This is a genomic window from Nonomuraea sp. B208 (assembly GCF_057536035.1).
Map to the genome: position 1 here is coordinate 844,313 of NZ_BAAJOU010000027.1, position 56,509 is coordinate 900,821.

Here is a 56,509-nt window from a genome sequence, read left to right on the forward strand (position 1 = left end):
TCTCCGGGACCGGCTGGAGCGGGCGCAGCGCGAGTCCGGCACGCCGGCGTACTGGCGGACCGACAGCCACTGGACCGAGCACTCCGCCGGCCTGTACGGCCTGGAACTGGCAGGCGCGCTCCAGCCCGGCCTGTCCCGCGACACCCGGCTGGTGAAGACCGGGCAGGCGCCGCGGAACGGCGACCTGGGCGGGCTGCTGGGGATACCCGTCGAGGAGAGCATCGACCGGTGGCGGCTGGTCCGCGACGGCGTGCGGCAGGTCCGGCGGGACGATCGCGAACTGCCCGTGTCGTTCCGTGTCGTCAACCAGTCGGACCAGGCGCCGCTTCACACGCCCCGGACGCTGCTGATCGGCGACTCGTTCACGCGCAACTCGCTGCCCTGGGTGGTGCCGTACTTCGCCGACCTCACCTACCTGCGCAGCGACGCGCCCGCCAGGACGGGGCCGGACGATCTCGTGGAGAAGGTCGTCCGGAGTGAGACGGTGGTGTTCGAGATCGTGGAGCGGTATCTCGTCGGCGGGCACGCCGAGATGCTGGACGACGCCGTGCTCGCCGCCCTCGACGAGGCGCTCTGAACGCTCGCGCTTCCTGGCGTGACGCCCTTCCTTACGGCCGTGATCGTCGTCACCGTGAAGAATCTGGGCCTGGCGCGGCAATAGCTGGTGACCGCCGCATAAGCCAGGAAAGGTCGGCATGCATGACAATCCCTCGCGAAGCTGTCGAGGTCGACGACGCGATCCTCATCGAGAGATCGCTGAACGAGCCCGAGATCTTCGCCACGCTGTTCGACCGGCACGCTCCGCTCCTGCATCGCTACGTGACCAGGCGGCTCGGGCCCAGCGAGGCCGAGGACGTCGTGGCCGACACCTTTCTGGCCGCCTTCCAGCAGCGCGGCGGCTATGACCGCCGTCGCTCCGATGCCCGGCCGTGGCTGTACGGCATCGCCTCCAACCTGATCGGCCGCCGGCGTCGTGCCGAGATGAGCCTCTACCGCGCCTACGTCCGCAGCGGCGTGCACCCGGCGGAGCGCTCCGGCTTCCAGGTCGAGGACGGGGTCAACACCCTGGCCGTCAACCGGCCGCTGGCGCTCGCCCTGATGGAGCTCAGCCCGGCCGACCGCGACGTGCTGCTGCTCGTCGCCTGGGCCGAACTGAGCTACCAGGAGGTGGCCGACGCGCTGGCCATCCCGCCGGGGACGGTCGCCTCGCGTCTCAACCGGGCCCGTCTCCGGATCCGTCAAGCCCTGAGCCGACAAGGAGATTGACCATGGACGAGCTGGACGAGCTGAAGGCCATGTGGCAGGCCGTCCCCCCGGCCTCCCCGGAGGAACTGGCCGGAGCGCGGCAGCGGCTGCTCCGCCGAACGCGGCCCCGGCGACGGGCCGTCACCGGCCCACGGCTGCTGGTCGCGGCCGGTGTCGCGGCGGGACTCGTCGTCACACCCTTGATCAGCGGCACCGGGACCTCCGCCTACGCGGTGGCCGAAAGCCCGGACGGCACGGTCATGGTCACCGTCAACGAGCTGCGCGATCCCTCCGGGCTGGAGGCCAAGCTCGCGGAGGCGGGCGTCAAGGCCGACGTGACCTTCCTGGCGCCGGCCATGCGGTGCACGGCCCCTCGGTTCGTCAGCGTGGACCAGACCTACGGCGGGGCGCCGGCCGCGGACGCGAGCGAGCTTCGTTCACTCGTGGAGAGGTCGCGCTTCTCCAAGGTCGTCCAGGTGAAGTCCATCCGGACGATTCGGATCGCCCCGCAGTACATCGAGCCGGGCGAGACGCTCGTGGTGGAGTTCCGTGACAACCGGAGCTCGTACATACCCTGGCTGCTCGCCACGTCGCTGGCACCGGCGGGCACCACCGTGAAGCCGTGCGCGCCCGTCAAGGACCCTCACTGAGCACCCGGCACGCGGGCCGGGTGCGCGTGACAGTCGCCCGAGCCACCCGTTGGAGGGCGGCTCGCGGCTGATCAGGCCTTCGGAAGGGTGATCCCCAAGGCGACCATGGCGGGCGAGGGAGGCCCGCCCTCGGAGCGTTCGGTCTTGTGGCCGGGCTTGCCGGGGGCCAGCGTCCGGGGGTCGACCGACTCCAGCGGGGCTCCGGTGCTGTATTCGCCGTCCGGGAGCGTGTCGCGGTCGTGGGGGGCCAGCCAGAAGACCCGGCGGTGGAAGGTGCCGGACGCGGGAGCGGCCTTGGCCGTCCGCCCGAGCACGGCGTAGCCCACCATGCGGCCGTCGCGGTGATAGGCGGGCTTGCCGCGACGCGTGGGCAGCCTGTCCAGGCTCTGGCGGACGTAGTCGAGACCCTCGGTGTCCTCAAGCCACACCAGCTCGACCTCGTGGCACAAACTCGATTCGTTGATCAGGCTCATCGCCGGGCCTCCTCACCGTGGAACTCGGAGCTGAGGCCGATACCCGGATAGAACTTGCGCGAGTTGGACAGGATCATATCCTTTGGCGACGTCATTCTCAGTGTGTCGCGAATGCGTGCGGCGAAGTTGCGGGCCGAGACAGGGGTGGCGCCCTCTGAGCTGCACCAGCGGGTGTAGGCCGCGTACAGACTCGTCTGTTCTGCACGCAGGCCCGGTTCGAGTATGCAGGCGTCTCCGATGAACCGCCCCACTACATCCTCCGTCGCTTCGTAGGCATCTGTCGCTAGACGTACCCGTTGCGGCCCTGACAAGTCTTTCTCGCCCGCCAGGTAGCGGCGGGCTCCGTCGACCAACCAGGACAAGATTCCCGGTCCCTCCTCATCCACCAGGATGCGTGCGAGGTTGTCAATCTTATGTTCTTCGGACACCACCCGTTCGAAGGGGATCAGGCGCAGCCGCCGCCAGAACGCGAACCCGCCCGTGCTCACCTCGGGGCGATGGTTGCCCAGCAACCACAGGTGGTGAGTCGGGTCGAAACTGAAGAAGTCCTGACGCATCCGGCGCGCCTTGATCTTGTCGCCGCCGGTCAGCAGCTTCACCCGGGCCTCGTCGAAACGATCACCGGGCTTGAGCTCGGAGCAGACGATGACCCGGCGGCCGTGCAGCTCGGCCAGGTCGGTCGGGTGGCCGTCGAACGACTTGGCCATGAGGAACCCGGGCGGGGCCGCGTCGGCGTAGTCGCCGAGCAGTTGCAGCATGACCTCCAGCAGCACGGACTTGCCGTTCTTGCCGGCGCCGAACAGGAACGGCAGGACCTGCGCGCCGACGTCCCCGGAGATGGAGTAGCCGAGCAGCAGGTGCAGGAAGTCGACGGTCTCCTTGCCCTCGGCGTCGTCGCCGAAGGTGTCGGAGAGGAACCGCTCCCAGCGCGGGATGGGGCCGGGCTCGGGGGCCAGGGTGGTGGAGCGCGAGTGCAGGTGCCGCTCGGGGTCGGGGGCGGTGATCAGTCCGGTACGCAGGTCGACCACCCCGGCCGGGGTGCACAGGGCGTAGGGGTCGGCGTCCAGCGCGGCGGCGTTGAGCGCCATGCCGGGAGCCGCCTTCGCCTGCACGAGCATGGCGTGGATGCCGGCGGTCGACAGCGCCCGCTTCTTGTGCCGACGCAGGTCGCTGGCGGTGTGCCGGTGGAAACGGTCGAACACGGCGAGCTGGTCGGCCATCTCCCCCGCCGCCCAGAGCACGGCGTCGCTCTCGTCGGGGATCCAGCGGTACTCCGCCCAGCGGTACCAGCCGAGGCCGGGCACGTGCTTGAAGTCGCGCCCGTACAGGTGCACGAACAGCTTGGCGTTGCCCCGGTCGCTCAGCGACTCAGGCAGCAGCCCGTCGCTGGTCGCGGGGGCCTGGGCAGGCGGCGCGGCCGGCGGCGGAGCAGCGGCGGGCGGGATCTCGGCCAGTTCGAGCATCTGCTGGGCGGCGGCTTCCGCGTTGAAGCCCCCGGACGGGGTGCCGGGCGTCATGAGCGTTCCTGGAGGTAGAGCGGCCGGGTGGAGCCTCGGGTCAAACCGCTGCTGATGATCTTGTCGGAGCGGCCCTCCTGTCCAGGACGCGCGTGGTGGGCGGCCGCCGCCAGCATCGTCTGGGCGTCGTGCGCGGACAGATATCCGCCGGCGACGAGGCCGCCGGCGGTGTACGCCGCTCGGTTGAGCTTGCCGGTGAAGCCCGCGCCGTGCGGGACGGACGCGCACGCCTCGATGTCGGCCAGCAGGCGGTGCAGCAGGCGTTCGGCCGAGGTGTTCCGGCCACCGGCGCCGACGACGGCCTGACGGGCGCGGGGCGGGATCGGGCGGCCCTGCTGGGGCGGCCTGGCGGCGGGGACGGGGACGTGCCCCGTACGGGAGAGTTCCTGGGCGAGCCAGTGCGGCAGGGGCGCGGGCACGCGGCACTCCCCCACCGCCGTGTAGACGCCGTCCTGGGTGCGCATCCCTGGCGCGATGATGTAGCCGCCGTGGGCGCGTACGTCGACCTGCCAGGCCAGGGCCCGGGAGGAGCTGGAGCCCGTGGAGCAGAGGAACGTCTGGCCGGGCTCGGCGCGGTACCAGATGTGCAGGCCGCCGGAGGGCGTACGGACCCGCAGGGTCGAGGCGTCGGCCGCGGGGTCTGGGGCTCGGCGCAGGGCCGCCAGCAGCGCCAGCGTGTCGAAGCCGGTCGCGAGGCCCGCCAGGTCGACCCGGGGGTCGATGGGGATGCCGGGCAGCAGGCGGTCGCGGTCGGGCACGGGCGTGGGGTGGGCGTCGACGTCGATGACGACGAGCCGGGCGGGACCGCAGGCGACACCGACACCGAACGCCGGGTGGGCGCCCCACCAGCTGTCGATCAGCTCCGAGTCGACGGTGGCGGCGTGGAACCCGTGGCACCACCGGCCTTGCCGCAGGCACGGGCATCCGGCCGGGTCGTGCCCGGCGGCCTGGCAGGCGGGGCAGTTGCGCGCCGGGGTCTTCCGGCCGGCGGCGAGGGGGTGGACGGGCCAGCCCTGGGCGGCGCACCAGCGGGCGATGTCGATCGGCCGGGAGAGCTGGGGAGGGCTGGGGGTGACGTCGTCGAGAGGGGCGTGCAGAGTCACGTCATCCCTTCTCGTGGTCCGGGCAGAGGGTAGGTCGCCGGTTCGGCCTGCTTGCCTGTCGCCGCCCGTGAGGGAGGCTGAGCGACTGAAGCGACCGAGCCTTGAACATGGCACGACAGATTAGCGGACCTTGGGGCGGCTGTGGGGGATGGCGTGGGCGTGGCGGAAGAAATGCGACGCGGCTTCGCGATGGCCCCGTGAGGCGAGGCGCGTCGGCGACGGGCCGTCTGGAGTAGCGACTGAAGCGACTCTACTGAGCACTTATGACGCCAGCACGACGATGCGTACTACGACGACATATACCGGAGGAGGAGTCGCTTTGGTCGCTGCCCATCCTCGCACAACCCCCTGACCTGCGGCTTTGTCAGCGACTCAGGACCAGCTACCGAAGCACTGTCAGTCCCTCGGTCCCCGGCCGCCCCACGCGCCCCGCGGCTTTTGGGATTGTTTGAGCCCCGGCCCGGAGAGGGAGCGACTGAAGAGACCGAGGGCCGGCCGGGTCGCTTGGGTCGCTCCAGCACCCAAGCGACTGACGCTCAGTCTCTGCGCCGCGGTGGGCCGCCCGGTCATGACAGCGACCGGAAACGCGGCCCCGTCCCCCTCCCCGGATCGTGCGCCGAGCAGCGCCGCATGCCGGTCTTCAGTCGCTTGAGTCGCTTCGATCGCTCGGCCTGCATGAGCGGTCCGTACGCCTTTTCGCCGGGCCCGGTCCCTTCAGTCGCTCGGGTGCTGTCAGGGACGGCTCGGCGGGGCCGGGCCGGTATCCGCTCCCCCGTGACCGATCAGCCCAGCCAGCGTCGGATCGCCGTCCTGAGCGACGCACGGGACTCCGCGTCGGGCTGCGGGACATCGGTGGCCCACGCCACGTATCCGTCGGGCCGCAGCAGCAGGGCCGTGCACGGCACGGCGGGCCCGGGCAGCCCCGCGGTCGCGGGGTGTCCCCAGTCGCCCCCGGTGAAGTCGATCAGGTGCGGGCGGCCGTCCCTGGTCAGCTCGGCGAGCCGGCCCCCGCCCTCGAGGTCCAGGTCTGGAGCCCACCGGCCGGCCAGCGGATGGTCGCTGCCCACGTCGTAGCGGATGTCGGCGCCCGACATCAGGTCGGCGATCCGGCGGACGTTGCGCGGGTCGCCGAGCAACTCGGTGAACAGGGCGCGCAGGCCGGTGACCTCGCTGCCCGGGGCGATCAGCGCGGACTGGGCGCGCGAGGACATCACCACCCGCTCGGCGGCCGGGCGCCGTTCGGACTCGTAGGTGTCGAGGAGCCCGGCGGGGGCCGTGCCGCGCACCTCGGCCGCGAGTTTCCAGCCGAGGTTGACCGCGTCCTGGAGGCCGAGGTTGAGCCCGGGCCCGCCGATCGCCGCGTGCACGTGAGCGGCGTCGCCGACCAGCAGCACCCGGCTGTCACGGAAACGCTCGGCCAGGCGGGTGTTGCCGCCGTTGAGCTTGCGCATCAGGTGCGGCCCCGGGCCGTCGGGCGGGCCGAAGACGATGTCCGCGCCGAGCACGCGCCGGGCGCTGGCCTGCAGCTCCTCCAGCGTGAGCGGCCCTTCGGCGTCCTGTCCGTTCCACTCCATGGTGGAGATCAACGGTGCGGTGGAGCTCGGCAGGGGCGCGTACACGAACAACCCGCGTTCGGTCCGGTGGTGCAGCAACGGCGGGATGGGCCCGTACCCGGGGACGTCGAGGCCGCCGGTGGCCGGGTCGATGAACTCGGCCGGAACGGTGGCGTGGGCGGTGCGCGAGATCGTGGTGTCGGTCGTCACGCCGGGGAAGGCGATGCCAGCCAGCTTGCGCACGATGCTGTGGCCGCCGTCGGCCCCGACCAGAAAACGCGCTTCGACCGTGTACGGCCCGGCCGGGCCGGTCACCTTGAGGGTCACGCCATCGGCGTCCTGGGCGAATCCGGTGAGTTCGTGGCCGCGCCGGATCTCGACGCCGAGCTCGCCGGCCCGTTCCTCCAGCATCTGCTCGATCCTGAGCTGCGGGACCGGGAGGAGGTAGAGGGGGTTGTCGTCCAGCACGCTCAGGTCGATGGGCAGCGCGCCGAAGACGAACCCGGGAGCGGGCCGCGGCGGGTCCTGGACACCGGCGAGCCGCTCGTACAGGCCGCGCCGGTCCAGCATCCGCACCACCTGCCCGACCAGACCGTTGGCGCGGTTGTCCTGGCTGCGCTCAGGCAGGCGCTCCAGGACCAGGGGGCGGACTCCGGCCAGGCTGAGCTCGCAGGCCAGCATCAGCCCGTTGGGCCCGGCTCCGGCTATGACGACATCGACGATCATGGTGGTCCTTCCGGGCATGACGGATCGGCCGGCGGCAGGCCGGCAGAGAGAGATGGGGAAGGTCAGGGCGTCGGCAGTCCGGCGGCGACCTGACCGAGGGCGTCGCGCAGCAGCTCCGGGAACGGTGCCGGTGCTTCGCCGTGGAGCCACAGGTGAATGGTCGCGAGCACGGCGGCGCCGACCGCCCCGGCGACCAGGTGCGGATACAGATCCCGATCGAGGTCGGTGCCGGTGCGCTCGGCGACCGCCGCGGCCAGCGCGTCCTGCGCGGCCGCGTGTGCCTTGAGGAATTCGCCCCGGTGCTCAGGGTGCTGGGTCATCAGCTTGACACCGGTGATCCAGTGCTCGTCGGCCGGCCACCCGCGCTCCTGCATGCCGAGCGCGAACCGGGCGAACACCGCGTTGGTGACGGCCTCCCACAAGGGCTCGCTCTCCGGCCTGGACCTCAGCTCGTCGGCGATCTGCACCGCCCGGTCGAAGTGCCTGGCCGCGATGGCCTCGCCCTTGCTGGAGAAGTAGTTGTTGAACGTGCGGTGCGAGACGCCCGCCTCGGCGGCGATGTCCTCCACCTTGACGTTGTCGAAGCCACGCTCGACGGTCAGCTTGATCGCCGCCCAGCTGAGCGCGAGCCGGGTTTCTTCCTTCTTGCGCTCCCTGAGCCCCATACGAGCACCCTACACAAACTTGCGAGCCACGCAAAGATGCGAGTTGCGCAAAATTTTGGGCGGCGGGTGCGGTGCTCTGCCCTGCCCTGCCCTGGCCGGCCACCGAGCGGCGAACACTGGGTGACAGTCGCCTTAGAGGAGAGCGCCATGACTGCACCACCCGGCGCCCGCGGCTACGAGGAGATCGCGACGGCCCCGGACATACCGGTGGAGACCGTCGGGTCCCGGATCAACAGGACGCGCAAGAAGCTGCATAAGGCCCTGGGCGACGTCAACCCGGTCGGGGAGCGGCGATGGACGAGTTGAAGCTGATCGGAGCCGCGTTCGCGGAGCCCACGCCGGAGGCGGCGGCGGAGGGACGTGACCACCTCCTCCGCCTGACCCGTGAGGCACGGACGGCGCAGCCGGCCCGCGCCCGCCGCAGCTGGCCCGCCACGCTGCCGATCCGGCGCCGTAGCGGTGACGCTCACCGGCGGCATCGTCGTCGCCCAGGTGAGTCCGGGGGCTCCGACCCGCGTACCCCTGCATACCTGATCGCCGCCCCTCCAGCCGACGCCAGGACACTGCTCATCCGGGCTGCGTCGGCCGCCGCCCAACAGCCGGACCCGGTTCCGGCCCGCCACCAGTACGTGCGCACCAAGACGCTGGCCCAGCGCAGCCTCTACACCAAGGACGAGTCAGGCCGGACGCTCCACACCAAGGTGCCGGTCAGCGAGGAGCGCTGGGAGGCCGCCGACCTGGACAAGCCCTGGCTGAGCCGCAGCCGGAACCCGCCGGCCACGGGACCGGCGCGCCGTAGGTACTGGGACCGCAGCGCCGAGGACATCGTGTCCTAACTGGGCGCCTGCCCAGGCCAACCGGCCTATGCCGGCTGGGCGACGGACTCCGCCCAGGTATGCGCAAAGATCGTGGCCGACACGGGCGAGCAGCCACTGCGCATCTGGCGCTCACTCCAGAGCCTCGTCCGCGACTCCGTCGTACGGCCCAGCCTGGGCGCCGCGCTCTATCAGGTCGCTGCCGGGCTGGACGGCATCGTGCTCATCGACGACGCCGTGGACGCGACCGGCCACCCCGGCCTGGGCGTGGCAATGGACGAGGGCGACAGCACACGATCCGAGCTGATCTTCGACCGGACGACCTACCACTACCTGGGCGAGCGCACGGTGAAAACCAGGGACCGCAGGGTGCAGGTGTCCCCCGGCAGCGAGTTCACCGAGAGAAAGGGCACCGTCAACGGCACCGCGGCGCTCGCCGTCGAGCTCGCCCCCGGCCTGCTCGCGCAGACAGCCCGCGCTGGCCGCCGCACCCCCGGAACGTGGTCGGGTGGCCGACAGGCGGCCCCTCGACGTCGCCGTTGTCGTACGAGTCGAACAGGGGGCCGACGCCGTTGTCCGTACGGGCCACGAACCCGCCGGGAGATATGTAGAAGCCCGCGCTGGCCAGCTCTGGATGCACCGCTCTGAGCACCTGGAATGAGGAGTCCGGCGCCGCGGCGGTCGAGTCCGACATGACCGACAGGGCGCCGGGCGTCTCAGGTGGCGGGAAGAGCCCTGACGCCGGACGTCCCGGTGAGCGAGCCCTCCTCCTCGTCGTCCAGCAGGTACGCCTCCACCGCGACGGAGACCAGCGTGGACAGGTGCTCGGCGCCGGTCTCCTCGACGAGCTCGGTCAGGATGTCGAGTTCTGCCGGGCGGAACTGCACCGGCCACAGCACCCTGCGGACGCCCGCCTTCGATCGTGACCGCAGGTTCCTTCGAGGCGGGAATCGCGAGCCGTTGGGCCGACTGACTTCCAGACGTGCCTGCACCAGGAACCCGAGTACGCCTTCGGTCAGGTAGTGGTCGATGGCGTCCATCGCCAGCTGGGCGTACTCGATGCCCTCGGCACGGCTCATCTCGCGCGCCCGCTCTTTGACCTTGGGCGTCACGTAGATGCTGACTTGCTCAGGCGTCTGGTACGCACTGGTCGGTGAGGGCTCAGCGACCGGAGCGGGCGCGCGGCGGGCGGCCGCCTGTGCGGGACGGGCGGTCTGACGGCGCGGCTTGGTCGCGTGCGGCGTGGGAGGACGCGACGGCGACGGTGATGTCGCGTCCTCCGCCGTGCGGGCTCGTACGGCCTCCTCAGGGGCCCTGGGGGGCGAGCCTGCGGCGCTGTCGGGCGATCCCGACGGCTCCGGCAGGCCGCCCGCGTCCGCGGGTGCGACGACCACGCTGACGGGCTTGGAAGGCGTCCGCGGCGTGGGCGTCTCGATGGCGAGCCCGGCGGAGGAGCCGTCCGCCTCTTGTGCCACGGGCGCGGGAGCGACCGGTGCTGCCGGAGCCTCGACCTTGGCGGGCTCTGCTGCGACCGGTGCTGCCGCTGCAGGCTCGGCTGCGACCGGCTCGGGTGCCGGCTCTGCTTGAGGAGCAGGAGCAGGAGCAGGCGGCGCGGGCGCAGAGGCCGCCGCCGTGGCCGGCGTGGTCCGCGTAGTCGGCGTGGTCGGCGCAGGAACCGGCGTGGCGGCCGGTGCGGCGGCCGCCGCACCGGCCGCCGCACCAGCCCCTGCCGGGGCGGGTGCAGCGGCAGGGGCTGCCGTGGTTGCGGCGGCCGCTGTAGCCTCCGGAGCCGGCTGTTTCTTCTCCCCCTCGGCCGGCTTGCCGACCAGCGTCGCCAAGCCGCTCTGCCCCCGCTTGCCGCGCGCCCGGGTCATCCCGCTGAGGCGCGGCTGCGGCGGCTTGTCGTCGAAGAACTCGCTCGTCATGCGTACGCCTCCGCTTCCAGCTCCAGCGCCCGAGCGATGATCTCCATGGTGGCCTCTTCCATCTCGATGGCGGAGGTCTCGGCCGACTCCGAGCTGAGAGACAGCTGGTGCTGCCTGGCGTGCTTCTTCCAGTCCGCGCCCGCGGTCAGGTCCGCCAGTTCGGCGAACACCCGGCCGTGCTTGCGGCACTGGTCCGCGACGTTGACGGCCCGCGTGATGACGGTCTGGAAGATCGGGATCCCCGAGTCGCCGAGCACGCCTTCGATCTCGCGCCGCTTCTTGGCCAGGAACCCGATCTCCTTCACGCCCACCACCTCCCCGTCGTCGTCCTTGACCTTGCGCAGATGCTGGCGGTCGAAGCCGAACAGCAGCACGCCGAGCGGCGTCAGCGCCGGGTTGAGAGGGGATGCGACGTCGAAGACCTCGCTGACTCCCTCAAGGCCCTGGATGGCGCCTTGGTCGAAACAGACGGGGATGAGCACGTACTCGGCGGCGACGGCAGCCAGGTGCTGCAGGTCGGCGATGTTGGGCGGGCAGTCGATGAGGATCCACTCGTAGTCGTCCGCCACCTCCGCCAAAGCCTGGGCCAGACTCAGCAGGATCTCCCTGCGGGGGTCGATGGACCTGGTGCCGATGATCGAGGCGGTCGTCCGCTTGAGCACCTTGCCGCCCGGCACGACGTCGAGCTGAGGCCGTACGTCGCGCACGATGTGCAACGGACCGGTGCCCTCCACCACGTTGATGACGCTCTGCCCCTCGTCGTCCCCGGGCCTGCCCTGGTAGCCCAGATCCAGCCCCAGGTTGCCCTGAGGGTCGAGGTCCAGAGCGAGGACCCGCTTGGACGACCCCGCTTGGTGGAGCGCGGCTGCCAGCTGGGCCGAGATGTTGGCCGTGGTGGTGGTCTTCCCGGCACCCCCCTTGTTGTTCAACACGATGAGGACCCGCCGCAGCTTGGGGCGGATCTGTTCGATGATCTCCTGCGTGGTCATCCCACGGGCCTGAGTGGCAGAGAGGGGGAAGCTCATGGATCTACTCTCCTGTGCATGCCTAGGACTGGACGGAAGGTCCCTTGTTCCTGCAGAGGCGCAAGCTCCCGGTAACTTGACGAAGCTGATGGAACTTCCGTCCCTTTCTTAACAGATGAATGCCTTGAGCGTCATCTTCAGCTACGGCGTGTCGCCGCGCTCGTTCTCCCGTCCCCCCGGGCGATCCCCCGACAGACCTCTCCTCGCGCTGAACCCTCCACTCGTCTCTCGCTTGGTGACCTGATGGGTCCATCCGGCAGTCACGTCGATGAAGGCTCGCTCACCCGTGGAAGCCGTTGAGATGTGCGTCCCCCGACCTCGCCATGGCTTGACCTTCTGCCCTGATCGCCTACGGCTTCTCTATCTGCTGCCACCCCCACTCTGATCATCGGTCTGCTCAGTTGTCTGCATGGTGCTTGCATCACCGATTGACCTATGACGTGGTAGGGCTTTCTGTAGAACATCTGGCAAGACTTGTTGCAACACTGTCTCCTGTCATTTCTGTCTGCCTTGTCCTCGTCCTGTCTCTTCTACTGTCGATGTGAATATTTCCATGACATTCGACATCACTATCTCAGATGCTTTCGATGCAGCTATTCGCAAGCCGGTCTATGTCCCTCTCGACAGACCTGTCTGCACACCTATTAGTCGAGGCGACCTGCGGTGATGCGGTCGCGTCGGTGGGGGTGCGCGCCGCGATGGCACACCGACATGCAGAATTCACGGCTGGCGGTGAGCCCTTGAGAAGGTCTTCCGGCTCGCACTGCAAAGCGCGTCCGGGAGCCTTCTCTCGAATTACTTTCCCATCCCATGCAGGCCATGCGCAATATCACGAAGACGCTGGCTGGCGACGTGCGGCAATTACGAAGAAGCCCTGCAAGCACGCGGGAACGCAGAGATGGCGCGGTAACGGGTGCTGCCGGCTCGCCGATCAGGCCGTCCGGCCGGGGTAGGTCGCGGTGATGAGCCGGTGCAGAAAGGCGTCAAGGTCGTCGAGACCGTAGGAGGCCAGCACGTCGGGCGGCTGGGAGAGCAGGTGGGCCAGCGCACCGTTGATGGCCAGAGTGACCAGGGCGGCGCCGTCCCGGGTGGCCGGGAGGCCGGCGGACTGCTGGAGGGCCAGGTGCAGATCGAGGTCGGCGCGGGCGAGCCGGGCCATGGTCTGGCGCACCTGAGTGTTCCTGGCGGCCTCCGCGTTCAGTTCGAGGTAGGCCAGGACACGTGACCTGTTGTCCGTCAGCGCCTTGTCCATCAACCGGCGCAGCAGCGCGAGCAGCTGGTCGACGGTGTGGACCTCGGCCTGCTGGAGGTCGCCGAAGTAGCGATCCACGCACTGCTCCGCCGCGGCCTGCAGGAGGCTGACGCGGGTCGGGAAGTAGTTCTTCGCCGTGCCTTCCGGCAGCCCGGCGGCCCGGTCCGTCGCCCGGTGCGTGAGCCCCCGGCCGCCCTCGGCAGCCAGCACCTCGATCGCCGCGTCGCGCAACCGATCGCGCCGGTCACTGTTCTCCGCCATGAGCCTCTATGTTTCCACTCGACAGGACCACCACATCCGTGGTACCACAGGTGTGGTGATTCGAATGAGAAATGCCGTCATCGTGGGCGCCGGTGTCGGCGGGCTTACCGCCGCGATCGCGCTGCGCGCCATCGGCTGGAAGGTTTCCGTCTTCGAGCGGTGGCCACGGGTCGTCGCCGAGGGCACCGCGCTGGGCCTGCGCCCCGACGCCCAAGCCGCCCTGGCCACACTGAAACTGGGCGAACGACTGCGCGAGCGCACCGTCCCCTACCGGCGGGCGCAGATCCGCACCCCCGGCGGCAGACGTCTCGCTGACCTGCCGCTGGGGCGCATCGAACGGCGCGGCGGGGCGCCCGTCCGCATGCTGTCGCGGGTCTCGCTGATCGAGCTGCTGCTGGAGGAGGTGGACCAGGAGACCATCAGCACCGGCGTGGAGATCACCGATCCCGCCGGGCTGCGAGCGGAGTACGACCTGGTGATCGGCGCCGACGGGGTCCGCAGCGCGGTACGCCAGGCGTTCTTCGATCCCACCACGCGACCCCGCTACGCGGGCATCGTCGCCTGGCGCGGCGTCATCGAGAGCTTCGAGCCGCAGGACTACGGAGAGACGTGGGGACGCGGGCAGATGTTCGGCATGACCCCGCAGGCGCCGGGCGTCACCAACTGGTACGCCCCCGTACGTACTCCGGCAGGCACCCGCGAAACGCTCGACGACCTGCGGGCCCGCTTCGCCGGCTGGCACGACCCCATCCCCCGCGTGCTGGCCGCGGCCGACGAGGGCACCGTGCTGCGGCACGAGGTCCACGACCTGGCGCCGCCGCTGGCCTCCTATGTCACCGGCAACGTCGCGCTGATCGGCGACGCGGCCCACGCGATGACCCCCGCCCTGGGGCAGGGCGCCTGCCAGGCACTGCTCGACGCGACCGAGCTCGCCGCCTGCCTGCGCGACCACCCCGGCGACGTCGAGCGGGCGTTGCGCACGTACGACGCCAAGCGGCGTCCGGCGACCCAGCGAATCGTCACCGCGTCCCGGTGGATGACCCGCCTGGCCGGGGCCGATCGCCTGACGGGCCCGCGCAATGCCCTGATGCGCCTCCTGCCCATGTAAGGGCGAACGCCGCCGTCTGCTCGCTCGTGCTCTTCAGCAGGATCCGGCGGGACGACCCGTTCGAGGACCGACCGAGTACGAGGTCAGCCGCCGAAACGGGCCTCGTGCTGCTGCTCGGCGAGCAGGGTGAGCCGGGGAAGGAGATCCGACAGTTGCTCCCGAAAGGCGGCATAGCGCTCCTCCCGCAGCGCGTCGAGAATCTCCTCCAGCCACCAGCCGATCTCGCGCAGCGTCGGATACCGGTCAGGCGTCAGCGGCCACTGCATCTCTCTGACCGCACGACGCAGGCCGATCAGGTTCTCCACCAGCTCGTCGTCCAGCAGATGGTCGAACCGCGCGCGATAGTCCACCAGCTCTCCTGCCGCCTCCCACAACGGCAGCGCATGCCGGTCGTACCACGCCGCCTCCGCCGTGCCCGTGCTCGTGGGGGAAGAGGTGGGGGAGCGCCGGTGTGCTCGTTCCGCTCGTTCGTTGCGGGCCAGTCCTAGCTTGGCGGCCCGATGGCGAAGGATGCGGTGCTCCACGGCCTGCCTGCTGCGTACGTTGAGCGGGGGCGCCATCCGGATCATGGCGATCTGCTTGGCACAGCCCAGTTCGAGAAGTTCATGTTCCAGGCGGTCGGCTTCGTCCGGCAGGTGCGGGCAGTAGCGCCGGACGTAGGCCAGCACCCACAGACCGTCGATCACGTCACCGACGAGCACCCAGTCCGGGACCCGCCGGCGGGTCAGGACGTAGCGGATCACGGTGAGGGGATGGTCGGCCGGATCGTCGCGCAGCAGTGTCTCCACATCGGGATCGTGTGCCTTGCGGCGTCGCTCTACAATGTCCTGGATGGCCCTCTGACCTGCGGTTTTAGTGACAACAGGCTCTGCGCGTTTCGGCATGTCAATAGTGTATTGACGTTTATGATCATGATGCTGCTGGTGGACGGTTGTGACTCCCGGTCTCCGGCGGCCTTGAAGACGACAGTCCGTCACGGCACCTGGAAGCGGACATGAAAGCACGTCATCGAAGTTGGCAGTAGCGGCGTGTACGGCAGGAGGTTCGGCCCGAGGGGTGGCGGCGGTCTGGCCCCGACGGCTGGTGTTGGTGGTGGCACCGGCGTCCGGCGAGTCGCTCGCGTCGTGGGTGGATCGGATGGCCCTGCGGAACGGATGTCCGCCGTGGACGATGGTCGAGGCGCTGGGGCTGGATGTACGAGCGCGGCAGACCACCGCAAGTGTCCGGGCGGCTACGGGCGTTCGAACAGGAGACCTTTCACTGATGCGACCGACCCCCGCTGAAATTCCCCTGACCGGAGGACGCATCACCTCAGGTGTCGTCCGGGTCGCTAATACCGTTCGGCGGCCCGCCACGGCCTCCTCCCCCTTCGTCGCCCGCCTGCTCACCCATCTTGAGCAATGCCAGTTCCCGGGAGCGCCCCGCTACCTCGGACGAGACGAAGCCGATCGCGACACTTTCACCTACCTGCCCGGCTGGGTGCCGGCCAGGTTCCAGCGCTGGAGCGATGCTCAAGTCGCTTCAGCTGGAGCGCTTCTTCGCTCGCTGCACGACGCCACCCGCAAGAGCGGGCTCACTGGGGAGCACCCCGTCATCTGCCATCACGACCCCGGACCCAACAACACGGTGTTCCGCGCCGGGCTGCCATTCGCCTTCATCGATTTCGACACCGCCGCCCCGGGCGATCCGCTCGAGGACATCGGATACATGGCCTGGACGTGGTGCATCTCCTCCAAGACCACCGCACCGCCGGCCACCGCACAAGCCGCACAGGTGCGAGTGCTCGCCGACGCCTACGAACTCACCGCCGCGCGCCGTGCTGCCATCCTTGATGCGATCCTCGACCGCCAATCCCGCAACGCCCGCTGGTGGACAGAACGCCTGACCGGCTCCAGCCACCATCTGGCCAGTCCCGAACAGATCACCTCCCGCATCGCATGGTCCGAACGCGAACACGCCTACACCAGTGCCAACCGCCTTGTCTTCGCGACGGCACTGCGCTGACGTCAAGCGTGCTCCTGATGGCGCCCACGCGAGTACGTTCACAGTTGACCTTCGGCTCCGTACTGCCAACTTCGATGACACAAACGCTAGTACTTCGATATCCGTCGAAATGACAGTTCCCAGGTCAGAAGCATCTCTCACTGCCATCTTCTGTGCTTCCAGACAGAGATGGTTGTCACCCACCAGAGATAACTGTCACCAAGATCCACTTCATGGCGGTTGTCCTGTCTCGCGAGACCTGGCGTACGTCTCATCCACCTGGCGGGATTCGCCGTTCCGTCTCACCTGGTTGGCGTGGCCGCCTGTGGTCGGCCACGACTAGTGATCACGTTGGCTACGAGTCGTGGGTCTGGCTCTCCTGGGCCGTCGGCGATCGCGTGCGACGACACATGCACGGGACTACTTGGCCCGACGGCCAAGGCCTGGTCGTGGACGTGCGTTCTGACAACCGAGTCGATCCAGCGGCGACCGAGGCACGCGCGGCGATGGAGCGCGCCTGCGAGGGGGTGGGCTGGAAATTTCACCGGACGGGCGGCCCGGACCCGGTGCTGCGATCGAGCCTTCGCCGGCTGGCGGGCTATCGCCACCGGCGCTGCTATCGGGAAGAGCTCGCTCACGAACTGCTCGACGTATTCGGCGCCCCGACCCCGCTGTTGCGCGGCGCTCAGCAGGTTGGTGACCAGCCGATGACGCTACCGGTGCTCTATCACCTGCTCTGGACCGGGCATCTGACCACAGACCTTGAGTACGCGGTTCTCGGCCCGGCCGCCGTCGTTCGCGCACCGGACCTGCGATGAGTCCGGCGCGAACGCCGAGGCCACCGGGGTTGCATCTCGCTGACCGGGTCATCCATGAGAAGACGATGCACACCGTGGTCGGCCTGGCTCGGCAACGGTCTCGTTGATCGCCGCGTAGCCCTTGTCGGTGAGCCGCACGCCGGGACAGCGGCGGTCGTTGGAGTCCACTCGCTCGACCGGCCATCGTTGCGCCATCCGGGGTGAGTTGGTGGGACAGGTGGCTCTTCTCTCGCTGGGTCGCGGCGGCTCGACGTCGATCCGGACGGTGTGCTCCCGATGACACCCAACCCGCGGCCCGCCGCGCAGGGCAGTGCCTTACGGGCGGCGCAGGATCTGTTCGACACCACCTACAGCACCCTGCTGAACCTGCTGGAGCAGGCATTCAACGGCGACCCGAGGCGGCTCAAGGACGCCACCCGCACCATGTTCACGCTCAGGGCCCAGGCGCAGGCCCTGATGGCGTTGCCCGGCGGCGCCGGTCCCCCCTGCACCTAGCGAAGAAGGCACATCATGAACAAGCACATCCTCGAGCCCGCCGCCTGGGAGCTGGCGCAGGCCACCTCGAAGCCGCCGTTCCTGTACGAGCTCGGCCCCGAGGGCGCCCGCAAGGTGCTCGACGACCTGCAGACCGCCCCGATCGCCAAGCCGGATGTGGACGAAAAGTGGATAGTCGTCCCAGCCGGGGTCGGCAACGTGCGGGTGCGGATCGTCAAGCCGGTCGACTCGACGGGTACGCTTCCCGTCGTCCTGTACGTGCACGGCGGCGGCTGGGTCATCGGCAACGCAGGCACCCACGACCGGCTCGTGCGCGAGCTCGCCGCCGAAGCGGGCGCGGCCGTCGTCTTCGTCGAGTACGACCGCTCGCCCGAGGCCCGCCACCCGGTGGCCATCGAGCAGCCTTACGCCACCGCCCAGTGGATCGTGAAGTTCGGCGCCGAAGAGGAGCTGGACCCCTCCCGGCTGGCCGTCGCGGGCGACTCGGTCGGAGGCAACATGACCGCAGCGCTCACCATCCTGGCCAAGCAGCGCGGTGACGTGCATTTCGTGCGACGAGGTCCGGCCGGGCGGCCTGCGCGTCCGTCTCGCTCTCGGATACCGGCTCCGTTGCGGTGCGGCGCGCTTCTCCGGTGGGGCTGTATGCGATCAGCCGATCCCGCAGATCAGGACGAGCGCGTAGGGCGGGCGACCATCCTCATGGAAACGGCAAGGAAACAACCGCTGCTCTACTACTGATCCGCATGACGTACCGAACTTCACTGACGGCACTGGCCGTGGCGCTGGCGGGGTTGGCGGCGTATCCTTCCGCGGCGGGTGCCACCGCTACCGTCGCCGTGAGCGCGAGCGCCACCGCGAACCCCAGCTCCAGCTCCGGCATGTCTTCCGTGCAGTGGAAATCCTGCCCGGCCTACTCCGATGAGGTGATCCGCGGCCTGGGCGTGGCGGAGGACAAGGTTGCGGCGTTCCGCTCCTTGATGACGCGCCTGGAGTGCGGCACGGTCGGCGTCCCGCTGAACCATCGTGACCCCAGCGGGCGGAAGATCGACATCGCGGTGACCCGGCTGGCCGCCACGGACGAGGCCCACCGGCTCGGCGCCATCGCCGTCCTCCCGGGCGGGCCGGGCAACAGCGGATACCTGGACCCGGTCCTGCGGGCCGCGCTCAGGAACGAGGAGATGGCGGGGCTCAACAAGCGATACGACATCATCGGCTTCGACCCGCGCGGGGTCGGGTACAGCACCAAGGTCGCCTGCACCTTCTCGCCGAACGGCCCGCAGGAGCCCGGCCCGCTGACCAGGGAGGCGGCCAGGAAGATATACGACGCCCAGGTCGCCGCCAACCAGAAGTGCGGACGCTCTGACCCCGCCTTCCTCGGACAGCTCACCACCGAGAACGTGGCCAAGGACCTGGATCTGGTACGGACCGCGCTGGGGGAGAGCGAGCTCAACCTGCTCGGCTTCTCCTGGGGCACCTATCTGGGCATGGTGTTCCGCAGCCTGTTTCCCGGGCACACCGGACGGGCCTTCCTGGACAGCGTGGCGCCGCCGTGGACCCGTATCGACGAGCACGCCAAGGACAGCGCGGAGGCGGCCGAGCGTAACTTCGGGCGCATGGCCGCCTGGCTGGCCCGCCGCGACGCCACTTACGGTCTCGGGCCCACCGCACGGAAGGTGCGCGAGGAGGTGGCGAAGCTGGTCCGCACGTACGACAAGAGCCCCAAGATCTACACCGACCTGCAGCGGCCCATCGACGGCTCGGCCATCGCCGACCTGGCCAGGCGCAACTCGACCGAGTGGGTGCGCGCGGGCAAGGCGCTGGCCGAACTGCGGACGGTGACGGGCACCACCGCCCCGCCCAGCGTCAAGGAGCTGCTCGGCGCACCGATGATGGGGACGCCCGTGCCCGGCGCGCCCGAAACACTGAACATGACCATGAACTTGGCCGTCGCGTGCAACGAGGATGGCAGCCGGGCCGGTTTCGACACCGCCTGGCGTGACCACCAGCAGCTCGTGAAGCGCCATCCGGCGACCGGCCGGTCCTGGGGACTGCCTGTCATGTGTCCCGGCTGGCCGCTGCCGGTGCAGCAAGCCACGTTGAAGCGGGGCAGCGGGTCACTGGTGCTGGCGGGGCACCTGCACGAGTTCATGTCCGTCTACGACTGGACGCTGCAGACGCGGCGCGCCATCGGCGGCACCATCTACACGGTCGCCGACGACGTGCACGTGTCGACCACCCGGGTGCCCAAGTGCGCTGCCGACGTGGTGCGGTACTTCGAGACGGGCCAGATCGGCAAAGGTTGCGACGGCAGCGCAATCCCGGGCTGACCATCAGTTACAGCAGGGCGACCCGCCACGGGTCGCCGGGCGGGATGTCCTGGCGGCGACGTCGAGGCTCACGGCTCGCCCGCCCGGGACCACGGCGAGCACCCGGTTCATTCAATCCCTGAAGTGGTCATGGCGTCCGCCGGTAACTGCGGGTGACGAAGATCTGCTGGCGGGCGTATTGCTGAAGGATGCCCTGGTTGGACATGTCGACCACTGCGCCGAGGTCGGCCCAGCTCACCGGCTTGGGCAGGTTTCGAGCGATGGTGAACACCTCGTACGCGACATCCAGCGTGGGGCTCGGGGTGCTGGAACGCCGCGAGCTGGTGCGGATGGCGTTGGCCGTCCGCGGGTCGTGCTTGGCGCGGCCGATCAGTTCTTGGAAGGTGTCTGGGGCGCTGTCGGGGACGGTTTGCCGAGCAGTTTGTGCGTGATGCAGAGCAGCGCGACGCAGGCCAGCGTGTCGGTCGGTGGAGCGGCCAGAGTGAGCGGAAACCTCGCCTGCGGCGGTGGGGGTGGGGAGACGGCGAAGCCGCACGCGCGGCTGGCCGCACGACCGCGTAGACGGTCGTGCGGGGCCGATGCGCGTGCGGCCGCACCGAGTTCGCTTACCACGCAACGCGAAACGCCGGTCTCCGGCAACCACGGGCGTCCGTCGTCAGGGGGCTTACCCGGGCGTCACAGGCGTGAGTTCGGGCAGGGTGAGGGCCGAGTGGGCCGGTCGTCCCGCCGAGGAGGGCATGGCGGTGAGTTTGCGCAACCTGTCGTTGCGCTGCCGCAGGGCCTCGGCGGTGGCCGGGAAAAGGGTGGCGCCGCCCTCGCCGACCAGACCCTGGTTCAGGGTCACGAACTCGCGGGTGTCCTGTTCGTAGGCGGCGAAGCCTGCGGCATGGTCCCGATCGGCCAGGGAGTGGGCGAGCATGTACGCGCCGACGAGCGCGAGGCTGGTGCCCTGCCCGGTGAGGAAGGAGGGCGCGTACGCGGCGTCGCCCACCACGGCGACCCTGCCGCTGGACCAGCGGGGCATGCGGATCTGGGCGACGGCGTCGAAGAACACGTCGTCCGCGTCGCGCATCGCGGCCAGCATGCCCGGGACCTCCCATCCCGCGTCGGCGAAGACCGAGGCGACCAGCTTCCGCTGGGCTTCCGGGTTCGGGAACGCGTCGAACGGCGGTTCCGGCCGGGCGAAGGTCAGGAAGGCGTGCACGTCGTCGTCCGCCGTGGCGTAGAGGGCCGCGGCCCGGCCCGGGGTGTTCCACATCACGGTCTCGTGGGAGAGCCCGAACGTGTTGCGCATGGTGAACACGGCGAAGCAGTAGCCGAGGTACCGGTGGAACGGCTCCTCGGGGCCGAACACCATCTCCCGCGTGCGTGAGTGCATGCCCTCCGCGCCGAGCACCATGTCGAACCTGCGACTGCCGCCCCCGCGAAAGGTGACGTCGACCCCGTCGCCGGACTGGTCGAGAGTCTCGATGCAGTCGTTGAACACGAACTCCACGTCGTCACGGACCGCGGCGTAGAGGGCCTCGGTCAGGTCCCCGCGCCGCACCTCCAGGTCGTGCCCCGCGACACCGCCGGTGACGTTGTGCGGGTGGACCGAGGCCACCTCGCTGCCGTCCTCGTTCAGGAAGGTCAGCCGCCGCAGGTCGATGTGCGCGTCCCGCAGCCGCGGCAGGATTCCCATCCTCCGGACGACCTCCAGGGCGGTGCCGCGCACGTCGATGGGGTAGCCACCGGCACGAATCGTGCCCGCCTTCTCCACCACCGTGACGTCGTATCCATAGCGGTTCAGCCAGAACGCGAGGGTGGGCCCCGCGATGCTGGCGCCCGACACCAGGACCTTGCGCCTCGGCGTGGTACGGATATCCGTCATTCCTTGACTCCTTTGTCCAGCTTCCGCACGGCCAGCAGGGACAGGGCCGCGATGGCGCCGCCGATGACGAAGCCGGTGACGAAGGCCGATTCGGTGGGGATGCTCGACCCGGAAGGGATCCCGGCGGTGAGGAAGGCACTGCCGATCTGCTGGCCCGCGGCGAAGGCGACCACGCGAATCACCAGGACCAGGCTGGTGGCGGTGCCGGTGTCGCTGTGATCGACGGCGGTGGCGGTCTTGACGACCACCGCCGTGACGCAGACGCCGCTGGCCAGGGCGACCAGCACCTTTCCTGCGACGAGGTGCCAGATCTCGCCGTGCAGGAACGTCATGGAGATCAACGCGGCCATCATGAAGAGGACTCCGGCGACGACCGCGGCACGCGAGCCGAAACGCCGCACCGTCACCCCGGCGACGGGCCCGGCGACCGCCGCCGCGACGGCGCCGGGCAGCATGTAGAACCCGATGTCGGTGGCGCTGGCTCCGAAGCCGTATCCGTCGCCGGTCACCGCGAACAGTTGCGGAACGAGATACATCGACAGCGAGGTGCCCAGGCAGACGGCGAACGTGATCCCGTAGGAGCTCCAGATCGCCTGCTGTCTGAGCAGGCGCAGATCGAACATCGGCGCCCGGGACCGGCGCTCGACGACGATCCATCCAGTCACGAGGACGCCCAGGAGCACCACGAGGGCGCCGAACGCGATCGGCTGGCTGCCGGCCTTGGGCACGATCGCGAGCACCAGCATGAGCGTCAGCAGGATGCCGCTCATGAGAAGCAGGCCGGGCCAGTCGATCCGGGAGTCCGGCCGGCCCGGCGGGTCGTCCGGCATCAGCCTGTGGACGAGCAGGGTCGCCACGACGATCCCGATCGTCGGGATCGCGAACATCCAGTGCCGGGACAGCCCCTCCGCGATGGGCCCGGAGATCAGCGTGCCCAGCATGCCGCCGGCGAGGAACAACCCGCTGACCACTCCGATGGCCACCGAGGACTGTCCCGCGGAGAGGTACTTGCGTACCAGGATGAACGAGAGCGGCATCGCGCCCAGCATCGCGCCCTGCAGTACCTGACCGAGCAGCAGCAGCGGCAGGTTCGGCGCCAGCGAGGACACCAGGCCGCCGGTCACCACCACCGTCATCAGCCGGATCATGACTCGTTTCCCGCCGAAGCGGTCACCGAGGTTGCCCGCGACGGGCAGGAGGAGGGCGCCGGTGATGAGCATCGCGATGCTGAGCAGTGCCCCCTGGGCAGGGGTCAGTGACAGTTGGCGCTGCAACAGCGGCAGCGTCGGTGACACCGCCGACTCCAGGGCGCCGGCGGCGGCGGCCAGCATGCCGAGAGCCGCGACGGCGGCCTTGCCGACGCGGACCGGGGGAACTTGGACTGTGCTCATGGACGTCCTCCGTCGGCGCGGTCGCGGTGGGTGGTGGTCCGGTCGTCGATTGTGGGGATGGACTTCGTAGGGGTCTTCATCACGGGTCTCCGTCGGCGATCGCCGCGAACGCGGTCAGGGGTGGAGGTGTCGGTGTGAAGTACTCGTCGTCGGCGGGCTGCATCGTCGCGCCGAAGCCGGGGCCGAAGCCGGGGCCGAAGCCGGGGAGGGTGGGGCCGGGGCCGACAGCCTAGGAACTGCTCGTCGGCGAGGTGATCGGTGCGGCCGTGGCCGCCATGTGGTGGGGGGAGCGTGCGGACGCGTGACCGAGGCCGGTCACGGCCAGCACGACGAGCGCTGCCGCCGCCACCGCGAGACCCGCGTGCACCTGGCACAGCGCGGCGCCGGTGGCCGCTCCGACGGTGATGAGGGTGACGACCGCGACTCGGCGCCGTGCCCCTTGACCGCGGGCCGCTCCCAGCCGGGAGTCCGCCGCGAGGCCGGTCAGCGTGGAGGTGACGACCACGGTGGTGACGTCCTTCACGGCCAGGTGGCGGGCCGTCGCCGCCTGCGCTCCCATGGCCAGGGCGAGGGCCGACGCCATCGACGCGCGGGCGGCGGGGGCGCCCGGCCCGGTCGCGGCCAGGCCGAGCGCCGTGGCCGTCAGGACCAGTCCGACGCCGCCCAGCAGACCCGTGCAGCGGTGGCCCCAGCCCGGTGCGGCGGTGCGCAGCACCCGCCCGGCCGCCGCCGCGCCGACGAGGAAGAAGACCAGCGCCATGACCGGACCGAGCACGGGCAGCCCCGTCCCGCCGGTGGCGGCCATGCCGAGGATGACCACGTTGCCGGTCATGTTGCCCGCGAACACCTGGTCCAGGCGCAGGTAGCCGACGGCGTCGACGACGCCCGTCGCGAAGGTGAGGGCGAGCATCAGAGCCAGCGGGGTCACATGCCTTCGCACGAGCCGGTCGCTTATACGGGTGCCGGAGCGGTCGCGTGCGGCACCGAGGCTCCGGCGGTCACCGCGCCGAACGCGTCCAAGGCGTCCAAGGCGTCCAAGGCGTCCAACGCGTCCAAGCCGTCGACCAGATCGAATGCGTCCGATGCGTCGCCACCCTGCTCCCGTCCGGGCGGGGTGGTCGCGGAGGCCGGCCGGTGCGCCGGCACCACGAAGGATTCCCGCGGTCCGGGGCACGGCTGGTGGAGGGGAACGTCGGTCGGTGGAGGTTGTTGACTGTCCATGTCGTCACATCCCGTTCTCATGGCGATGGTGAGCGGCGTGATGGGCGGCGAGGACGTCGCCGCCGAAGTCGGCCTCCGGGTCCCGCCACACGGCGTGGGCGTGGTTGGCGCCGCGGTGGACGTTGGTCCACTCGACGAGCAGCCGCGGCCCCTGCAGGCGGTAGTAGTGCGGCTCGCCCGGGGTGGTGGAGCCGGCCCAGGCCAGGTGGACGGCGTCCAGCGCGGCCGGGTCCTCGTAGCGGGGCAGCGGCGACACCCCGTCCGGGACGCGGTCGAGGTAGGTGCCGAGCAGGGCGCGCAGCAGCTCCCGCTGCGCGGCGTCGAGCTCCGCGCCCGGCACGCCCTTGGGCGCCGGGGTGAGGGCGAGCGCCTGACGGTCCGCACCGTGCAGGCCGGTGACCGGATGATCGGCACGGTCCGGGGTGTGCTGTCCGGGGCGCCAGAGTTCCACGCGCGTCAGCACGCGGTCGTCGATCCGGCTGCTGTTGCCCGCCACGACGTCGTCCGGAGGACGGGTCAGCAGCACCGCGCGGGCGGCGAGCTCGGGGTTCAGGGAGCGGACCAGTTCGCGGGCCAGGTCCTCGGCCGCCCCCAGCGGGCGCAGCTTCGCCGGGCCCAGCAGCGGCGACGCGGCAGGGTCGGCGCCCAGGAAACACGGCGTGGTGGCGGCGACGCGCCCGTCCACCACGAGGTGGTTGAGCGAGACGTGGTGGCCGCCGAACCGCCATCCCCACGGCCGCGGCCCGCCCGGCTCGCCGAAGACCCGCAGGTAGTACATGCCGGGGTCGCGGGTGCGTTCCCGCCCCCAGTTCACAGAGAAGCCCTCGACCCGATCGAGCACGTTCTCCAGGCCGAGCACGGTGGCGACGGTGTTGTACCCGGCTTCGGACAGTCCGCTCGCGACCAGCCGCATCACCAGCCGGTGCTGGGCGGGGCGCTGCTGGTGGAAGGTGAGGCCGCCGTGATCGGTGGGCGTGTAGAACCAGCGGGTGCGTTCGTCCCCGGCACCGCCGCCGGTGCCCGGTGGCGCTCCGACCCCCGCCTTGCGCTGCTCGGCGTCCAGGGAGTCCAGCCACGCCAGGGCCGCCTCGGCCATCCGGTCGGCGACTTCACGCCCGGCGTCGCTCACGCTGCTGACACTCCGAGGAACTCGCGGATGTAGCCGGCGATCGGCTGCGCGAACTCCATCGCGATCGCGTGGCGCCCATCCTCGATCGAGCGCAGCCGGGCGTTCGGGATCCGCTCCTTCATCAGGAGGGCTCCCGAGTAGGGCGCCAGCAGGTCCTGCGTGCCGTGCACGATCAGGGTGGGTGCGGTGATCTCCTCCAGCCGGTCCCGGACCTCGTGCTGCCGGGCGGCAGCGTGGCGGCGGTCGGCCTTGTCGGGATCACGGTAAGCCAGCGTCTGGGCGGCCCGGTTGTGCAGGTCGGCCCGGCCCTCGGGTGTGACGAAGTAGTCCTTGACCGCCTTCTGCCGGTCGTCGTGGGCCATGTCGAACAGTTCCCCGACCTTCTGAGGACACAGCGCGAAGCTCGGCGTGGTGGCGATCAGGACGAGGGACGCGACCCGCTCGGGATGCCGGATCGCGGTGTGCTGCACGACGGCACCGCCGAAGGAGGTGCCCAGCAGGTGCGCACGCTGAAGCCCCAGCGCATCCAGCAAGTCGGCGAGGTCGTCGGCGAGGTCGCCCATCGTGTACGGAATCGGCGGGTTCACGGTGATCCCCGAATCGCGTTGATCGTAGGAGATCGCCCGGATTTCAGGGCCGAGGTACGAGCGGAGTGTGGCGTACTGGGTGCGGTCGCTCTCGCCGCCATGAACGAGCACGAGCGGCACGCCACTGCCACCGTCGTCGATGATTCCGACTTCGAGCTCACCCGCCCGGATGGTGTCGGCCGATCCGGCCGGTTCGTGCTCCACCTGACGCATAGCCACTGCTGGCCCCCTTGGTCGAACAGTACGTAGACATGGTTACGAATTGAGAAGACTGTATCAGTTCACGGGGTGATTGGGGAGGCATGTCACAAGATCGAAGGGCGGGGTACGTCCCCGCCGAGCTGCCTGGGGTCCACCGCGCCTGCGTGGAACGGTACATCCCGCCGCTCGTCGCCGTTGAGCCCCGAAGCGCCCGGACATCGCAGGGCCGACCACCACCTCAGGGCGTCCGCGCCGTCCGTGCGATCCGCCGCTCCTCGCCACGGCGGGCGCACGCCGGCGCCTTCGACGGTGGCAGAGCCGGGAAACCGCGTTCCGCGTAACTCCTCGCCGAGCTGGAGGCGGATTACGCGGAACGCGGGAAGCGGGCGGGAGCCGGACGCCGAGCTCGTCGGCGCCGGGCCGGAACCGCCGGCGTACAGGGATGGTCAGCCGGCCCGCGCCCACCCGCGCAAGGCGCCGCGGTAGGCCTCGGTCAGCCGGATGATGACCTCCCGGTGGGACAGGTCCGTCTCCTCCAGCAGGTCCTGGATCTCCCGCGGGTCGTACATGATGTTGTTGAGGAACAGGGCGTACTCGAGCATCTCGCCCGGCAGGCCCAGGTCGTCGAGCAGCTCCCGCACCGGCCTGGCCCAGGCGTCCCGCATCGCGACGATGATCTCGTTCCCGTCGTGGAGCCGCTTCAGGTATCCCTGCCGGGATCGGAGCTGCACCAGCGCCGGGCCGTGCTCGGCGAGCAGGTCCACCCACTTGTCCACGACGGAGTCGAACAGCGGTTGCCCTTCCGCGGCCGACGCCGCGCTGTAGTCGCGGAGCTCTTCGACGACGCTGAGCACGTAGGCCGCGAGCACGTCGTCCACCGTGGAGTAGTAGCGGTAGGCGGTGGCCGGTCCGATCTCCGCACGGGACGCGACGGCCTGCATGGTGAGCTGGTCGGGCGCCTCCCGGGCGAGCTCGCCGACGGCCTCGAGGAGGCGCCGGCGGTTGCGGCGGGTGTCACTGCGCAGCTTGTCCTCCTCCCGTCGGGCGTCCCGCTGACCGGGCACGGGCGTCCCGCGCCCCCGTTGAAGCGCAGGCGAAGGATACCCCTTGTGGCCGGCACGCGCTCGGCCGCTCGGACGTGTGCGGGATGAGGCGTCGCTCGTCCGGCCTCGTCAGCATCTCCCGCCGCCGAGGTGGCGGACGATGCGGGCCAGCCCGGTCCGCAGGTCGTCCTCGGAGGCCGCGAACGAGATCCGCACGTGCCCCTCGCCCGAGGGCCCGTACTCGGCGCCGGCCCGGACCAGCACCTTGCGCTCGGCGAGCTCGCGGGCGACCGCCTCGGAGGGCGGGCCGGCGTCGTAGCGGAGGAACCCGTAGAACGCCCCCTCCGGCGGGATCAGGTGCAGGCCGGGAACGCCGGACAGCCGCCCGACCACGAGCTCGCGACGCCGCCGGTACCTTTCGACCATGGCGCCGACCACGCCGTCCGGCAGGTCAAGGGCGGCGAGGGCCGCGTGCTGGACCGCCGTGTTCAACGAGCCGTTGTGAGTCCGGTGCACGTGGGCGGCCGCGTCCACCACCTCGCGCGGCCCGGTCAGGTACCCCACCCGCCAGCCGGTCATCGCGTACGTCTTGGAGAACGTCTGTACGTACACCGTCCGGCCGCGCAGCGAGTCGACCTCCAGCGCCGAGGTCATCACATGCCCCGGATAGACCAGCCGGTGGTACGCCTCATCGCTGACGACCAGGGTGTCCGAGCCGTCCAGGAGATCCCCGAGGGCCTTGAGCTCCTGCTCGCGGTGCACGATCCCGGTCGGGTTCGACGGATTCGAGAAGATCATCATCGCGGCCCCGGGCAGCGCCGCGGCCAAGGCGTCGAGGTCCCAGTGCAGGTCCGGGGCGAGCGGGACGAAGTCCACGGTGCCCCCCGCGAGGACGACCAGGTCGGCGTAGAGCGAGTAGGCGGGCTCCGGGACGACCACGCGGTCGCCGGGCCCGATCATCGCGAGCACGACGGCCGCCAGCGCGGCCGTGGCGCCGTGGGTGACCACGATGTCGTCCGCGGTCCAGGCCCGGCCGGGGCGCCCCGGCAACCTCGAGGCGAGCGCGGCGCGCAACTCCGGCAGGCCCTTCTGATCGGCGTAGTGGGTGTGTCCCGCACGCAGGGCGGCCGCAGCGGCCTCGATCACCGGCGCCGGCGTCGGGAAGTCCGGCTCGCCCATGGCGAGGGAGACGGCTCCCGGCGGGGCCGGGGCCAGGGCGGGGCGGCGCGATCGGCGGCGCAGGTCCTCGATCCGGGAGGCGGGCGGCGTGACGGTCATCGGGCCGGTCATCGGGCCGGTCATCGGGCCACCGCCGTGCCGCGCGCGGCGAGGATGCGTTGCCGCAGCGCCTCCTCCTTCTCGACGATCCCGTCGACCGCGTCCACGACCTCCTTCACACGGTGGCGGGGGATGACGACGACGCCGTCGGCGTCACCGGCGAGCACGTCACCGGCCGCCACCACCACGCCGCCGACCGCCACCGGCGCGCCGACGGCGCCGGGTCCGTCCTTGAAGGGTCCCGCCGGGGTGACCGCCCGCGCGTAGACGGTCACCCCCATCTCCGACAGCGCCCGGACGTCGCGGACCGCGCCGTCGACCACCGCGCCGGTCACCCCGGCATTCACCATGATCTCGCCGATGAGGTCGCCGATCAGCGCACGGGTCATGTCTCCGTGTCCGTTGACGACCAGGACGTCACCCGGCAGGGCTTCGTCGAGCGCCCGGTGGATGGCGAGGTTGTCACCGGACCGCACGTCCACGGTCAGGGCGTTCCCGAGCAGCGTGGCGCGCTCGGTGACCAGCCGGACGCCGCCGTCCATGACGGTCATCCGCCGCAGGGCGTCGCCGATGATGGCGGCCGGCACCTTCCCCAGGCGACGAACCTCCTCCTCTGGCACGCGATCCCAGCTCGGAGCGATGGACACGCTGTCCGTCGCCGCAGCAATGAACACGATGATGCCCCAATCTTAAATGAGATATCTTTCTCAAGTGGAACGATCGTAACCCTTAAGGTGTCGACCTACAATGACTCGAGTCGCCGGACTGCTCCACAGGCCTGGAGCAGGCAGATCCAGAGGGCGGCCCGGTCGTGGTCACCGAATGGTGCTCGGGGGCGACGCACCTGGCTCGGGGGCGACGCACCTGGCATCACCGATCCGCCATCCCCACCCGTCCGCTGTCATCCGAAGACCGCCGTGCGGCGGAACCGCGAGTCCACCGACCCACGTACGGCCGGTCGCCTGCTCACCCCGGAACGCGTCCCTGACGCCGCAGCCGAAAGGATCCAGTGTGTCAACCACCCGGCCCGAACTTGCGGGAAGTTTCGGAATGGTCGCCAGCACCCACTGGCTCGCCTCCGCGACGGGCATGAGCGTGCTCGAAGGCGGCGGCAACGCGTTCGACGCGGCGGTCGCGGCCGGATTCGTCCTTCAGGTGGCCGAACCCCACCTGAACGGACCGGCCGGAGAGGTGCCGATCCTGCTCTGGGACGAATACGCGCAGAAGGTGTCCGTCGTCTGCGGCCAGGGCGTAGCCCCCGCCGCGGCGACCATCGACCACGTCACCGGTCTCGGCGTCAAGGTCATGCCGGGCACCGGTCTGCTCGCCGCCGTCGTGCCCGGGGCGTTCGACGGCTGGATGCTCATGCTGGAGCGCTGGGGCACCTGGCCGGTCGCCGCGGTGCTCGAACCCGCGATCTACTACGCCGAGCACGGCGTGCCCGTCCTGGGCCGCATCTCCGCCACCATCGAGACGGTCGAGCGGTTGTTCGCCGACGACTGGCCGACCTCCGCGGCGACCTGGCTGCCCGGCGGGAAGGTGCCCGCCCCCGGGTCGCGGCTGACGAACCCCGTGCTCGCCGACACCTATCGCCGCATCGTCGCCGAGGCGGTCGGCAGCACCAGGGAGGCGCAGATCGCCGCCGCCCGCGACGCCTGGTACCGCGGCTTCGTCGCCGAGGCGATCGCCGAGTTCAGCGCCACAACCGCGTGGCGCGACAGCTCGGGCGAGGCGCACGGCGGGTTGCTCACCGCCGACGACCTCGCCTCGTGGTCGGCGAGCGTGGAGGAGCCGCTCACGTTCGACTATCACGGCCACACCGTGTGCAAGACCGGGCCGTGGGGTCAGGGGCCGGCGTTCCTGCAACAACTGGCGTTGCTGGCCGGCTACGACCTGGCGGCGATGGGCCACCTGAGCGCCGACTACATCCACACCGTGATCGAGTGCGCCAAGCTCGCCTTCGCCGACCGCGAGGCCTGGTACGGAGACGCCGCCGACGTCCCCATGAGCGACCTGCTCAGCGACGCCTACAACGCCGAGCGCCGCGGCCTCGTGGGCGCGCGAGCCTCCTTCGACCTGCGTCCGGGCTCACCGGGCGGCCGCGCACCGCGGCTCCCCGACTACCCGGATTCCGCGACCCTCGCCCCCGGCCTGCCGGGAGCCCGCGGGCTGGGCGAACCGACGGTCGGCCCCGTCGCGTCCGAGCCGGTGGTCGCCGCCGACGGAAGGGTGCGTGGGGACACCTGCCACATCGACGTCGTCGACCGGCACGGCAACATGGTCTCCGCCACCCCGAGCGGCGGCTGGCTGCAGAGCTCCCCGACGATCCCGTCCCTGGGCTTCGGTCTCGGCACACGCGCCCAGATGTTCTGGCTCCAGGACGGCCTGCCGAACTCCCTGCGTCCCGGGATCCGCCCCCGCACCACCCTGTCCCCGTCGTTCGCCCTGCGCGACGGCAAGCCCTGGATGGCCTTCGGCACCCCGGGCGGCGACCAGCAGGACCAGTGGAGCTTGAACTTCTTCCTCGCCCTCGTCCACGGCGGCGGCCTGAACCTGCAGGAGGCCATCGACGCCCCGATGTTCCACTCGGAGCACTTCCCCGGCTCCTTCTACCCGCGCCGGTCCCGCCCCGGCGTCGTGTGCGTCGAGAACAGGATCGCCCCCGACGTGGTGGCGGAGCTCCGCCGCCGCGGCCACGAGGTGGAACTCCGCGACCCGTGGTCCCTCGGCAGGCTCAGCGCCGTGTCCCGCGACGGCGAATTCCTTCGCGCGGCGGCCAACCCCCGCGGCGCCCAGGGCTACGCGGCCGGCCGCTGACCACCGTCGGCCTCCGGGTGGGGTCCGCCGTGCGCGTCGGTGAAGGTGGCGCCGATCTCCGCCAGCCGTTCGGCCGCGTAGCCGGGGTCGATCAACGCCTCGGGGGTGTGGAGACCGGGCTGCACGGGGGCGCCGCGCAGGCCGAGCAGCCGCTCGACGCCGAGGGCGACGCCGAGCGCCGTCAGGGGGCGCTGTCCCTCGGGGTGGAGGAGGTAGTGGCTCGTCCTGAGGGGGGCGCCGGTGCGATCCACGCCTTCGAGGTCGATTCTGACCTCCGCGGAGGCGGGTCCGCCGTGCCGTCTGCCCGCCGATTCGCCGATCGCGAAGGCGACGCGGACGTTGGCCGCGCCTGTCGCGACGGCCAGGCTCGGTACGTCGAGGATGGGGACGAGCTGGCCGGGCAGCACGGTGCCGTCGATGCTGGTGACCTCCACCTGCGTGTCGGGGCCGCTGAGCCAGTCGAAGACGCCGTCGCGGCGGACGGGTGCCGCCGAAGCGGCGGCCAGCAGGCGGGCCACGTCAGCCACGGCCGCGGGCCCGCCGCCGTCCTGTTCGTCCAGCACGCCGGTGACCTCGATGGTGTCGAGCCGGTCGAACCGCCTGGCGAGGGCGAGCGTGGCGAGGACGACGGTTCCCGCGTACCAGTGGCTGGCCAGCAGGATCGGCGCCGCGCCGGCTCGCAGGCCGGCGGCGGCGACGTTCCTCGGATGTTGCGACCGTCCCACCGCACGAATGGACACTCAGCACTGAGGGATGGCAGGCAGCCCACCGGCTGATCGCCCGACTGCCCAAAGACGCCCGCCTTGTCTCCAGCAACGAGCCGAAGGCCTGGCAGACCGTGGGGGGCGACGACGCGGTCGTACGTGATCGACGGTTCGACGAGGTCACCCGCGTAGAGCCATGGGAAGGCGACTATCGCGAGTTGCGGCGCGCCTACGTGGAAGGCGCGGATCACGCGGACTGGGAGCCGCGAGCCGAGGTCGCCAAGCGCTTCGACGCAGGGATCACCGAGCATCTCGCACTTGCCGGCGGGCGCCCGTTCGTGGTGGCGACGCACGGCATGGCGATGACTGTTTGGGTGAAGACTCGGCTGGGCCTGGAGAGCGCCGGCGACTTCTGGGCGGACCTTCGCTTTCCTGACGCGCATCTGGTCGACCTGGGCGCGGGCACCGTCGAGCGAGCCTTCACCCTCTGAAGATCACCAGAAGGACCAGGAGGCGGCTGAGAGCGCGGCAGCCGAGCTTCGATCACTCAAACGTCGATGAGAATGACTCAACCTTCGCTGCGGCGGAACATGAAACGACAAGATCCCGCCTGGTCGCGATGATCAGACGGGATCCCGTCAACTTCCGTCCGGCTGTCTCGTGAACGGCCCTCCTCGAGGGCCTGGCGGCTCAACCGTGCTGACGGCCCGTCCAGCCGGTGACGGCCACATGAGGGAGTGTTGAACACTTCCCGCCCGCTCTGTCCTGTTTGACGATCACGCCGACACAATGTCGCCGTGATCCGATTTCTCCTGATGCACCTGCGTGCCTTGCTGATCGGCTGCCTGGCGACGGCCGGGCTGCTGTCGTTCTCCGGCGCCGCCACGGCGGCCACGCAGCCCCCGGCGGGGCAGCCGCCGTACTCGCTGCTCCAGATGAACCTCTGCCTCAGCGGCTACGCCGGTTGCTACGCTAAGACGCAGTACCCGAAGATCCTCGACGAGACGGTGGAGCGCATCCAGGCCAACGACGTCAACGCCGTCACCCTCAACGAGGCGTGCAGCGGCGACGTGGCCCAGATCGCCGAGCGCACCGGCTACCACTACCGCTTCGCCACGATCATTTACAACGGCGCGCCGCTGGCCTGCAAGACCCCGGCCGGGCGCGGCGAGTTCGGCAACGCCGTGCTCACCAAGGAGGCGATCCACGCCGCCGAGGACGCGCCGTACTCCGTCTTCAGCGGCGTCGAGCAGCGGCGCTGGCTCTGCGTGACGACCGCCCGCCGCGTGGACGTGTGCACCAGCCACCTGTCCACCGACGGCGAGGCCGCCGGCTCGGCCAACTCCACCCAGTGCGGCGAACTCGCCCAGGTGCTCGCCTCCCGCGCGGGCCGCCCGGTCGTCTTCGCCGGGGACGTCAACCGCCGGGCGTCGTGCGCCCCCGAGGGCCTGTGGACGCTGACCGACGCGGCCGCGAGCCAGGCTCCCGGCATCCAGCACGCCTACGGCAACCTGACGGGGGTGCGGCTGGAGATCGAGCGGACCACGTACACCGATCACGACGCCCTCGTGATCCGCGGTGGCCTGCCGAAGCTTGCCTGATCAGGCGACATATTCGCCGGCGTACGCGCCAGTGGCCGGGTTGACTGCACGGGTGACCGCGATGCCCGTGCCCGCCGACCTGGCCCACCTGGTGTCCGGGACCCGGGTGCTGGACGGCGACGCGGCGCCGAGAGGGCTGCCGCAACCCGCCGGTCAATCTGCTGGCCATGCCCGACGGAGCGTGCTGGCCGGCCGGACCCGAGACGCGCGGACGGCAGGGGACACCGCCCGCCGGTGAAGTGCTCGGCCTCGGCCTGGCTCCAGGCGCCGTGCCGGGTGTCACCTCGGCTGGGCGGAGCTGCTGAAGCGCGCTGTGGCGAAGCTGGTGGGTGGACTACGTGGCCGGCCACGGCGACCTCATGGGCTTTGTCAGCGCGGGCGATCGCCCGCCCGCAGGATGTCGGTGATCTCGTCCACCGCAGGACCTCGCCCCGGTGTCGCCTTGGGCGCGGTGATGGAGACCTTGGCCTGCCAGTTCCAGAATCGCGTGACCAGGCGCACCGAGCGGATCCGGTTGTCCCCCAGCCCGATGGAGTCGGCCTTCGTGGTCGTCTGGAAGTGCCAGCCGAGCCGGTCCGGCAGGCCACGGTCGTCGTACAGGTACTGCCACCAGATCTCATCCGTGCCAACGGCCGAAGTGCCCGCCGCCTCGCGGAAGGTGGGGGAGACCCGGTAGAGCTCCTTGAGGGTGATCGTGCCGCTACGGGTGTAGATGCGCTGGTTGCGGCCGGTGGTGCGGTTCTTGTGCCATGGCGTGACCGATGAGCGGTCCGCGGTGGACAGCAGCTTGGCCAGGGTGGCCGGCTCCAGCACGTTGATGATCTGGTCACCGTACGCTGCGGCGCCCCCGCCGGCGCGGCCGGTGCGGAGCCACGTGCGGGATTTCGGCAGCAGGTGGTAGAGCCAGCCCTTCGTGCTGATCATGCGCGTCGTTCCAGCGGATTTGAGCAGGCCGGCGAAATAGGCGTCTCCCTTGGCCGCCTCCTGCTTCATCAAGACCTGTCCGCTCAACTGCACGACGCGGGTGATTTCGGAGGCCGTCACGCCGGTGGCGCCCAGTTGGAGCTTGCCGGTGCCCTTCAGGCCGACACCGCCGGATATCTGCTCGCGAGTGGCGTCGTTCTGCCAGAACAGATCGGTGCCGGTGCTGCCAAGAAACTCCAGCGTGACTCCGGCATTGCGGGCCAGAAGGGCCCGTACGGCGGCCACCGGGTCGGGAGCGGCGGCGGCATGGGCGGTCGCGGGGACCGCGGTGGCGAGTGCCAGAGTCGCTATGAGGGCTTTCATGTCCTGTCCAGGGAGGGGAGCCAAGATCGCCGCCCATTGTGGCGGAGTGTGGAAGGGCTGTCGATCTCCTTGACTGCCGTCGACACCGAGAACGCCGAAAGCAGCGACAGAAGGCAGAGGACAGTCTCCACCGAACCCGGGGTGATTCGGAGCTCGCTTGGAGCTCGACGGGGATTCAGCCTGGTGTTCTGGTCCTGAACTCGAACCCAGGAGCGCTCGATGGCGCGGCCTGCATCCCGGCGATCTTCCCATCCGCACACACTTCCCATCCGCACACAACCACGAGTGAGCGCAGCACTCCAGCGATATGGTTCGCGATCGCCCCGGAGGTCCTGATTGGCTGGGCGCGTGAGAACCCGGCGGCGTGATTGGGCAGAGCTCCCGGTCATCGTGAGGCGCGAAGTCGAACATCGGTTGGGTGCCGGCGTCCAGGGCTTCGAGGAGCGTCAAGGCGGCTTCTCCTTCGGCGTGCTCGGCGTCGCGACGCTGTCCACCGGGGAGCGGGTGTTCATCAAGGCCGTACGCGACGACGCGGTCAACGTGCAGGACTACCGGACCGAGGCTGCTGTCGCGGCCGCGTTGCCCCCGGCGGTGCCCACGCCAAGGTTGCGATTCTCGTGTGAGCTGGCCGGGTGGCTACTGCTGTGCTTCGATGTCGCGCCGGGCGCGCTGCCGCACGAACCGTGGCGGCCCGAGGAGTTGTCGGCCGCCTTGGAGGCGGTGGCTGAGTGCGCTCTGCGGTTGACGCCCTCGCCGATCGGCGGCCTGCCGACACTGGGCCAGCAGATGGCGGGGCGGTGTGAGATCTGGCGGGAACTGAGGGGAAACGGCGTCCTTGGCACGGTCACCGTTGACAGCATCGGCGCATGGGAACGCAAGCACCTGTCCCGCCTCGCCTCCGTCGAAGCGACGTGGGCCGAGCTGGCAGTCGGCGATACGCTCCTGCACTTTGACCTGCGCTTCGACAACATCATCGTCAGCCCGCGCGGGACCGCGCAGGTGGTCGACTGGGGGCGGGCCTGCATCGGCCCGGCCTGGGGCGATCTGGTCTGCCTGCTGTTGCAGCCCGATCTGGGCAACCTTCGCCCCGACGACATCTTCTCGGGTCACCTGGTCGGCCGAGCCGCTGAGCCCACGCAGGTCGACGCCTTCCTCGTCGCGTTGGCCGGCTACTGGACCCACACGGCATCGCTCCCAGGTCCCGCCCATGCCCCGCATCTGCGGGACCGACGGGAGCACTCACGGCGAGCGACGATCGGCTGGCTCCGACGCCGCTGGTCCCCAGGTGACTCCCAGAGGTAGTTGCGTGATGAGTCTTCAGAGGGCGCCGGCGTGGTTGCCGTGGCGGTCCTCGACACGGTGCACTGAGCAGCAGGCGCGAAGACCACGACGTTGGAGGGCTCGTTGACGACAAATGAGGACGGAACGGACGCGAGACAGGTGTTCATGGCGCTGCCGACCCGAACGGATGACGACAGGACGTCGTTTCAGCAGCGTCTGGCGGCCGTGATCGACGTGCTGGGGATCGAGGTCGGGCCTGAGCCGGCTCCCGGCGATCAGCGGCGCTGGAACCAGCTGGCACGGGTGGCGCTCCGAAAGGCATGCGGCAAGGGCCTGACGCTGTCTGACGCGTCCTTCGACGTACTCGTCAAAGCGGCCGTCCACGACCCGGACCCGAGCTTCAACCGTCACTTCGTCGAACCAGCTCTGAACGCGTTCGGACGCCGTCGCGTCCGATCGGCGCTGCTCGAATATCTGCGAACGGGCACCGACGGGGAGCGGGCTGGCGCTGCGCGAGCGTGGTACTGGTCGGCTCTGCCGCTTCGGCTCAGCCATGTGTGAGCGGAGACTTCGAGCACCGAGAGCCCGGCAGAGCCAGACGACCCGTCGGCCCTGATGCGGGAGTGGCGCCAGGCCGCACTCCGGGAGTTCGTGAGCAACGAGCACCTGGACGTCCGGCGATGCGTTCTCCCCGTGCTGCCGCTCTGGCGATCCGCGTACCCGCCGGAGCTGCATGACCTCGTGGACGCGGCGGTGTCGATCGCCCGCTCGCACCCGGACGAGTACATCCGCCATCGCGTGGAACACCAGGTCCGTGATTGACCACATCTCACGTCAACGTTTTGCCCATCAGCGTGCAGACTGTCTCATAGCGCCGGATCACGCCGTCTGGGCCTTCGGCATCCCATGCGTCAGGCTCGCTGCCATGGGCGACGTAGCCGAGTCGTTCGTACAGCGCTCTCGCACGAGGATTGCTCTCCTCGACGCTCAGCTCCGCGCGGTGCAGTCCCCTGGCGATGATGCGCTGCTCGGCCGCGTGAACCAGAACGGTCCCGATGCCGCAGGACTGCAGAGCGGGGAGCACGGCCAGTTGCCAGAGAGTTCCCGCTCCTGGGCTCACCTCATAGTCCACGCCGCCGATCCCCACCGGCCGGCCGGACGGGGGACAGACGGCCAGGTAGTCCACGACGCCGCTCCGCGCGCGCTCGAGCTCCCGCGCGACGTAAGTCAGGTGCAGAGCCGAACCGGACCACGAACACCACTGCAGATCCTCCTGGGTCAGATCACGCACTGACAAATTGACGACGACAGCCGGCATCGACAGCACCTCCTTGCCGGACAGCGTCTCTGCCGGGGCCTTCACCTGGCAACTGAGTTCTCAAGCGCCGGCGCGGCGAGCCCCGCGCTGAAGCTGAGGAGGCTCAGCGCTCCGCTTCCGCGAAGGGGCCGTGGCCGAGGACGGCGAGCAGCCGCAGTTTCTCGAAGTCCTCGGTGCGCGGCGCGGCGGTGAGCACGAGCAGCGTCTGGGACTGGTCCTCGGTGAACAGCGCCTGGCAGTCCAGCTCGATCGGCCCGATCTCGGGATGGACCAGCGTCTTGTGGTCCTCGAACCGCCGGACGACCTCGTGCCGTGCCCAGAGCTCGGCGAACTCCTCGCTCGTCTTCCGCAGGACGCGGACGAGCTCGCCGGCCCGCGACCGGGGCCCGCGCAGGCCGTACGCGACGCGCAGGTTCGCGACCTGGGCCCGGCTCTGCCGGTCGCGGTCGGCCTCGGGGTAGAGCGTGCGCTCCGAGGGGTCGGTGAACCAGCGGTAGATCGCGCTGCGCGCCAGGCCGGTGTGCTTGGCGGCGTCCCCGAACAGGGCGGCGGCCGGTCTGTTCTGCACCAGCGTCTCGGCCAGGTCGGACAGGATGAGCGCCGGGGTGTCGTCGAGCCGGTCGAGCACCCGCAGCAGCGCGGGCGCGACGTGCGTCGAGGCGGACAGCGTCGCGGGCGCGTTGTGCCCGGCGATTCGGTACAGGTAGTCGCGCTCGTCGCCGGTCAGCCGCAGCGCGCGGGCGAGGGAGGCCAGCATCTGCTCGCTGGGCTGGGGGCCGCGCCGCTGCTCAAGCCGCGTGTAGTAGTCGGTCGACATGACGGCGAGGGAGGCGACCTCCTCGCGCCGCAGCCCGGGGGCCCGGCGGCGGGCGCCCTCGGGCAGGCCGACGTCCCCGGGCTGGAGCGCCTCGCGGCGGCGGCGCAGGAAGTCGGCCAGTGCTGCACGGTCCATATGACCGATTATGGGGTGCGGCCGCCGGGCGAGGCAGGGATCGCCGATCCCCCGATGACCCATCTCTGCCTGCGCCTCGACGGTTCGGGAACGATCGGTACATGCACATTTCCGGAAACACCATTTTCATCCCCGGCTCCACCAGCGGCATCGGCCTCGCGCTCGCCCTTGAGCTGCAGGCCAGGGGGAACACCGTCATCGTCGGCGGCCGGCGCGCCGAACTGCTCGAACGGATCGCGGCCGAGCACCCCGGCATCCACACCGTCCAGATCGACACCACCGACCCGGCGAGCATCGCGGACGCCGCCAAGCGGGTGCTCGCCGCGCATCCTGACCTCAACGTCCTGGTGACGATGGCCGGCGTGATGCGCGTCGAGGACTGGCGCGACCCCGCGTCGTTCCTCGCCACCGCCGAGGAGACCGTGATCACGAACGTGCTCGGCCCGATCAGGCTCATCGCCGCGTTCGTCGAGCACCTGCGCGAGCGGCCGGACGCCACGATCATGACGGTCTCCTCGGGCCTGGCGTTCGCGCCGCTCAAGGCCACGCCGAGCTACAACGCCTCGAAGGCGGCCATCCACATGCTCAGCGAGTCGATCCGGCTGCAGCTGGCCGGCACGTCGGTGAAGGTCGTGGAGCTCGTGCCGCCGTCCGTCCGCACCGCGCTGCTGCCGGGGCAGGAGGACAACGAGCACGCCATGCCGCTCGACGCGTTCGTGGCGGAGGTGGTCGGGCTGATCGAGGCTCAGCCCGACGCGAAGGAGATCCAGGTCGAACGGGTGAAGTTCCTGCGCTACGGCGAGGCCCGCGGCGACTACGACCAGGTGGTCGAGACGCTCAACGCCGCCGACCCGCACGGCAAGTAGGCCGGTCGGTACGGGCCTGCGCGCCCGCGCCATGACGCGCAGGGCGCACCTCGGCCGGTGGTCACCGCGCCCCCGCGAGCTCCGCCACGGTCGCGGCGACCTCGTCGACCTCGTCCTCGGTGTTGTAGTAGTGCGGCGACAGGCGCACGCACCAGTCCACGTCCTTGTCGCCGAAGTCGTACTGGGCGAACTCGCGGAAGCTGAGCGCCGAGTTGATCTTCCGGGCGTCCAGGGCGGCCTTGAACGGCTGGGGCTGCCGGCCCTCGATGGCGAAGGTGACCAGCGCGCCCAGCCGGGCGCCCCGGTCGAGCACGCGCACCCCGGGCACCTCGGCCAGCGACCGGCGCAGCCGGGCGGCCAGCGCGGGGGTGCGGTCGGCGATGACGTCCAGGCCGACCTGCCGGGCGTAGCGCGCGGCCTCGGCGCATCCCAGCACGGCGGCGTAGGGGAACTCCCAGTCCTCGAAGCGGGCGGCCGTCTCCACCGGCTGGTAGCGGTCCTCCGCCACCCAGCGCGCGCCGTACATGTCGATGAACAGCGGCTCGTATCCGGCGCGCAGGACGCGGTCGCCGACGTAGAGGAAGCCCGTGCCCCGTGGTCCGCGCAGGAACTTGCGGCAGGTGGAGGTGAGCAGGTCGCAGCCGATCTCCTCGACGTCGATCGGGTACTGGCCGAGCGACTGGCAGGCGTCGACGAGGTAGAGCAGGTCCAGCTCGCGGCAGTGCCGGCCGATCTCGGCGACCGGCTGGACGAGACCGGAGTTGGTGGGAATGTGCGTGGCGGCGACCAGCCGGGGCCGGTGCTCGCGCATGAGCGCGGCCATGGCGTCCACGTCCACCCCGCCCTCCGGCACGTCGGGCGCGTGGATCACGCGCACGCCGTGGCGCTTGCGCAGTGACAGGAAGGCGATCTGGTTGGAGATGAAGTCGTTGCGGGTGGTCAGGATCACGTCGTCGCGCTCGAAGGGGATCGCCGACAGCGCGGTGGTGTAGGCGTGGGTGGCGCTGCTGGCGAAGGCGATGTTGCCGGGGCCGCAGTTGATCAGGGCGGCCAGCTCGTCGTAGAAGCCCCGCACCTGTTCGGCCCGGGCGGCCGCCGCCTCGTAACCGCCGATCTGCGCTTCCAGCCGCAGGTGGTCGAGCATCGCGGTCAGCACGGACGCCGGCGCGAGGCCGCAGCCGGCGTTGTTGAAGTGCACGACGTTCGCGACGCCCGGCGTGTCGGCCCGCAGGGCCAGTAGTGATTCTGGGCTAAGGATAGAAGTGCTACCGTCATTCCTCATGAACGAGGGTAGCACTTCTGACGAATTGGCGGCGAGCCTGCGCGCGCTGGTGGCCGGCCTGGCTCCCGGCGATCGGCTGCCCAGCAGCCGCGAGCTGACCGAGAAACACCGGGTCGGTCCCGGGACGGTCTCGCGCGCCATCGCGACGCTGGCCGCCGAAGGGCTGGTGGTGACCAGGCCCGGCTCCGGCACGTTCGTCGCGCCGCGCCGCCGCGGGACGGGCGACGAGGCCGCCGACACCTCCTGGCAGGCGGTCGCGCTGGCCGGACGTGACTACGACACGGCCAACGCCCTCGAAGCCGCGCAGTACCTCCCCGCTCAAGGGATCGCCATGTCGGGCGGCTACCTGCACGAATCCCTCCAGCCCGTACCGGCCCTGAGCGCCGCCCTGGCCCGCGCGGCCCGGCGGCCCGACGCCTGGCACCGCGCGCCGAGCGCCGGCCTGGAGTCCCTGCGGACGATCTTCGCGAGGCAGATCGGCGCCGGCCTCACCCCGCAGGACGTGCTGATCACCGGTGGCGGCCAGAGCGCGCTGTCCATGCTGTTCCGGGCGATCGTCGCGCCCGGCAGCCCGGTCCTCATGGAGTCGCCCACCTACCCGGGCGCACTGAACGCGGCCCGGGCCGCCGGGCTGCGGCCGGTCCCGGTGCCCATGGACGACGAAGGCATCCGCCTCGACCTGCTCGCCGACGCCTTCGCCATGACCGGCGCCCGGCTGCTGTACTGCCAGCCCACCTTCCACAACCCCACCGGCACGGTGCTGGCGGCCGAACGGCGCGCCCGGATCGGCGACGTCGCCCACGCGGCGGGCGCCTTCCTCATCGAGGACGACTTCGCCCGCCACCTCGGTCACGGCCGCCCCGTGCCCCCACCGCTGATCACCGGCGACCGCCACGGCACGGTGATCCACCTCACCTCGCTCACCAAACCCGCCTCGCCGAGCCTGCGCATCGGGGCCGTCGCCGCCCGCGGGCCGGTGATGCGCAGGCTGCAGGGCATGCGCTACGTGGACGACTTCTTCATCGCCCGCCCCCTCCAGGAAGCCGCCGTCGAACTGCTCAGCGCCCCCGCGTGGCACCGTCACCTGCAGGCCCTCGCGGCCTCCCTGTTCGAACGATGCGCCGTGCTGGCCGGCAGCCTCGCCCGGGACCTGCCCGAATGGCACCTCACCCGGCTTCCGGCCGGCGGCCTGCACCTGTGGGTCCGCCTGCCCCCGGGATCCGACGACGCCGTGGTCGCCGAGGCGGCCCGCGCCCGCGGCGTCACCGTCAACGCCGGACACCGCTTCTTCCCGGCGGAGCCGGCCGGCCCCTGCCTGCGGCTCAGCTTCGCGGCCGCGGCCAACCCGGCCGAGCTGGCCGAGGGCGTCCGCCTGCTCCGATCGGCGGACGCGACCTGAAGATCCGCAGGGCGGCCGGTTCCGGGGGCCGGGCCTACCATGTGAGCGTGACCTCGACACCCCGCCGCGCGTCCAGGAGCGCCGTCGCCGTGCCCAGCATCCGGGACGTCGCGGCCGCGGCCGGGGTGTCGTACCAGACGGTCTCGCGGGTGCTCAACGACTCGCCCAAGGTGCGCGCCGAGACCCGCGCCGCGGTGCTGGCGGCCATCGACCGGCTCGGCTTCCGGCCGAGCCGCGCCGCCCGCGCGCTCAGCCTCGGACGGGCCCGCTCCATCACCGTGGTGACGTCCAACACGGTCCTGTACGGCTACGCCGCCACCTTGCAGGGCATCGAGGAGGCCGCGCGCGCGGCCGGCCTGGCCGTCGGGATCCGGGTGGTGGAGTCGGCCGAGCCCGCCGAGGTGAAACAGACCGTCGACGACGTCAGCGACGCCAGCGCGGGCGGCGTGGTGGTGATCGCGTTCGACCCGATGGGCGTGGCGGTGCTGGAGGCGCTGCCCCGGCACGTCCCCGCCGTGGCCGCCGCCGAGCCGGCCGCCCCCGACCGGGGCCGGGTGTCGATCGCGCTGGACGAGCGCCGCGCCGCCGCCGACGCGACCCGGCACCTGCTGGCGCTCGGCCACCGGACCGTGCACCACGTGGCGATCCCGTCCGAGGGCCGGGCGGGCGGCCGGCTGGCCGGCTGGCGCGACGCGCTGGGCGAGTCGGGTGCGCCGATCCCCGCCGTGCTCGACTGCGGCTGGGACATCGCCTCGGCCTACGCCGCCGGGCGGCGGCTGGCCGCCGAGCCGGACGTGACCGCCATCCTGTGCGGCAACGACGACATCGCCCAGGGGGTGCGCCGGGCGTTGTACGACGCGGGCAAGGCGGTGCCCGGCGACGTGAGCATCGTCGGCTTCGACGACATCCCGGGCTCGGCGTACTGGACGCCCGCGCTGACCACGGTCCGGATGGACTTCGCGGGGCTGGGGCGGGCCTGCTTCCACGCGGCCGTGGCCGAGCTGACCGGCCAGGAGCAGCCGGAGCCCGCCCTGGTCGCGCCCAGCCTGGTGGTGCGCGAGTCGACCGGCAGCCCCCGGCGCTCGTAGCAGCGCTTCTGGAAACCTGCGCGTAACGATCCCGCAAACAGGTCTTCCCTCGTGTCGGTGTGACCGCTCACACTGCCCTTGTGACCGGTCACACCAACGGCGCCACCACCGGTGCCGGTGCGACCACGAGAGCACGTGAAGCACGAAAGAGAGTCCCTTGATGCCTGCTGACGTCGTTGAGATCCTGCGCTGGGGCCACTCCGGCCTCGCCGCCGTCCTGGAGGTCCACCCGGATCGCCCGGTGGCGCTGCGCGAGCTGACCGCCGGGCCGGTCAGCGTGCGGGCGCGGGTCTCCCAGCCGGTGGTGGAGGTGCTGGTGCCCGGCGAGGGCCGGGCGCGCGCCTCGCAGCGGCTCTCGGAGACGGCGGTGGGCTCCCGGCTGCGCTACGCCGGGTCCGAGCAGTCCAGCGCGGACGGCTGGCACGAGCTGCGGGTGCGGATGCGGGACGAGGTGTCCGGGCTGGCCGCCGAGCTGACCCTGCGCTCGCCCGACGGCGTGCCGGCCGTGCAGGCGTCGGTGCGGGTGACGAACCGGGGCGAGGAGCCGGTGCTCCTGCTGGCCGTGACCTCCTTCGCCGCGGGCTTCCTCGGCCTGCCGGCCGCCGACCTGGACGTCCTGTACGGCGACAGCGACTGGCTGGGCGAGAACCGCTGGACCAGCAGGCCGCTCGCCGACCACGTACCCGACCTCGGCCTGACCGGGCACGGCCAGCACGGCAAGAGCGTCTTCGCGCTGACCAGCACCGGCACCTGGTCGAGCGGGAGGCACGTGCCGATGGGCGGGCTGAGCGAGCGGCGTACCGGCCGGACCTGGCTGTGGCAGATCGAGCACAACGGCGCGTGGCGGTGGGAGGCCGGCGACCGGATGGACGGCGCGTACGTCGCGCTGTCCGGCCCCACCGATCCCGACCACCAGTGGAGCGAGCTGCTGGCGCCCGGCGAGTCGTTCGTCACCGTGCCCGTCTCGGTCGCCGTCTCCGACGCCGGCGTGGAGGGCGCGGCGGCGGCGCTGACCGCGCACCGTCGCGCGCTGCTGCGCCCCCATCCGGACCGGCCGGCGCTGCCGGTCGTGTTCAACGACTACATGAACACGCTGATGGGCGACCCGACGACGGACAAACTGCTGCCGCTCATCGACGCCGCCGCCGCGGCCGGCGCGGAGGTCTTCTGCGTGGACGCCGGCTGGTACGACGACGGCGGCGACTGGTGGGACAGCGTGGGGGAGTGGCTGCCGTCCCGGTCCCGCTTCCCGCGCGGCCTGGAGGAGGTGCTGGCCAGGATCGCCGGGCACGGCATGACGGCCGGGCTGTGGCTGGAGCCGGAGGTGATCGGCGTACGCAGCCCGATGGCCGGCAAGCTGCCCCCCGAGGCGTTCCTCCAGCGCGGCGGCGTGCGCCTGGCCGAGCACGGCCGCCACCACCTGGACCTGCGCCACCCGGCGGCCGTCGCGCACCTGGACCAGGTGGTGGACCGGCTGGTCGAGGAGCTGGGAGTCGGCTACTTCAAGCTCGACTACAACGTCAACCCCGGCGCGGGCACCGACGTCGGCGCCACGAGCGTCGGCGCGGGGCTGCTCGCCCACAACCGGGCGCACCTGGCCTGGCTGGAGGGTGTGCTGGACCGCCATCCGCACCTGGTGCTGGAGAACTGCGGCTCGGGCGCGATGCGCATGGACTACGCGATGCTCTCGCGCCTGCAGCTCCAGTCCACCAGCGACCAGCAGGACTTCCTCCGCTACCCGCCGATCGCGGTCGCGGCCCCGCTGTCGATGCTGCCCGAGCAGGCCGCCAACTGGGCCTACCCCCAGCCCGGGATGACGGACGAGGAGATCGCCTTCACGATGTGCACCGGCATCATGGGCCGGCTCTACCTGTCGGGCAACCTGCACCGGATGACGCCGGAGCAGCTCGCCCTGGTCCGGGACGGCGTACGGCTCCACCAGAGCCTGCGTCCGGACCTGCTGCGCGCCACGCCGTGCTGGCCGCTCGGCCTGCCCGGCTGGGACGACCCGTGGCTCGCCCTCGGCCTGCGCACGGAACACGGCACCCACCTCGGGATCTGGCGCAGGCCGGGCGCCGGGGAGACCACGGTGCTGCGCCTGCCCCACCTGGCCGGGCGCGACCTGCGCGCGCAGGCCGCCTACCCGGCTCCTCAGGAGGGCTGGTCCGCCGCCTGGAACCCGCGGACCGCGGAGCTGACCGTCACGGCGACGGTTCCCGCGCCTACCGCCCGAATTCTGCACCTTCGTCCCTACTAATCTCCCTAAAGGGATGTTCGACGCCAAAGGCGGGCGAACATGGATAAAGGAAGCAAACCGTGAAGCTCGTACCGCGTGTCGCCGCTGTCGCGGCCCTCGCCCTGGCCGTCGCGGCCTGCAGCGATCCCTCCGCCGGCCCCGCCGCGCCGGCCGCAGGCAGCTCCCCGGCCGCCTGGCCGTCGCCCACCTCCCGGCTGGACGGGGTCACGTTGACCATCTGGGCCGCCCAGAACAGCAACACCGTGCCCAAAGCCGTCACCGACGCCTTCACCCAGGCCACCGGCGCCAAGGTCGAGGTCGTCACCATCCCCGACCCGTACGAGCAGGGCGTGCAGACCAAGGTCGCCACCGGCGACAAGCCCGACCTGGCCTTCTGGCAGCCGACGGCGTCCATGCTCACCGCGCTCAACGCCCGCGCCAACCTGCAGCCCCTCGACGGCGCGCCCTGGGTCGAGTCGCTGTCGCCGGAGCTGCGCGACATCACCGGCCTGCTGGACAAGACCCGCTACGCCGCGCTCGTCACCAGCCCCGCCGTCGAGGGCGTCTACTACAACAAGCAGGTCTTCGCCGCCCACGGCATCAAGGAGACGCCCAAGAACTTCGACGAGATGCTGGAGGTCGCCCGGACGCTCAAGGGCAAGGGCGTCACCCCGTTCTTCGAGATGGCCGGCGACAAGTGGGCCACCCAGTGGTGGGTGCAGGTCCAGCTCGCCGATGCCGCCAAGGACGGCCTGTGGGACCGGGTCAACACCGGCAAGGAGACCTTCGAGGACAAGACGGTCCTCGACGCCATCAAGAAGTACAAGGCGCTCATCGACGAGGGCCTGTTCAACTCCGACATCAAGACCGCCAAGTTCGAGGACCAGGGCGAGGCGCTGCTGTCCGGCAAGGCCGCCATGGCGATCCAGGTCAACTCGTTCTTCGGCCAGCTCCAGGCCAAGGCCGACACCGCCGAGCTGGACGAGAAGATCGGCTTCTTCCCGATCTCGCCCAGCGGCAACGTCGGCACCTCCATCCCCGACCAGTCCAACGCGCTGGTCGCCTTCCGCACCGGCGACGACAAGCGGGAGGCCGCGGCCCGGCAGCTGCTGGCGTACTGGATGGGGCCCGGCTACGCCGCCTTCGTCGCCGACCGCAAGACCGTGTCGCTGCGCCCGGACGTGCCCACGCCCGACGGCGTGCCGCAGGCGCTGCGGGACGTGCACGCCTCGCTCGGCCAGTCGGTCGGCTCCATGCAGTCACTGGCCGTCGCCAACCCGGACCTGTATCTCAACCTGGCCGACATGATCACCGGCAGCCTGACGCCCGAGCAGGTGGCCGCCGCAACCCAGAAGCAGTTCGCCCAGCTCGCCAAGGCCGCCGGCGCCACCGGCTTCTGACCGCACCGGCGGGAGGCGGCCCCCGGCCTCCCGCCTCTTCCCCACACCCCCAAGGAGCCGATGGTGCCGACCGGCCAGCAGACGCTCACCCGCCCAGCACGCCGCGTCCCGGCCGCCCGGCCGGCCGGGGTCGCGCGCAACCGCACGCACCCGATGTGGTTCCTCGTCCCGGCGTTCGTGATCCTGTTCGTGTTCTTCTTCCTGCCGACCCTGTTCAACTTCATCTACGCCTTCACCGACTGGTCCAGCTTCAAGAGCGACATCCGCCCGGTCGGCTTCGACAACTTCACCGATCTGCTGTCGGACGGCACCCTGTTCAGCGCCCTGCGCATCACCGTGATCTACGCCGCCCTGGTCGCGCTGCTTCAGAACCTGTTCGGCTTCGGCCTGGCCGTGCTGCTGGAGAAGGACACCTGGGCTCAACCGGGCCGCCCGCATCGTCTTCGTCGTCCCGGTGCTGAATGTCGCTCTGGCCGTCGGCTACCTCTTCCAGGCCCTGCTCAAGCCCGACGGCAGCCTCAACGACCTGCTGTCGGCCGTGACCAGGCAGCAGGTGGAGATCGCCTGGCTGGGCAGCACCACCTGGACGCTCGTGCTGGCCGCGGCCATCCACGCCTGGAAGTGGATGGGCCTGTCCATGCTCATCTACCTGGCCGGGCTCAAGACCGTGCCCGAGGACGTCACCGAGGCCGCCCGCATCGACGGCGCCACCGGGTGGCAGGCGTTCTGGGCGGTGCGCTTCCCGCTGCTGGCCCCCGCGATCACCTTCAACGTGGCCACCGCCCTGCTCGGCTCCATGAACGGCTTCGACATCGTGCAGGCGCTCACCGGCGGCGGCCCGGCCCGCAGCACCGAGATCCTCAACATCTTCATCTACCGCACCTTCGGCCAGGGCCTGTTCGCCCAGGCCACCACCATGAGCCTGGTGCTGTTCCTCATGGTCGCGCTGCTGGCCTTCCCGGTCATCCGCGTCCTGCGCAAGAGGGAGGACATCCTGTGACCGCCCCCGTCTACGGCGCGCCGCGCCGCCGCGTCACCCGCCCGCCGGCCGCCCGCGGCTGGGCCGCGCGGCTGCGGCCCGCCGCCGTCGTCGCGCTCGTCGCGCTCGTCATGGGCGTGCCGCTGTGGCTGGTCGTGGTCACCGCCGGCAAGTCGCAGGGCGAGGCGCTGTCGCCGGACCTGTCCCTGCCCTCGCGCTGGCAGCTCTGGGACAACCTGGCCCAGGTCTGGCAGCAGGGCGAGGTGCCGAAGGCGTTCCTCGGCAGCGTGCTCGTGGTCGCGCCGTCGGTCGCTCTGGTGCTGGCGTTCGGCTCGATGGCCTCCTGGATCCTGGCCCGCCGCGCCAGCCGGCTCAACGCCGTGCTGTACGCCCTGGCCATCAGCGGCATCGTGCTGCCGCCCGCCGTGGTCACCATCGTGCTCCTGCTGCGCCAGCTCGGCCTGGCCGGCAGCCCGGTCGGCATGATCGGCGTCTACGTCGGCATCTACATGTCCACGGTGATCTTCTTCGTCACCGGGTTCGTCCGTACCGTGCCGCTGTCGCTGGAGGAGGCCGCGCGCATGGACGGCGCCGGTCCCGTGCGGGTGTTCTTCTCCGTGATCCTGCCGCTGCTGCGGCCGGTGCTGGCCACCGCGACCATCCTCATCTGCCTGTACGTCTGGAACGACGTGTTCTACGCCTTCTTCGTCATCGGCGGCCGGCTCGACACGCTGCCGCTGAACCTCTTCCAGGTCGCCAACGCCGGCCTCTACCTCAACAACTGGCACCTGATCTTCGCCTACATCATCCTCATGAGCCTGCCGCTGCTGGTCGTCTTCGCCGTCGCCCAGCGGAAGATCATCTCCGGCATCACCGGCGGCGCCGTCAAGTAGCCGGCCCGTCCGTCCCCCCATCCCCCCATGAGAGAGGACGTCATGCCCCGACCCCAGCCCCGAGCACGCGCGGCGACGGCCGCCGCCGCGTTGGGTCTCGCCTCACTGACCGCCGTCCCGGCCCACGCCGCCGCCCCCGACGTGGTGGCGGTGGACTTCGCCCAGCGCACCGGCGCGGTGCACGGTGGCGCGACCGGCATGCTGTACGGCCTGTCGGACCCCGGCGTGCCCGGCGACTCCCTCCTCGCCGGCGCCCGGCCGCGTACGATCGCCCAGAAGGCCCCGGACGGCGACCAGCACCCCAACGGCGACGCGCTCAAGGTCGCCGACGGCTTCTTCGACGCGGGCGGCGAGGAGATCGTCGTCTACATGCAGGACGTCTACAGCCAGTGGCCCTACGAGAACCGCGGCATCGACGACTACCTCGCCAAGGTGGACACGATGGTCCGCAAGGTCGTGCGCGAGCGACCGAAGGACAAGGGCAAGTTCGTCTGGGTGCCGTTCAACGAGCCCGACGGCATCTGGTACCAGAACTGGACCACCTCGAAACAGAAGTTCTTCAGCGACTGGAAGGCGGTGTTCGAGCGCATCCGCTCCATCGACCCCGCCGCCCGCATCGTCGGCCCCAACGAGGCCAACTACAACCCCGGCCGCCTGCGCGACTTCCTCACCTGGGCCAAGGCCACCTCGTGCGCCGGCGACCAGCAGGGCAACTGCCTGCCCGACATCATGGCCTGGCACGAGCTGTCGCGCAGCCGGCTCGCCGACTACCGCGGCCACTACGAGGACTACCGCCGGATGGAGCGCGAGCTCGGCATCGGCCCGCTGCCCATCAACATCGACGAGTACGGCAACCGCCGCGACATGTCCGTCCCCGGGCAGATCATCCAGTGGATCTCCCTGTTCGAGGACACCAAGGTCGACGCCGACATGGCCTACTGGACCTACGCCGGCAACCTCGACGACCACGCCGTGCGCACCCGCCAGGCCAACGGCGGCTGGTGGCTGCTCAAGTGGTACGCCGACCTGACCGGGCAGACGGTCAGGACCACCCCGCCGCAGATCGATGTGGCCGACACCGTGCAGGCGGTCGCCGCCATCGACGAGTCCGCCCGGCGCGGCACCGTCCTGGTCGGCGGCGGCGCGCAGCCCGTCCGCCTCGACGTCTCCGGCCTCGCGGCCGCCGTCTTCGGCCCGCAGGTCGACGTCCTGGTCTCCAGGACGACGTGGAGCGGGTACGAGGGCGACGCGCTCAAGCCGCCGGTCGTCGCCGCGCGGCGGACCGCCGTACGGGACGGGCGCATCCAGGTGGACCTGCCCGGCGGGGACGTGATGGCCGCCTACCGGGTCACGATCGTGCCCTCCACCGGGGCCGCGCCCGCCACGGACGCGCCGTGGAGCACGTCGGTGGAGGCCGAGTCGGCCACCCTCACCGCCGCGCAGGCGTTCGACCAGGACACCACGGCGGACCCGCAGCTCTACGCCACCTCCGGCAGGCGCGACGTCGGCGCGATGAACCAGACCGGGTCGGCCGTGACGTTCTCGGTCACCGTGCCCCGCGACGGCCGCTACCGGCTCGGCATCCTCCAGGGCGCCAACAAGATCCCCGGCAGGCACGCGCTCTTCGTGGACGGCAGGCTCGACCGGATCGTGCAGTACTCGGCCAACCTGAGCTGGACCTACCGGGGGCGTACCGACGTGGAGCTGGCGCTGGCCGCCGGCACCCACCAGCTGTCCCTGCGCACCAGCGCCGACGGGGCCACGCGGCTGCCCGGCAGCGACATCACGCTCGACAGGTTCGACCTCACCGAGGTCACCGGGGCGGAGCGGGCCGCGTACCCGGCCGACGAGGCGCGGCTGTCGGGCGGGGCGCGCATCACCCGCGAGGGGAAGGGCCCGGCGATCGCCCTCGGCGGCGGCGCCCGCGCCACCTTCTTCGTCGCCGCCGGCCAGGACGGCTACCACGACCTGACCCTCTCCTACAAGGCGAGCGCCGCCGGCGACCTGGGGGTCCGCCTCGACGGCCGCGAGGTGCGCGGCCTGCGGGCCACCCGCCCCGGCGAGGGCGCCTCCCGTGCCCGGGTCTACCTGCCGGCCGGCGTCTCCAAGGTCGAGGTGAGCGGCCCGGCCGGGCTGGAGCTGCGCGAGCTCACCACGGTCAGGACCGCGCAGGCCGACACCGCGATCCACCGGGTCGAGGCCGAGCAGGCGCGGCTGGCGGGCACGGCGAAGGCGGTCACCGTCCCCGCCACGAGCGCGTCCAACGCCTCCGGCGGCGTGTACGTGGGCGACCTCGGCAACGGCGCGGGCAACACGCTGACCCTCGCCCGCCCGGCCGGGTTCGGCGCCGGCGAGTACGTCCTGCTCACCCACTACGCCAACGCCGACCGCAACACCGGGCATCCGTACAACACCGACGTCATCAGCCGCTTCCTCGACATCACCGAGACCGGCGGCGCGACGACCCGCGGCGTGTTCCGGCACAACTACGCCTGGGACAACTTCTGGCCCCAGGCCACGCCGCTCACCCTCACCACCCAGGACGGCGCGCTCGTCCTCGGCAACGCGGGCGCCTACGGGCCCAACGTGGACCGGCTGGAGCTCGCCCGCCTCGTCCTGGAGGTCCAGAACAGCTGACACGCCCCTGCGGAACTGGGCCTTTTCTCGGTGCTGTGTTAGCGCTAACTTGACTGTGTCAGACGGATTTCTCTCCGAGCGGGCGTCAACGATCACGCGGTGAGCGACGCCCGCACGGAGAGAACCATGACAGGCACCACGTCTCGTCGCGCCCGCCCGACCGCGCGACCGATCGCCACGACGACGCACGAGAGGGGTTCCTTCATGGACACATCCCGAGGCAGGCGGCTGCTCGCCGGGCTTGCGGCCCTGCTGCTGCTGCCGATCACCGTGGTGAGCTTATGGACGACGCCCGCGGCGGCCGCGACCAGTCAGTTCCGCGGCATGAACTGGGCGGTGCTGGGCGACAACTTCAGCACCGCCCCGCTCGTCGTCGACGGGCTGAGCGGCTCCGACAGCTACGCCACCGTGCTGGCCAAGGCCAACGCGCTGTACGAAGACATGCAGTCCACACTCGGCGTGAACACCGTCCGCCTGCCGATCAACACCCACACCGTCGGCACCGCCTGGTGGAACGCCTACCGTGGCGCCGTGGACGCCGCCACGGCGCGCGGATGGAAGGTCATCCTCGCCTACTGGGAGGACGGCGCTGCCTCCGGGGGCCGCATCACCAACCTGGCGGCCTGGAACTCGATGTGGTCGACCGTGACCGCCCAGTACGGGTCGAACGGTCTCGTGTACTTCGAGCCGATGAACGAGCCCCACGGCTACAGCTCCGCCGAGTGGCGCAACCTCGCCGCCGACTGGCTGACCTACCACTACTCGGCCCCGCCGAACCGGGTGCTCGTCGGCGGCACCGGCTACAGCCAGGACCTCCGTGACCTGTGCAACGACGCGCGTTTCGCCGGCACGCTGTTCTCGTTCCACCACTACGCGTTCTTCTACTCCGCGAACACGTACGACGGCTGGCGGTCCCACGTCCAGACGCGCCTCGGCAACTGCGCCTCCCGGGCGGTCGTGACCGAGTTCGGGGCCCCGATGAACAACGGCCTGAACTACGCCGACGCGAACAGCACGGACAACTTCGTCCGCCACATCCGCGCCGTCACCCAGGTGATGCGGGACAACGCCATGGGCGGCACCTACTGGCCGGCCCTCGGCGGCAAGCCCGGCGACATCGGCTACGACTGGTACGCGATGTACGCCAAGAGCGGCAGCGGCACCAACCTCGACCTCACGATCCGCAACCAGTCCGGCGCGACCCGCCTGCGCTACGGCTGGGGTGACGCCGTCGACGGCGGCGGCGGCCCCACGACGACCCAGATCGTCAACCAGAACTCCGGCAAGTGCGTCGACGTCCTGCAGGCCTCGACCGGGAACGCCGCCGAGATCATCCAGTACACCTGCACCGGCGCCGCCAACCAGCAGTGGCAACTGCGCGATCTCGGCAACGGCTACCACAACCTCGTGGCGCAGCACTCCGGCAAGTGCCTCGACGTCAACAACGCCTCCACCGCCGACAACGCGGCCGTCATCCAGTACACGTGCGGCAGCGGCACCAACCAGCAGTGGCAGCTCCGCGCCGTGCCCGGCACGAGCTACGTCGAGATCGTCGCCCGGCACTCGGGCAAGTGCCTCGACGTGTCCGGCCAGTCGACGGCGAACAGCGCCCGCCTCCAGCAGTACGCCTGCTGGGGCGGCGCCAACCAGCACTGGGACGCCTGACGCCACACCACACGAAGCGGACCGCCGACACATCTAGGCGTGCTCCTCGCCGCCGGCCCCGTGCCGTGGCCTGCCGGGCGGGCGGGGCCGGGGCAGGAAGACGGCCGCGAGCAGGCCGATCGCCATCGCGCCCGTCGCGACAAGGAAGGAAACGCGGAAGCCGTGCAGGGTGGGGACGGTGACGCCGTTCACCTGGTGCGCGGTGCCGGCGAGGACCGTGGCGATGACGGCGCCGGCGACCGAGGAGCCGATCGAGCGCATCAGCGTGTTGAGGGCGTTGGCCGAGCCCGCTTCCGAGGCGGGGGCCGCGTCGGCGATCAGGGCTGGGAGGGCGGAGTAGGCGAGACCGATGCCGATGCCCAGGATCGCCGTGATGACGAGGCTCTGCCAGGGGGCGCTCAGCAGCCCGAGGCCGGCGCCGTAGCCGAGCGCGATGACCATCATGCCGAGGATCAGGGCGGCCTTGGGGGACAGTGCAGCGGTAGAGGGGGGCCGTGAGCAGCATGGTCAGGCCGAGCGGCACCATGCACAGGCCGGCGACCACCATGGACTGGCCGAACCCGTGGCCGGTGCTCGTCGGCATCTGGAGGAGCTGGGGAAGAACCAGCGACACCACCAGGAAGGAGGCGCCGACCATGATCGAGGCGAGGTTGGTGAAGAGCGCCGCGGGGCGGGCCGTGGTGCGGAGGTTCACCAGCGGTGTCTCGAGCCGTAGCTCCATGACCCCCCACAGGACGAGGACGACGACCGCCGCGGCGAACAGCCCGAGGGTGGCGCCGGAGGTCCAGCCCCAGGAGCCGCCCTTGCTGACCGGCAGCAGGAAGAGGACGAGACCGGCGGACAGCCCGATCGCCCCGAGGACGTCGAAAGTGCCTGGCACGCGGGCCGACGACTCGGGGACGACGAGGAGGGTGAGGGCGATGCAGAGGACGCCGAGGCCGGCGGAGCCGTAGAAGAGGGCGTGCCAGTCGAGGTGCTGCGCGACCAGGGCCGCCGCCGGCAGGGCGAGACTGCTGCCGATGCCCATGGATGAGCTCACCAGGGCCATCGCCATGCCGAGCTTCTCGCGGGGGAGCAGGTCGCGCATCAGGCCGAGGCCGAGGGGGACCGCGCTCATCGCGAGACCCTGGAGCGTCCGGCCCGCGATCATCACGTACAGGTCGCTGGTGAGGGCGCTGACGAGTGCGCCGCCGACCATCGCCCCGAGGCTGAGGACCAGCATGCGGCGCTTGCCGTGAAGGTCGCCGAGGCGGCCCATGATCGGCGTGGCGACGGAGCCGGCGAGCAGGGTCGAGGTGATGACCCAGCTCGCGTCGTCCGGCTCGGCGCCCAGCAGATGTGGCAGGTCCTTGAGCACCGGGATGAGCAGGGTCTGCATCACCGAGACCACGATGCCCACGAAGGCGAGCACCGGAACGAGAGCGCCGCTCGTCGCTCTGGGCGCGGGAGGGGCGGACGGCGTGCCTGTCGTGGGCGTGCGGGTCATGGGCGTGCGTGTCATGAGGGACGGTCCCCGGACCGGGGGGTACGGGGTGCCGGATTCGCCGGGCCGGCCGCTGCCCAGGGGCCGAGGGCGAACCCGGCGCCCTTCCGCCGGACCTCCACGGCGCCCGCGCCGCCGAAGTGCGCGGGGACGAGCAGTTCCCTTTCGTCGGCCGCCCGCCCGAGGATCCGACGGCGGCTGGCCGCCGCTTGTCGCGGGGCCAGGCAGGCGTTGCTGTTGAGGCAGGGGTCGAGGATCTGCACCGGGCTGTGCAGAAGATCTCCGACGAAGACCGCCCGGTCGCCGCCGGAGGCGAGTCGCAGCACCGACGAGCCGGGAGTGTGGCCGGGGGCGGATTCCAGGGTGAGGTGTTCGTCGATGCGGTGGTGGCCGTCCCACAACACGGCCTGTCCGGCCTGGTGGATGGGTGCGACGCTGTCCTCGTAGATCAGGCGGTCGACCTCCTGCGCGCCGTTGCCGTACGCGTTGTCCGGGCCGTAGTGGAAGTCGTCGGCGGCTGGAATGAGGTACTGGGCGTTGGGGAACGCCGGCACCCACTGCCCATCCTCGTCGAGGGTGTTCCAGCCGACGTGATCGACGTGCAAGTGGGTGTTGATCACGACATCGACGTCCTGTGCGTGAACGCCGGCCCTCGGCAAGAGGTCAAGGAACTCGCTCCGAGCCTGGTGGAACGGCCCCATGCCCGGTCGTTCGCGCCCGTCGCCCGCTCCGGTGTCGACCAGGACCGTCCGCCCGCCGCTGCGCAGCACCCAGCTCTGCAGGGCGGTCACCAGCAGGCCGCCGTCCGGCTCCCAGTGATCCGGCGCCAGCCAGTCCTCGTTGTCCTTCCACACCTCGCCACCAGCTTCCGCGAAGAAGGCGGAGGGGGGCAGGAATGGGGCGTGCCACTCGACGACCCGGATGATCTCGACGTCCCCCAGGGTCATGCGCTGCGCACTCTTGTCGTCGTTCGTCATGGGAACGACCCTAAGAAGGTGCGGACGATCGTCTCAATGCGCATTCAGCTCAGTCAGATACGAGTCCGTCTCACCGCCTATACGGGAGATATCCTGGGTGAGTGGATGTGGTGAGTGACGCGATCTCCGCCGTTCACCTCGGGCACCCGTGGTTCCAGCGGGTGCGGGCGAGCGGGAGCTGGTGCGCGCGGCTGGATGCGTACGACGGCGCGGGCTTCCACGTCGTCCTGAAGGGCAACTGCCGGCTCCTGACCGACGGTGGCGCCTCGGTGTCCCTGGGCGTGGGCGACGCGGTGCTGCTGCCTCACGGCACGGGCCATGTCATCGCCGACGCTCGCCTCGATGCGGAGGTCGCGGCGCGGAAGGCGGTGCCGTTCGAGCAGTGGGTCGGGGAGACTTCGCCGCGAGCCCGGCCCGATCGCGACGGGACGGAGATGATCTGCGGCAGATACCGGCTCGACTGCAGCCGCATGCACCCGCTGATGACGGAACTGCCCGAGGTCGTCCACCTTCCCAGCCGCGTGGGCACCCACCTCGAACTCCGCGCCGCGATCGACCTGCTGGCCGGTGAGCTGGACGAGGCGCGGCCCGGTTCCTGCGTGGCGCTCCCCAACCTGCTCGATCTCCTCCTCGTCTACATGATCCGTGCCTGGATGACCGAGACCACCAGCGGAGCCTGGCCCAGCGCACTGGGCGACTCGGTGACGGCCGCCGCGCTGCGGGCGATGCACTCGCATCCGGCCGCGCCGTGGAGCATCGACCGCCTGGCCGCGGAGGCGGGCGTCTCCCGCCCCACGCTGGCGCGCCGGTTCACCGCCCTGGTCGGCCGCCCGCCGATGGCGTACCTCACCTGGTGGCGCGTGATCCTGGCGGCCACCCTGCTCCGCGACACCAAGGAGACCCTGGCTGCCATCGCCGACCGCGTCGGCTACGGCAGCCCGTATGCGCTCTCCCACGCCTTCCAGAGGGAGTTCGGCACCACA

Annotated in this window: 53 protein-coding genes and 2 pseudogenes (2 of these 55 cut by a window edge); 29 read left to right on the top strand and 26 right to left on the bottom strand. The window is 70.9% G+C overall.

Going from position 1 to position 56,509, the window contains the following annotated elements; all coding sequences use genetic code 11:
* From AC27IY_RS35655 to AC27IY_RS35665, 3 genes are all read left to right on the top strand, one after another.
* Positions 1-577 carry the 3' end of an alginate O-acetyltransferase AlgX-related protein gene (locus AC27IY_RS35655; RefSeq protein ID WP_487180687.1) on the top strand. Its footprint begins 581 nt before the window's first position, so 577 of the gene's 1,158 nt are visible here — the last part of the coding sequence; the start codon falls outside the window, past its left edge; the stop codon is at positions 575-577.
* Positions 578-699: 122 nt separating this feature from the next.
* On the top strand, positions 700-1,266 hold the full coding sequence (locus tag AC27IY_RS35660; protein WP_423449734.1) for an RNA polymerase sigma factor: 567 nt from the start codon (positions 700-702) through the stop codon (positions 1,264-1,266).
* Between the two features lie 2 nt (positions 1,267-1,268).
* The gene (locus AC27IY_RS35665) at positions 1,269-1,895 is read left to right on the top strand and encodes a hypothetical protein (RefSeq protein WP_487180688.1); all 627 of its coding nucleotides are present in this window, start codon (positions 1,269-1,271) and stop codon (positions 1,893-1,895) included.
* A gap of 71 nt (positions 1,896-1,966) precedes the next feature.
* On the opposite strand, the gene AC27IY_RS35670 is transcribed toward AC27IY_RS35665, so the two are convergent.
* The 5 genes from AC27IY_RS35670 to AC27IY_RS35690 all read right to left on the bottom strand — a co-directional run bounded on the left by AC27IY_RS35670 (position 1,967) and on the right by AC27IY_RS35690 (position 7,932).
* On the bottom strand, positions 1,967-2,368 hold the full coding sequence (locus AC27IY_RS35670; protein WP_091088912.1) for a DUF6009 family protein: 402 nt from the start codon (positions 2,366-2,368) through the stop codon (positions 1,967-1,969).
* The gene (locus AC27IY_RS35675; protein ID WP_344207714.1) at positions 2,365-3,885 is read right to left on the bottom strand and encodes a DNA primase family protein; all 1,521 of its coding nucleotides are present in this window, start codon (positions 3,883-3,885) and stop codon (positions 2,365-2,367) included. The genes AC27IY_RS35670 and AC27IY_RS35675 overlap by 4 nt, the downstream gene beginning before the upstream one ends.
* On the bottom strand, positions 3,882-4,988 hold the full coding sequence (locus AC27IY_RS35680; RefSeq protein ID WP_487180689.1) for a bifunctional DNA primase/polymerase: 1,107 nt from the start codon (positions 4,986-4,988) through the stop codon (positions 3,882-3,884). The genes AC27IY_RS35675 and AC27IY_RS35680 overlap by 4 nt, the downstream gene beginning before the upstream one ends.
* Before the next feature lie 782 nt (positions 4,989-5,770).
* Positions 5,771-7,267 (bottom strand): FAD-dependent monooxygenase, encoded by a 1,497-nt coding sequence (locus AC27IY_RS35685; protein WP_487180690.1) that lies wholly within the window; start codon positions 7,265-7,267, stop codon positions 5,771-5,773.
* Positions 7,268-7,329: 62 nt separating this feature from the next.
* On the bottom strand, positions 7,330-7,932 hold the full coding sequence (locus AC27IY_RS35690) for a TetR/AcrR family transcriptional regulator (RefSeq protein WP_487180691.1): 603 nt from the start codon (positions 7,930-7,932) through the stop codon (positions 7,330-7,332).
* Positions 7,933-8,079: 147 nt separating this feature from the next.
* On the opposite strand from AC27IY_RS35690, the gene AC27IY_RS35695 reads away from it, so the two are divergent.
* From AC27IY_RS35695 to AC27IY_RS35705, 3 genes are all read left to right on the top strand, one after another.
* Complete coding sequence (locus tag AC27IY_RS35695; RefSeq protein ID WP_487180692.1) at positions 8,080-8,238, top strand: hypothetical protein; 159 nt, start codon at positions 8,080-8,082, stop codon at positions 8,236-8,238.
* On the top strand, positions 8,226-8,768 hold the full coding sequence (locus AC27IY_RS35700) for a hypothetical protein (protein ID WP_487180693.1): 543 nt from the start codon (positions 8,226-8,228) through the stop codon (positions 8,766-8,768). Before AC27IY_RS35695 ends, AC27IY_RS35700 begins: the two co-directional genes overlap by 13 nt.
* Before the next feature lie 72 nt (positions 8,769-8,840).
* Complete coding sequence (locus tag AC27IY_RS35705) at positions 8,841-9,395, top strand: hypothetical protein (protein ID WP_487180694.1); 555 nt, start codon at positions 8,841-8,843, stop codon at positions 9,393-9,395.
* A 68-nt stretch (positions 9,396-9,463) separates the two neighbouring features.
* Here the strand turns inward: AC27IY_RS35705 and AC27IY_RS35710 are convergent, their stop codons facing one another.
* The 3 genes from AC27IY_RS35710 to AC27IY_RS35720 all read right to left on the bottom strand — a co-directional run bounded on the left by AC27IY_RS35710 (position 9,464) and on the right by AC27IY_RS35720 (position 13,210).
* Entirely contained in the window at positions 9,464-10,222 is a 759-nt protein-coding gene (locus AC27IY_RS35710; RefSeq protein ID WP_487180696.1) for a hypothetical protein, read from the bottom strand.
* A 446-nt stretch (positions 10,223-10,668) separates the two neighbouring features.
* A complete protein-coding gene (locus tag AC27IY_RS35715) occupies positions 10,669-11,661 on the bottom strand; it encodes a ParA family protein (protein ID WP_344207720.1) in 993 nt (330 codons plus the stop codon).
* A 967-nt stretch (positions 11,662-12,628) separates the two neighbouring features.
* Positions 12,629-13,210 carry a TetR/AcrR family transcriptional regulator gene (locus AC27IY_RS35720; RefSeq protein ID WP_487180697.1) on the bottom strand — a complete coding sequence of 194 codons (582 nt, stop codon included), beginning with the start codon at positions 13,208-13,210 and terminating at the stop codon, positions 12,629-12,631.
* Between the two features lie 64 nt (positions 13,211-13,274).
* Here AC27IY_RS35720 and AC27IY_RS35725 point away from each other — a divergent pair, with 64 nt between their 5' ends.
* Positions 13,275-14,318: an FAD-dependent monooxygenase gene (locus AC27IY_RS35725; RefSeq protein WP_487180698.1), complete on the top strand. Its 1,044-nt coding sequence runs from the start codon at positions 13,275-13,277 to the stop codon at positions 14,316-14,318.
* An 83-nt stretch (positions 14,319-14,401) separates the two neighbouring features.
* On the opposite strand, the gene AC27IY_RS35730 is transcribed toward AC27IY_RS35725, so the two are convergent.
* Entirely contained in the window at positions 14,402-15,202 is an 801-nt protein-coding gene (locus AC27IY_RS35730; RefSeq protein ID WP_487180699.1) for a hypothetical protein, read from the bottom strand.
* 379 nt (positions 15,203-15,581) lie between these two features.
* Here AC27IY_RS35730 and AC27IY_RS35735 point away from each other — a divergent pair, with 379 nt between their 5' ends.
* The 5 genes from AC27IY_RS35735 to AC27IY_RS35755 all read left to right on the top strand — a co-directional run bounded on the left by AC27IY_RS35735 (position 15,582) and on the right by AC27IY_RS35755 (position 19,941).
* Positions 15,582-16,322 (top strand): aminoglycoside phosphotransferase family protein, encoded by a 741-nt coding sequence (locus AC27IY_RS35735; RefSeq protein WP_487180701.1) that lies wholly within the window; start codon positions 15,582-15,584, stop codon positions 16,320-16,322.
* 212 nt (positions 16,323-16,534) lie between these two features.
* Positions 16,535-17,119 carry a TnsA-like heteromeric transposase endonuclease subunit gene (locus tag AC27IY_RS35740; RefSeq protein WP_487180702.1) on the top strand — a complete coding sequence of 195 codons (585 nt, stop codon included), beginning with the start codon at positions 16,535-16,537 and terminating at the stop codon, positions 17,117-17,119.
* A 276-nt stretch (positions 17,120-17,395) separates the two neighbouring features.
* Positions 17,396-17,614: a hypothetical protein gene (locus AC27IY_RS35745; RefSeq protein ID WP_487180703.1), complete on the top strand. Its 219-nt coding sequence runs from the start codon at positions 17,396-17,398 to the stop codon at positions 17,612-17,614.
* 15 nt (positions 17,615-17,629) lie between these two features.
* Complete coding sequence (locus tag AC27IY_RS35750) at positions 17,630-18,352, top strand: alpha/beta hydrolase fold domain-containing protein (RefSeq protein WP_487180705.1); 723 nt, start codon at positions 17,630-17,632, stop codon at positions 18,350-18,352.
* Positions 18,353-18,450: 98 nt separating this feature from the next.
* On the top strand, positions 18,451-19,941 hold the full coding sequence (locus AC27IY_RS35755) for an alpha/beta fold hydrolase (RefSeq protein WP_487180706.1): 1,491 nt from the start codon (positions 18,451-18,453) through the stop codon (positions 19,939-19,941).
* A gap of 127 nt (positions 19,942-20,068) precedes the next feature.
* Here the strand turns inward: AC27IY_RS35755 and AC27IY_RS35760 are convergent, their stop codons facing one another.
* The 9 genes from AC27IY_RS35760 to AC27IY_RS35800 all read right to left on the bottom strand — a co-directional run bounded on the left by AC27IY_RS35760 (position 20,069) and on the right by AC27IY_RS35800 (position 29,335).
* Positions 20,069-20,476, bottom strand: a complete 408-nt coding sequence (locus AC27IY_RS35760) for a hypothetical protein (RefSeq protein ID WP_487180707.1) — start codon at positions 20,474-20,476, stop codon at positions 20,069-20,071.
* Positions 20,477-20,605: 129 nt separating this feature from the next.
* A complete protein-coding gene (locus AC27IY_RS35765; RefSeq protein WP_487180708.1) occupies positions 20,606-21,811 on the bottom strand; it encodes an FAD-dependent monooxygenase in 1,206 nt (401 codons plus the stop codon).
* A complete protein-coding gene (locus tag AC27IY_RS35770; protein WP_487180709.1) occupies positions 21,808-23,202 on the bottom strand; it encodes an MFS transporter in 1,395 nt (464 codons plus the stop codon). Before AC27IY_RS35770 ends, AC27IY_RS35765 begins: the two co-directional genes overlap by 4 nt.
* Before the next feature lie 229 nt (positions 23,203-23,431).
* Positions 23,432-24,142, bottom strand: coding sequence for a YoaK family protein (locus AC27IY_RS35775; protein WP_487180710.1), 711 nt, complete (start codon positions 24,140-24,142; stop codon positions 23,432-23,434).
* 285 nt (positions 24,143-24,427) lie between these two features.
* Complete coding sequence (locus AC27IY_RS35780) at positions 24,428-25,552, bottom strand: DUF3500 domain-containing protein (RefSeq protein ID WP_487180711.1); 1,125 nt, start codon at positions 25,550-25,552, stop codon at positions 24,428-24,430.
* Positions 25,549-26,352: an alpha/beta fold hydrolase gene (locus tag AC27IY_RS35785; RefSeq protein WP_487180712.1), complete on the bottom strand. Its 804-nt coding sequence runs from the start codon at positions 26,350-26,352 to the stop codon at positions 25,549-25,551. Before AC27IY_RS35785 ends, AC27IY_RS35780 begins: the two co-directional genes overlap by 4 nt.
* Before the next feature lie 434 nt (positions 26,353-26,786).
* Entirely contained in the window at positions 26,787-27,404 is a 618-nt protein-coding gene (locus AC27IY_RS35790; protein WP_487180713.1) for a TetR/AcrR family transcriptional regulator, read from the bottom strand.
* Positions 27,405-27,512: 108 nt separating this feature from the next.
* Positions 27,513-28,685 carry a pyridoxal phosphate-dependent aminotransferase gene (locus tag AC27IY_RS35795; RefSeq protein ID WP_487180714.1) on the bottom strand — a complete coding sequence of 391 codons (1,173 nt, stop codon included), beginning with the start codon at positions 28,683-28,685 and terminating at the stop codon, positions 27,513-27,515.
* A complete protein-coding gene (locus AC27IY_RS35800; protein WP_487180715.1) occupies positions 28,682-29,335 on the bottom strand; it encodes an RraA family protein in 654 nt (217 codons plus the stop codon). Before AC27IY_RS35800 ends, AC27IY_RS35795 begins: the two co-directional genes overlap by 4 nt.
* A 376-nt stretch (positions 29,336-29,711) precedes the next feature.
* Between AC27IY_RS35800 and AC27IY_RS35805 the strand changes: the two genes are divergently transcribed.
* The gene (locus tag AC27IY_RS35805) at positions 29,712-31,478 is read left to right on the top strand and encodes a gamma-glutamyltransferase family protein (protein ID WP_487180716.1); all 1,767 of its coding nucleotides are present in this window, start codon (positions 29,712-29,714) and stop codon (positions 31,476-31,478) included.
* On the opposite strand, the gene AC27IY_RS35810 is transcribed toward AC27IY_RS35805, so the two are convergent.
* Positions 31,460-32,203 (bottom strand): hypothetical protein, encoded by a 744-nt coding sequence (locus tag AC27IY_RS35810; protein ID WP_487180717.1) that lies wholly within the window; start codon positions 32,201-32,203, stop codon positions 31,460-31,462. The genes AC27IY_RS35805 and AC27IY_RS35810 overlap by 19 nt on opposite strands.
* 20 nt (positions 32,204-32,223) lie before the next feature.
* On the opposite strand from AC27IY_RS35810, the pseudogene AC27IY_RS35815 reads away from it, so the two are divergent.
* The 3 genes and pseudogenes from AC27IY_RS35815 to AC27IY_RS35825 form a co-directional block, all read left to right on the top strand.
* Positions 32,224-32,673: pseudogene (locus AC27IY_RS35815) on the top strand (histidine phosphatase family protein); the annotation flags it as partial.
* Positions 32,674-32,979: 306 nt separating this feature from the next.
* Positions 32,980-33,783: an endonuclease/exonuclease/phosphatase family protein gene (locus AC27IY_RS35820; RefSeq protein ID WP_487180718.1), complete on the top strand. Its 804-nt coding sequence runs from the start codon at positions 32,980-32,982 to the stop codon at positions 33,781-33,783.
* A 52-nt stretch (positions 33,784-33,835) separates the two neighbouring features.
* The gene (locus tag AC27IY_RS35825) at positions 33,836-34,021 is read left to right on the top strand and encodes a hypothetical protein (RefSeq protein WP_487180719.1); all 186 of its coding nucleotides are present in this window, start codon (positions 33,836-33,838) and stop codon (positions 34,019-34,021) included.
* Between the two features lie 131 nt (positions 34,022-34,152).
* On the opposite strand, the gene AC27IY_RS35830 is transcribed toward AC27IY_RS35825, so the two are convergent.
* On the bottom strand, positions 34,153-35,070 hold the full coding sequence (locus AC27IY_RS35830) for a hypothetical protein (protein WP_487180720.1): 918 nt from the start codon (positions 35,068-35,070) through the stop codon (positions 34,153-34,155).
* Positions 35,071-35,460: 390 nt separating this feature from the next.
* On the opposite strand from AC27IY_RS35830, the gene AC27IY_RS35835 reads away from it, so the two are divergent.
* From AC27IY_RS35835 to AC27IY_RS35845, 3 genes are all read left to right on the top strand, one after another.
* Positions 35,461-36,372 carry a phosphotransferase gene (locus AC27IY_RS35835; protein ID WP_487180721.1) on the top strand — a complete coding sequence of 304 codons (912 nt, stop codon included), beginning with the start codon at positions 35,461-35,463 and terminating at the stop codon, positions 36,370-36,372.
* A 102-nt stretch (positions 36,373-36,474) separates the two neighbouring features.
* Entirely contained in the window at positions 36,475-36,912 is a 438-nt protein-coding gene (locus AC27IY_RS35840) for a hypothetical protein (protein ID WP_487180722.1), read from the top strand.
* 90 nt (positions 36,913-37,002) lie between these two features.
* On the top strand, positions 37,003-37,173 hold the full coding sequence (locus AC27IY_RS35845; protein WP_487180723.1) for a hypothetical protein: 171 nt from the start codon (positions 37,003-37,005) through the stop codon (positions 37,171-37,173).
* A gap of 7 nt (positions 37,174-37,180) precedes the next feature.
* On the opposite strand, the gene AC27IY_RS35850 is transcribed toward AC27IY_RS35845, so the two are convergent.
* Positions 37,181-37,714 (bottom strand): GNAT family N-acetyltransferase, encoded by a 534-nt coding sequence (locus AC27IY_RS35850; protein WP_487180724.1) that lies wholly within the window; start codon positions 37,712-37,714, stop codon positions 37,181-37,183.
* Between the two features lie 58 nt (positions 37,715-37,772).
* Entirely contained in the window at positions 37,773-38,621 is an 849-nt protein-coding gene (locus AC27IY_RS35855; RefSeq protein WP_487180725.1) for a helix-turn-helix transcriptional regulator, read from the bottom strand.
* A gap of 101 nt (positions 38,622-38,722) precedes the next feature.
* Between AC27IY_RS35855 and AC27IY_RS35860 the strand changes: the two genes are divergently transcribed.
* Positions 38,723-39,487: an SDR family oxidoreductase gene (locus tag AC27IY_RS35860; protein WP_487180726.1), complete on the top strand. Its 765-nt coding sequence runs from the start codon at positions 38,723-38,725 to the stop codon at positions 39,485-39,487.
* Positions 39,488-39,548: 61 nt separating this feature from the next.
* On the opposite strand, the gene AC27IY_RS35865 is transcribed toward AC27IY_RS35860, so the two are convergent.
* Complete coding sequence (locus tag AC27IY_RS35865) at positions 39,549-40,769, bottom strand: aminotransferase class V-fold PLP-dependent enzyme (RefSeq protein ID WP_487180727.1); 1,221 nt, start codon at positions 40,767-40,769, stop codon at positions 39,549-39,551.
* Here AC27IY_RS35865 and AC27IY_RS35870 point away from each other — a divergent pair.
* From AC27IY_RS35870 to AC27IY_RS35905, 8 genes are all read left to right on the top strand, one after another.
* Positions 40,768-42,168 (top strand): aminotransferase-like domain-containing protein, encoded by a 1,401-nt coding sequence (locus AC27IY_RS35870; protein ID WP_487180728.1) that lies wholly within the window; start codon positions 40,768-40,770, stop codon positions 42,166-42,168. The genes AC27IY_RS35865 and AC27IY_RS35870 overlap by 2 nt on opposite strands.
* 47 nt (positions 42,169-42,215) lie before the next feature.
* Complete coding sequence (locus AC27IY_RS35875; RefSeq protein WP_423449812.1) at positions 42,216-43,256, top strand: LacI family DNA-binding transcriptional regulator; 1,041 nt, start codon at positions 42,216-42,218, stop codon at positions 43,254-43,256.
* A 160-nt stretch (positions 43,257-43,416) separates the two neighbouring features.
* Positions 43,417-45,513: an alpha-galactosidase gene (locus tag AC27IY_RS35880; protein WP_487180729.1), complete on the top strand. Its 2,097-nt coding sequence runs from the start codon at positions 43,417-43,419 to the stop codon at positions 45,511-45,513.
* 59 nt (positions 45,514-45,572) lie between these two features.
* Positions 45,573-46,892, top strand: a complete 1,320-nt coding sequence (locus AC27IY_RS35885; protein ID WP_487180730.1) for an ABC transporter substrate-binding protein — start codon at positions 45,573-45,575, stop codon at positions 46,890-46,892.
* Between the two features lie 436 nt (positions 46,893-47,328).
* Entirely contained in the window at positions 47,329-47,892 is a 564-nt protein-coding gene (locus AC27IY_RS35890; RefSeq protein ID WP_487180801.1) for a carbohydrate ABC transporter permease, read from the top strand.
* On the top strand, positions 47,889-48,764 hold the full coding sequence (locus AC27IY_RS35895) for a carbohydrate ABC transporter permease (RefSeq protein WP_364448283.1): 876 nt from the start codon (positions 47,889-47,891) through the stop codon (positions 48,762-48,764). The genes AC27IY_RS35890 and AC27IY_RS35895 overlap by 4 nt, the downstream gene beginning before the upstream one ends.
* Before the next feature lie 42 nt (positions 48,765-48,806).
* Positions 48,807-51,401 carry a CBM35 domain-containing protein gene (locus AC27IY_RS35900; RefSeq protein ID WP_487180731.1) on the top strand — a complete coding sequence of 865 codons (2,595 nt, stop codon included), beginning with the start codon at positions 48,807-48,809 and terminating at the stop codon, positions 51,399-51,401.
* Positions 51,402-51,605: 204 nt separating this feature from the next.
* Positions 51,606-53,066: an RICIN domain-containing protein gene (locus tag AC27IY_RS35905; protein WP_487180732.1), complete on the top strand. Its 1,461-nt coding sequence runs from the start codon at positions 51,606-51,608 to the stop codon at positions 53,064-53,066.
* A 33-nt stretch (positions 53,067-53,099) separates the two neighbouring features.
* On the opposite strand, the gene AC27IY_RS35910 is transcribed toward AC27IY_RS35905, so the two are convergent.
* The 3 genes and pseudogenes from AC27IY_RS35910 to AC27IY_RS35920 form a co-directional block, all read right to left on the bottom strand.
* The gene (locus AC27IY_RS35910) at positions 53,100-53,510 is read right to left on the bottom strand and encodes an MFS transporter (RefSeq protein ID WP_487180733.1); all 411 of its coding nucleotides are present in this window, start codon (positions 53,508-53,510) and stop codon (positions 53,100-53,102) included.
* A gap of 127 nt (positions 53,511-53,637) precedes the next feature.
* Positions 53,638-54,567: pseudogene (locus tag AC27IY_RS35915) on the bottom strand (MFS transporter); the annotation flags it as partial.
* Positions 54,564-55,526, bottom strand: a complete 963-nt coding sequence (locus AC27IY_RS35920; protein WP_487180734.1) for an MBL fold metallo-hydrolase — start codon at positions 55,524-55,526, stop codon at positions 54,564-54,566. The pseudogene AC27IY_RS35915 and the gene AC27IY_RS35920, both read right to left, overlap by 4 nt.
* Positions 55,527-55,627: 101 nt before the next feature.
* Between AC27IY_RS35920 and AC27IY_RS35925 the strand changes: the two genes are divergently transcribed.
* On the top strand, positions 55,628-56,509 hold the 5' portion of the coding sequence (locus AC27IY_RS35925) for an AraC family transcriptional regulator (RefSeq protein ID WP_487180735.1). The gene runs 60 nt beyond the window's last position; 882 of the gene's 942 nt are visible here — the first part of the coding sequence; its start codon is at positions 55,628-55,630; its stop codon lies off the right edge, out of view.

Excerpts from the sequence above, each read along its gene's own strand:
- AC27IY_RS35855 (WP_487180725.1), bottom strand. The coding sequence starts at position 38,621 with ATGGACCGTGCAGCACTGGCCGACTTCCTGCGCCGCCGCCGCGAGGCG.
- AC27IY_RS35700 (WP_487180693.1), top strand. The coding sequence starts at position 8,226 with ATGGACGAGTTGAAGCTGATCGGAGCCGCGTTCGCGGAGCCCACGCCG.
- AC27IY_RS35830 (WP_487180720.1), bottom strand. The coding sequence starts at position 35,070 with ATGAAAGCCCTCATAGCGACTCTGGCACTCGCCACCGCGGTCCCCGCG.
- AC27IY_RS35730 (WP_487180699.1), bottom strand. The coding sequence starts at position 15,202 with ATGCCGAAACGCGCAGAGCCTGTTGTCACTAAAACCGCAGGTCAGAGG.
- AC27IY_RS35910 (WP_487180733.1), bottom strand. The coding sequence starts at position 53,510 with ATGATGGTCATCGCGCTCGGCTACGGCGCCGGCCTCGGGCTGCTGAGC.
- AC27IY_RS35865 (WP_487180727.1), bottom strand. The coding sequence starts at position 40,769 with ATGAGGAATGACGGTAGCACTTCTATCCTTAGCCCAGAATCACTACTG.
- AC27IY_RS35750 (WP_487180705.1), top strand. The coding sequence starts at position 17,630 with ATGAACAAGCACATCCTCGAGCCCGCCGCCTGGGAGCTGGCGCAGGCC.
- AC27IY_RS35745 (WP_487180703.1), top strand. The coding sequence starts at position 17,396 with ATGACACCCAACCCGCGGCCCGCCGCGCAGGGCAGTGCCTTACGGGCG.
- AC27IY_RS35740 (WP_487180702.1), top strand. The coding sequence starts at position 16,535 with ATGGCGGTTGTCCTGTCTCGCGAGACCTGGCGTACGTCTCATCCACCT.
- AC27IY_RS35900 (WP_487180731.1), top strand. The coding sequence starts at position 48,807 with ATGCCCCGACCCCAGCCCCGAGCACGCGCGGCGACGGCCGCCGCCGCG.
- AC27IY_RS35695 (WP_487180692.1), top strand. The coding sequence starts at position 8,080 with ATGACTGCACCACCCGGCGCCCGCGGCTACGAGGAGATCGCGACGGCC.
- AC27IY_RS35675 (WP_344207714.1), bottom strand. The coding sequence starts at position 3,885 with ATGACGCCCGGCACCCCGTCCGGGGGCTTCAACGCGGAAGCCGCCGCC.
- AC27IY_RS35860 (WP_487180726.1), top strand. The coding sequence starts at position 38,723 with ATGCACATTTCCGGAAACACCATTTTCATCCCCGGCTCCACCAGCGGC.
- AC27IY_RS35920 (WP_487180734.1), bottom strand. The coding sequence starts at position 55,526 with ATGACGAACGACGACAAGAGTGCGCAGCGCATGACCCTGGGGGACGTC.
- AC27IY_RS35795 (WP_487180714.1), bottom strand. The coding sequence starts at position 28,685 with ATGACCGGCCCGATGACCGGCCCGATGACCGTCACGCCGCCCGCCTCC.
- AC27IY_RS35765 (WP_487180708.1), bottom strand. The coding sequence starts at position 21,811 with ATGACGGATATCCGTACCACGCCGAGGCGCAAGGTCCTGGTGTCGGGC.
- AC27IY_RS35880 (WP_487180729.1), top strand. The coding sequence starts at position 43,417 with ATGCCTGCTGACGTCGTTGAGATCCTGCGCTGGGGCCACTCCGGCCTC.
- AC27IY_RS35690 (WP_487180691.1), bottom strand. The coding sequence starts at position 7,932 with ATGGGGCTCAGGGAGCGCAAGAAGGAAGAAACCCGGCTCGCGCTCAGC.
- AC27IY_RS35660 (WP_423449734.1), top strand. The coding sequence starts at position 700 with ATGACAATCCCTCGCGAAGCTGTCGAGGTCGACGACGCGATCCTCATC.
- AC27IY_RS35785 (WP_487180712.1), bottom strand. The coding sequence starts at position 26,352 with ATGCGTCAGGTGGAGCACGAACCGGCCGGATCGGCCGACACCATCCGG.
- AC27IY_RS35735 (WP_487180701.1), top strand. The coding sequence starts at position 15,582 with ATGCGACCGACCCCCGCTGAAATTCCCCTGACCGGAGGACGCATCACC.
- AC27IY_RS35715 (WP_344207720.1), bottom strand. The coding sequence starts at position 11,661 with ATGACCACGCAGGAGATCATCGAACAGATCCGCCCCAAGCTGCGGCGG.
- AC27IY_RS35685 (WP_487180690.1), bottom strand. The coding sequence starts at position 7,267 with ATGATCGTCGATGTCGTCATAGCCGGAGCCGGGCCCAACGGGCTGATG.
- AC27IY_RS35905 (WP_487180732.1), top strand. The coding sequence starts at position 51,606 with ATGGACACATCCCGAGGCAGGCGGCTGCTCGCCGGGCTTGCGGCCCTG.
- AC27IY_RS35670 (WP_091088912.1), bottom strand. The coding sequence starts at position 2,368 with ATGAGCCTGATCAACGAATCGAGTTTGTGCCACGAGGTCGAGCTGGTG.
- AC27IY_RS35725 (WP_487180698.1), top strand. The coding sequence starts at position 13,275 with ATGAGAAATGCCGTCATCGTGGGCGCCGGTGTCGGCGGGCTTACCGCC.
- AC27IY_RS35805 (WP_487180716.1), top strand. The coding sequence starts at position 29,712 with ATGGTCGCCAGCACCCACTGGCTCGCCTCCGCGACGGGCATGAGCGTG.
- AC27IY_RS35770 (WP_487180709.1), bottom strand. The coding sequence starts at position 23,202 with ATGAGCACAGTCCAAGTTCCCCCGGTCCGCGTCGGCAAGGCCGCCGTC.
- AC27IY_RS35665 (WP_487180688.1), top strand. The coding sequence starts at position 1,269 with ATGGACGAGCTGGACGAGCTGAAGGCCATGTGGCAGGCCGTCCCCCCG.
- AC27IY_RS35720 (WP_487180697.1), bottom strand. The coding sequence starts at position 13,210 with ATGGCGGAGAACAGTGACCGGCGCGATCGGTTGCGCGACGCGGCGATC.
- AC27IY_RS35870 (WP_487180728.1), top strand. The coding sequence starts at position 40,768 with ATGAACGAGGGTAGCACTTCTGACGAATTGGCGGCGAGCCTGCGCGCG.